46 protein-coding genes are annotated in these 57,671 nt (G+C 38.9%); 44 read left to right on the top strand and 2 right to left on the bottom strand.

Going from position 1 to position 57,671, the window contains the following annotated elements:
* The 38 genes from Q7J63_RS02860 to Q7J63_RS03045 form a co-directional block, all read left to right on the top strand.
* Nucleotides 1-1,742: penicillin acylase family protein (locus Q7J63_RS02860; protein WP_304883880.1), on the top strand; the 1,742-nt coding region annotated here is incomplete at its 5' end.
* 3 nt (nt 1,743-1,745) lie between these two features.
* Nucleotides 1,746-2,123 carry a hypothetical protein gene (locus tag Q7J63_RS02865; RefSeq protein WP_304883881.1) on the top strand — a complete coding sequence of 126 codons (378 nt, stop codon included), beginning with the start codon at nt 1,746-1,748 and terminating at the stop codon, nt 2,121-2,123.
* A gap of 170 nt (nt 2,124-2,293) precedes the next feature.
* A complete protein-coding gene (locus Q7J63_RS02870) occupies nt 2,294-2,806 on the top strand; it encodes an ArsR family transcriptional regulator (RefSeq protein ID WP_304883882.1) in 513 nt (170 codons plus the stop codon).
* 190 nt (nt 2,807-2,996) lie between these two features.
* Nucleotides 2,997-5,615 carry an SLBB domain-containing protein gene (locus Q7J63_RS02875; protein ID WP_304883883.1) on the top strand — a complete coding sequence of 873 codons (2,619 nt, stop codon included), beginning with the start codon at nt 2,997-2,999 and terminating at the stop codon, nt 5,613-5,615.
* 74 nt (nt 5,616-5,689) lie between these two features.
* On the top strand, nt 5,690-7,009 hold the full coding sequence (locus tag Q7J63_RS02880) for a UDP-glucose/GDP-mannose dehydrogenase family protein (protein ID WP_019599476.1): 1,320 nt from the start codon (nt 5,690-5,692) through the stop codon (nt 7,007-7,009).
* Nucleotides 7,010-7,142: 133 nt separating this feature from the next.
* A complete protein-coding gene (locus tag Q7J63_RS02885) occupies nt 7,143-8,255 on the top strand; it encodes a GNVR domain-containing protein (protein WP_304883884.1) in 1,113 nt (370 codons plus the stop codon).
* Complete coding sequence (locus Q7J63_RS02890) at nt 8,252-9,388, top strand: DegT/DnrJ/EryC1/StrS aminotransferase family protein (protein WP_304883885.1); 1,137 nt, start codon at nt 8,252-8,254, stop codon at nt 9,386-9,388. Before Q7J63_RS02885 ends, Q7J63_RS02890 begins: the two co-directional genes overlap by 4 nt.
* Nucleotides 9,378-9,953, top strand: a complete 576-nt coding sequence (locus Q7J63_RS02895) for an acyltransferase (RefSeq protein WP_304883886.1) — start codon at nt 9,378-9,380, stop codon at nt 9,951-9,953. The genes Q7J63_RS02890 and Q7J63_RS02895 overlap by 11 nt, the downstream gene beginning before the upstream one ends.
* A gap of 1 nt (nt 9,954) precedes the next feature.
* Complete coding sequence (locus Q7J63_RS02900; protein ID WP_019599472.1) at nt 9,955-10,926, top strand: Gfo/Idh/MocA family protein; 972 nt, start codon at nt 9,955-9,957, stop codon at nt 10,924-10,926.
* 43 nt (nt 10,927-10,969) lie between these two features.
* Entirely contained in the window at nt 10,970-12,121 is a 1,152-nt protein-coding gene (rffA, locus tag Q7J63_RS02905) for a dTDP-4-amino-4,6-dideoxygalactose transaminase (protein ID WP_304883887.1), read from the top strand.
* On the top strand, nt 12,122-13,291 hold the full coding sequence (locus Q7J63_RS02910; RefSeq protein WP_304883888.1) for a TDP-N-acetylfucosamine:lipid II N-acetylfucosaminyltransferase: 1,170 nt from the start codon (nt 12,122-12,124) through the stop codon (nt 13,289-13,291).
* Nucleotides 13,292-13,318: 27 nt separating this feature from the next.
* Nucleotides 13,319-14,761 carry a lipopolysaccharide biosynthesis protein gene (locus Q7J63_RS02915; protein ID WP_304883889.1) on the top strand — a complete coding sequence of 481 codons (1,443 nt, stop codon included), beginning with the start codon at nt 13,319-13,321 and terminating at the stop codon, nt 14,759-14,761.
* Between the two features lie 43 nt (nt 14,762-14,804).
* Nucleotides 14,805-15,944 (top strand): hypothetical protein, encoded by a 1,140-nt coding sequence (locus tag Q7J63_RS02920; protein ID WP_304883890.1) that lies wholly within the window; start codon nt 14,805-14,807, stop codon nt 15,942-15,944.
* Nucleotides 15,941-17,218 (top strand): glycosyltransferase, encoded by a 1,278-nt coding sequence (locus Q7J63_RS02925; protein ID WP_304883891.1) that lies wholly within the window; start codon nt 15,941-15,943, stop codon nt 17,216-17,218. Before Q7J63_RS02920 ends, Q7J63_RS02925 begins: the two co-directional genes overlap by 4 nt.
* Nucleotides 17,218-18,378 carry a hypothetical protein gene (locus Q7J63_RS02930; protein WP_304883892.1) on the top strand — a complete coding sequence of 387 codons (1,161 nt, stop codon included), beginning with the start codon at nt 17,218-17,220 and terminating at the stop codon, nt 18,376-18,378. The genes Q7J63_RS02925 and Q7J63_RS02930 overlap by 1 nt, the downstream gene beginning before the upstream one ends.
* Nucleotides 18,344-19,417 carry a glycosyltransferase family 4 protein gene (locus Q7J63_RS02935; RefSeq protein ID WP_304883893.1) on the top strand — a complete coding sequence of 358 codons (1,074 nt, stop codon included), beginning with the start codon at nt 18,344-18,346 and terminating at the stop codon, nt 19,415-19,417. The genes Q7J63_RS02930 and Q7J63_RS02935 overlap by 35 nt, the downstream gene beginning before the upstream one ends.
* Nucleotides 19,414-21,024 carry a DUF4091 domain-containing protein gene (locus Q7J63_RS02940; protein WP_304883894.1) on the top strand — a complete coding sequence of 537 codons (1,611 nt, stop codon included), beginning with the start codon at nt 19,414-19,416 and terminating at the stop codon, nt 21,022-21,024. Before Q7J63_RS02935 ends, Q7J63_RS02940 begins: the two co-directional genes overlap by 4 nt.
* Nucleotides 21,017-22,126, top strand: a complete 1,110-nt coding sequence (locus Q7J63_RS02945; RefSeq protein WP_304883895.1) for a DUF1972 domain-containing protein — start codon at nt 21,017-21,019, stop codon at nt 22,124-22,126. The genes Q7J63_RS02940 and Q7J63_RS02945 overlap by 8 nt, the downstream gene beginning before the upstream one ends.
* 9 nt (nt 22,127-22,135) lie before the next feature.
* Entirely contained in the window at nt 22,136-23,845 is a 1,710-nt protein-coding gene (locus Q7J63_RS02950) for a capsule assembly Wzi family protein (protein ID WP_304883896.1), read from the top strand.
* Nucleotides 23,846-23,884: 39 nt separating this feature from the next.
* A complete protein-coding gene (gene rfbA / locus Q7J63_RS02955) occupies nt 23,885-24,769 on the top strand; it encodes a glucose-1-phosphate thymidylyltransferase RfbA (RefSeq protein ID WP_304883897.1) in 885 nt (294 codons plus the stop codon).
* Nucleotides 24,766-25,611 carry a dTDP-4-dehydrorhamnose reductase gene (gene rfbD / locus Q7J63_RS02960; protein WP_304883898.1) on the top strand — a complete coding sequence of 282 codons (846 nt, stop codon included), beginning with the start codon at nt 24,766-24,768 and terminating at the stop codon, nt 25,609-25,611. Before rfbA ends, rfbD begins: the two co-directional genes overlap by 4 nt.
* Nucleotides 25,612-26,036: 425 nt before the next feature.
* On the top strand, nt 26,037-27,356 hold the full coding sequence (locus Q7J63_RS02965; protein WP_304883899.1) for a nucleotide sugar dehydrogenase: 1,320 nt from the start codon (nt 26,037-26,039) through the stop codon (nt 27,354-27,356).
* Nucleotides 27,357-27,589: 233 nt separating this feature from the next.
* Complete coding sequence (locus Q7J63_RS02970; RefSeq protein ID WP_304883900.1) at nt 27,590-28,324, top strand: polysaccharide biosynthesis/export family protein; 735 nt, start codon at nt 27,590-27,592, stop codon at nt 28,322-28,324.
* A 4-nt stretch (nt 28,325-28,328) separates the two neighbouring features.
* Nucleotides 28,329-30,731 (top strand): tyrosine-protein kinase, encoded by a 2,403-nt coding sequence (locus Q7J63_RS02975; protein WP_304883901.1) that lies wholly within the window; start codon nt 28,329-28,331, stop codon nt 30,729-30,731.
* A gap of 161 nt (nt 30,732-30,892) precedes the next feature.
* On the top strand, nt 30,893-31,981 hold the full coding sequence (locus Q7J63_RS02980; RefSeq protein ID WP_304883932.1) for a formyltransferase family protein: 1,089 nt from the start codon (nt 30,893-30,895) through the stop codon (nt 31,979-31,981).
* A gap of 97 nt (nt 31,982-32,078) precedes the next feature.
* Complete coding sequence (locus Q7J63_RS02985) at nt 32,079-32,939, top strand: ABC transporter permease (RefSeq protein WP_304883902.1); 861 nt, start codon at nt 32,079-32,081, stop codon at nt 32,937-32,939.
* A gap of 6 nt (nt 32,940-32,945) precedes the next feature.
* Nucleotides 32,946-34,211 carry an ABC transporter ATP-binding protein gene (locus Q7J63_RS02990; RefSeq protein WP_304883903.1) on the top strand — a complete coding sequence of 422 codons (1,266 nt, stop codon included), beginning with the start codon at nt 32,946-32,948 and terminating at the stop codon, nt 34,209-34,211.
* 43 nt (nt 34,212-34,254) lie between these two features.
* Complete coding sequence (locus Q7J63_RS02995; protein WP_304883904.1) at nt 34,255-35,139, top strand: glycosyltransferase; 885 nt, start codon at nt 34,255-34,257, stop codon at nt 35,137-35,139.
* Nucleotides 35,140-35,183: 44 nt separating this feature from the next.
* A complete protein-coding gene (gene asnB, locus Q7J63_RS03000) occupies nt 35,184-37,043 on the top strand; it encodes an asparagine synthase (glutamine-hydrolyzing) (RefSeq protein WP_304883905.1) in 1,860 nt (619 codons plus the stop codon).
* On the top strand, nt 37,040-38,275 hold the full coding sequence (locus Q7J63_RS03005; RefSeq protein ID WP_304883906.1) for a glycosyltransferase: 1,236 nt from the start codon (nt 37,040-37,042) through the stop codon (nt 38,273-38,275). Before asnB (Q7J63_RS03000) ends, Q7J63_RS03005 begins: the two co-directional genes overlap by 4 nt.
* 36 nt (nt 38,276-38,311) lie before the next feature.
* Nucleotides 38,312-39,262 carry a glycosyltransferase gene (locus Q7J63_RS03010; protein WP_304883907.1) on the top strand — a complete coding sequence of 317 codons (951 nt, stop codon included), beginning with the start codon at nt 38,312-38,314 and terminating at the stop codon, nt 39,260-39,262.
* Nucleotides 39,263-39,265: 3 nt separating this feature from the next.
* Nucleotides 39,266-41,221: an asparagine synthase (glutamine-hydrolyzing) gene (asnB, locus tag Q7J63_RS03015; protein ID WP_304883908.1), complete on the top strand. Its 1,956-nt coding sequence runs from the start codon at nt 39,266-39,268 to the stop codon at nt 41,219-41,221.
* A gap of 449 nt (nt 41,222-41,670) precedes the next feature.
* Nucleotides 41,671-42,471: a DUF563 domain-containing protein gene (locus tag Q7J63_RS03020; RefSeq protein WP_304883933.1), complete on the top strand. Its 801-nt coding sequence runs from the start codon at nt 41,671-41,673 to the stop codon at nt 42,469-42,471.
* A 40-nt stretch (nt 42,472-42,511) separates the two neighbouring features.
* Nucleotides 42,512-43,672 carry a hypothetical protein gene (locus Q7J63_RS03025; RefSeq protein ID WP_304883909.1) on the top strand — a complete coding sequence of 387 codons (1,161 nt, stop codon included), beginning with the start codon at nt 42,512-42,514 and terminating at the stop codon, nt 43,670-43,672.
* The gene (locus Q7J63_RS03030) at nt 43,669-44,862 is read left to right on the top strand and encodes a glycosyltransferase family 4 protein (RefSeq protein ID WP_304883910.1); all 1,194 of its coding nucleotides are present in this window, start codon (nt 43,669-43,671) and stop codon (nt 44,860-44,862) included. Before Q7J63_RS03025 ends, Q7J63_RS03030 begins: the two co-directional genes overlap by 4 nt.
* A 1-nt stretch (nt 44,863) precedes the next feature.
* Entirely contained in the window at nt 44,864-46,714 is a 1,851-nt protein-coding gene (gene asnB, locus Q7J63_RS03035) for an asparagine synthase (glutamine-hydrolyzing) (RefSeq protein ID WP_304883911.1), read from the top strand.
* Nucleotides 46,711-47,577 (top strand): class I SAM-dependent methyltransferase, encoded by an 867-nt coding sequence (locus Q7J63_RS03040; RefSeq protein ID WP_304883912.1) that lies wholly within the window; start codon nt 46,711-46,713, stop codon nt 47,575-47,577. The genes asnB (Q7J63_RS03035) and Q7J63_RS03040 overlap by 4 nt, the downstream gene beginning before the upstream one ends.
* A complete protein-coding gene (locus Q7J63_RS03045; RefSeq protein ID WP_304883913.1) occupies nt 47,574-48,476 on the top strand; it encodes a hypothetical protein in 903 nt (300 codons plus the stop codon). The genes Q7J63_RS03040 and Q7J63_RS03045 overlap by 4 nt, the downstream gene beginning before the upstream one ends.
* Before the next feature lie 338 nt (nt 48,477-48,814).
* On the opposite strand, the gene Q7J63_RS03050 is transcribed toward Q7J63_RS03045, so the two are convergent.
* Both Q7J63_RS03050 and Q7J63_RS03055 read right to left on the bottom strand, forming a co-directional pair.
* Nucleotides 48,815-49,819 (bottom strand): hypothetical protein, encoded by a 1,005-nt coding sequence (locus Q7J63_RS03050; protein ID WP_304883914.1) that lies wholly within the window; start codon nt 49,817-49,819, stop codon nt 48,815-48,817.
* A gap of 2 nt (nt 49,820-49,821) precedes the next feature.
* Nucleotides 49,822-51,258 (bottom strand): MBOAT family protein, encoded by a 1,437-nt coding sequence (locus tag Q7J63_RS03055; protein ID WP_304883915.1) that lies wholly within the window; start codon nt 51,256-51,258, stop codon nt 49,822-49,824.
* A 484-nt stretch (nt 51,259-51,742) separates the two neighbouring features.
* On the opposite strand from Q7J63_RS03055, the gene Q7J63_RS03060 reads away from it, so the two are divergent.
* The 6 genes from Q7J63_RS03060 (at nt 51,743) to Q7J63_RS03085 (ending at nt 57,559) form a co-directional block, all read left to right on the top strand.
* Nucleotides 51,743-53,107 (top strand): hypothetical protein, encoded by a 1,365-nt coding sequence (locus Q7J63_RS03060; RefSeq protein WP_304883916.1) that lies wholly within the window; start codon nt 51,743-51,745, stop codon nt 53,105-53,107.
* On the top strand, nt 53,067-54,107 hold the full coding sequence (locus Q7J63_RS03065) for a glycosyltransferase (RefSeq protein WP_304883917.1): 1,041 nt from the start codon (nt 53,067-53,069) through the stop codon (nt 54,105-54,107). The genes Q7J63_RS03060 and Q7J63_RS03065 overlap by 41 nt, the downstream gene beginning before the upstream one ends.
* A gap of 45 nt (nt 54,108-54,152) precedes the next feature.
* Entirely contained in the window at nt 54,153-55,136 is a 984-nt protein-coding gene (locus tag Q7J63_RS03070) for a glycosyltransferase family 1 protein (protein ID WP_304883918.1), read from the top strand.
* Nucleotides 55,137-55,162: 26 nt separating this feature from the next.
* A complete protein-coding gene (locus Q7J63_RS03075) occupies nt 55,163-56,173 on the top strand; it encodes a glycosyltransferase (protein WP_304883919.1) in 1,011 nt (336 codons plus the stop codon).
* 130 nt (nt 56,174-56,303) lie between these two features.
* Complete coding sequence (locus tag Q7J63_RS03080; protein WP_304883920.1) at nt 56,304-56,684, top strand: transposase; 381 nt, start codon at nt 56,304-56,306, stop codon at nt 56,682-56,684.
* A gap of 2 nt (nt 56,685-56,686) precedes the next feature.
* A complete protein-coding gene (locus Q7J63_RS03085) occupies nt 56,687-57,559 on the top strand; it encodes an IS3 family transposase (protein ID WP_304883934.1) in 873 nt (290 codons plus the stop codon).
* Nucleotides 57,560-57,671 lie beyond the last annotated feature (112 nt).

Here is a 57,671-nt window from a genome sequence, read left to right on the forward strand (position 1 = left end):
AATATCCTGACAGCAATGACCCTGTGATCGAACAGGATAAAAAATGGGATTTTGTGCCTTTGGAAGTAAAAGTCCCAGAGGGCATGGTTTATCCAGATGCCAGTATTTTTTTGAAAACAATGCCCAATCCCGAGCCAGGAATTGGTTCCAATAACTGGGCTGTCTCCGGCAAAAAGACAAAAAGCGGTCATCCGATATTGGCCAATGATCCGCATTTGGGACTTAATCTTCCATCACTATGGTTTGCGATGCAACTGACCACTCCCTCTCAAAGCACAAAAGGGGCAACATTACCAGGGGCTTTGGGTGTGATTTCGGGTTTCAATGAAAATATCGCTTGGGGAGTAACCAATGCCACCAGAGATGTAAGGGATTGGTATGCCATTCAATTCAAAAATGAGAAAAGATCGGAATATCTCTATAAGGATGAATGGATTGCCAGTACTCTAAGAATTGAGGAAATCAAAATAAAAGGGCAAAATCCCTTTATGGATTCGGTGATATACACCCATCATGGCCCTGTGGTTTATGATAAATCCTTCAGGTCTGGGAGACAGGACGTGAATTTCGCCCTCAAATGGACCCTTCACATGGAATCCAATGAGCAAAAAACCTTTTTGCTTCTGAACAAAGCCATTGATCACTCAGATTACGAAAAAGCACTGAATCATTATACCGCTCCTGCCCAAAATTTTGTCTTCGCTTCAAGGTCAGGAGATATCGCCATGAAGGTACAGGGCAAATTTCCCTTGAAATGGAAAGGACAGGGCAAGTTCCTGATGGATGGGAACGACCCCAGGTTTGAATGGCAGGGTTTTATCCCGAACGAACAAAATCCTTCCACCCTCAATCCGATCAGGGGTTTTGTTTCCTCAGCGAACCAAAACTCGGTGGACCCTTCCTATCCCTACTATGTTTTTGACAATGGATTTGAACAATACAGAAACAGAAGGATAAATTCAAGATTGACGGAGCTGTCCGACATCACTTTGGAGGACATGAAAGCGCTTCAATTTGACAACTATTATCTCCATGCCTCCGAGGCATTGCCGGTGATGCTAAACCTTTTGGAAATACAAAATCAAGATGTAGAAAATCCTAAAGCAAATAAATATTTGGATCAATTGAAGAACTGGAATTTCTACACACATCCAAACCAAACCGAGCCAGCGCTTTTCCAGGTTTGGTGGGAACATTTGCACAAAGGAATCTGGTCAAAATGGGAGAGGGAAGGGATTTCTATTGTCTTGCCCAATAATTACGAAACCACCAAATTATTGAAAAATGAACCACTTGACCTGCTTTTTGATGATCCAGAAACCCCAGATGTGGAAGTTGCCGCTGACGTGGCGACAAAGAGTTTTGAAGCAATGGTCACTGAAATCGAGGCTTGGGAAAAGGAAAACGGTGAATACAATTGGGCCAGTTTCAAAGGAACCTCCATCCAACATTTGGTTCCGGACTTTAAATCCTTCAGCGCCGAAAATGTGTACACAGGTGGAGGGAGGGGCATTGTAAACGCTACTTCGGAACGACATGGTGCAAGCTGGCGATTTGTCGTCGAAATGGGGGAGGAAATAACCGCTTTTGGGATCTACCCTGGCGGACAATCCGGAAATCCAGGAAGCAAGTATTATGACAATTTCTTGAAAAAATGGGCGAATGGAGAATACGTGGATTTCAATCTCCGAAAACCTGAACACAAAGAAAACATATTGTTTACCACTATTTTCAATAAATAACACATGGCCAAGTTTTTCTTGATTTTACTGATTACTGCTTTGATCGTTTATTTTTTAGGACAATTTCTACCCTTTTGGGCCTTGATGATTTTGATTGCTGGGCTCTCGTTTTTTGTTGGAGGAAATTCAGGAACCTCCTTTTTGGGAGGTGGGATTGCGTTTGGGGGAGTTTGGCTGGTGATGGTTTTGATGATTTCCATCCAGACCAATTCAGGACTTCCCGATAAAATGGCTGCTCTCATGGGCCTGACCAATCCCCAGCTGTTGTGGCTTGTTACCACCATTCTCGGGTTTTTGTTGGGGGGATTCAGTGCCCTTACCGGTAATCTGTTCAAAAAAACCATTCATTCCAAAAGATTGGAAAAACGACCACGTTACTAACCACAAAACCATGGTCATCAGTGATCCAGCAAAATATGTAAAGGCACAAATTTTTATTGTTTTAATTCAATATGCCCTCTAAGATAAGTTTAGATTAAAAACCATTGATTAAATTTTGCTTTATATAAGGTATCGAGTACTTTTGTTGCTCATTTTGAAGCGTCTATTTTATGTTGGATTCATTGATCACTTCTAAAACCAGATTGAGATTGTTGATAAAATTTTTTATCAACGAAAACAATCATAGTCATTTGCGTGGCTTGGCGGAGGAATTTGGTGAATCCACCAATGCAATACGGAAAGAATTGAATAATCTGACTGAGGCAGGGTTTTTGATTAAGCAGGCTGAAAAAAATAAGATCGAATACAAAGTCAACACGCTTCACCCTTATTACTCCAACATTCAGGATATCATCAGGAAATATATTGGCTTGGACCAATTGGTAGAGACTGTATTGGAAAGATTGGGGAATGTATCCTTGGTCGTCCTTACCGGAGATTATGCGATGGGGAAAGATTCGGGAACAATTATGATCGATATTTTCGGGGAAAACCTGAATATTGAATATTTAAAAAACCTAAGTCTTAAAATCGAGACGATCATCCATAAAAAAGTTGAGTTCAGTATCAAATCTGGAGTTCCCGATCCAAAGGGTCTGATTTTATTCAGAAAGCCAGAGTAATGTATTAAATTTTGTAATTGACATTGATTTTATTGTAATTCGACCACTTTAATAGGCACAATATTGTGACTGAAAGGGCGAAGCTGTAATTACATTTTAAATACAATAAAACCCGTCGCGAAACAATAATGATGAAATTCTTTTTTATTTTGTGAAATAATGGAAAGAATCCATTCGAATAAGAACCAGTATGACCTTTAAACAATTATTTACCACTTTGATTTTCATTTTATTTTTTCAATTGTCTATGGGCCAGTCCCTATCAGATATTCAGAATTTAAAAGTGGACAACCTTTCAGATGCACAAATAGAGCAATTGATCAAAAGGGCAGAAGCTTCTGGAATGAATGAAATGCAACTCACAGCGGCCGCGGCGGAAAGAGGGATGCCGATTTCAGAAGTGACCAAGTTGAGGAAAAGAATTGAGGAATTGCGAAGTGGGAAAGGAACTGGGAAAGAAGCCCAAACAGGAAGTGTTCAACTCAGAAATGCAGAGGGTTTCAATATGGACCAGTCAATCTTTGACTCCTTGAGGTATTCCGATCCCTATTATGACTTGACGCCCACACAAAAGAAAATTTTTGGCTTTAAATTGTTTCACAATAGGGATTTAACTTTTAATCCAAGCCTCAATATCCCAACTCCACAGACGTATGTTATTGGGGCGGGAGATCAATTGTTGATCGACGTGTATGGCGCATCTCAACAATCCTATGATGCGACGGTTGGGCCCGAAGGGAAAATCTTGATCGCCAATGTGGGGCCAATAGAAGTCGGTGGCGCAACGATTCAGGCAGCAACCGCAAGGATAAAAACGTCCCTAACCAGAATTTATTCGGGCATGGGAGGGAGCAATCCCAATACCTTTGTAGATATCCGATTGGGGAATATCAGGTCTATTTCTGTTTCGATGGTGGGAGAATTGTCCAAACCTGGAAATTATATTTTGCCTTCTTTTGCTTCGGTTTTCAACGCCTTGTTTGCCGCGGGCGGCCCCAATGAAAATGGCTCTTTCCGAAAGATTCAAGTGTACAGAAACAGCAAACTTTTAGCGGAGGTGGATGTTTACGATTTTTTGACAAAGGGAAATTCGAGCAAGGTAATGTTGAAGGACAATGATGTGGTGATCGTCCAGCCCATCCAGCACAGGGTCGAAATAAAGGGGCCTGTCAGAAGAGAAGGGCTTTTTGAAATCAAACAGGGTGAAAATATAGAAGATCTGCTGAGGTTTTCTGGAGGGTTTTCCAGTTTGGCATATAAGGAACGCATTACAGTGAGAAGGACCACCAAAGACCAAATGTCGGTAGAAGACATTTCCTCTGATAAATACAGAGGGTTTTATCCAAAAGATGGAGACGAATTCACTGTAGGAGAGATCTTAAATCGATTTGACAATAGGGTCCAGATTTCAGGAGCGGTCTATCGCCCCGGAGAATACTCTATCCCCAAAGGAGGTATGGGCATCAAGGAATTGGTGTCTAAAGCTGAAGGCTTGATGGGGGATGCTTTTTTGAATAGAGCGATTTTATATAGGACCAAAGATGACCTCACCCTAGAAGCCACGTCCGTTGACATTCAAGGAATCATTGAAGGAAGTGCTGAGGATATTCAATTGCGGAGAGAGGATGTATTGAGCATACCGAGTCGCTATGATCTCAAAGAGGATTACTATATCAAAATCAGTGGAGAGGTCAACCAAACAGGGGCATTTGCCTATGGCGAAAACATGACTGTTGCGGATTTGGTGATGAAAGCGGGGGGCTTTAAAGAGTCTGCTTCCAATTCCTACATTGAAATAGCAAGAAGAGTCAGGAATGACATTACTGGAAAGGTAGCAGAAATCATCAACCTTCAAATTGATTCCAACTTGAAAATTAAACCTGAGGACAGTCAATATTTATTGCAGCCCTTTGATCACGTATTTATAAGGAGAAGCCCGGGATTTCAGAGGGAAAAAATAATTAAGGTGGAGGGGGAGGTCTTTTTTCCCGGAGATTTTGCCTTGAGTAATGCCAATGAGCGAATTTCTGATCTTATCAAGAGGGCAGGTGGAATCAATCAATTTGCCTATTCAAAAGGTGCCACCCTGATCAGAAGGACCGAATATTACAAGGGGAGTACGGAGAATGAAATAAAGGAAGAAAATCTCACTGCTGTCAGGGAGAGACTGGAGAATGAGGATATCAAAATAAATGAGGCGGAGAAGATACTTTTGGAAAGAATTTCAAAAAAGCTTGATGCGCAAGAATTGGAAAGATTGAAAGAGCAGAAGAAAATCGATCAACAAATTATTTCTACTGATTTTAGGGCGGACAGGTTGCAGGATCTTTCCACAAACGAAACCTCAGGGATCAAGATTGAATTGAAAGAACAGGAACTGGTAGGAATCAACCTTGAATTTATTTTGGCCAATCCTGGCTCGTCCAATGATTTGATTTTGCAAGAAGGGGATATCATCAGCATTCCCAAGGAACTGCAGACTGTAAGAATGAGGGGGCAGGTGCTTTTTCCGACCACTGCAAGGTACATGACAGGTAGGGGTTTCAAAGCATATATTTCAAAATCCGGAGGTTTTAGCGAGGAGGCAAGAAGGAGCAAGTCCTACGTGGTATATGCCAATGGTGATGTAAAAAGGACAAGAAGATTTATGTTTGTAAAATTTTATCCTCAGATTGAACCGGGGGCAGAAATAATAGTGCCTCAAAAGCCGGAAAGAACGCCCCTAGGTCCTCAGCAGTGGGTTTCTATAGGTACGGGATTGGCTACGCTGGGATTGGTCATCACCCAGATAGTGAATCTCACGCAATAACAGTCAATACAAAATGGAATATGGTTTTTTTTAAATAGTTTCACAGAATAAAAAAGTCTTAAATATCGAATGGTATGAAAATAACTGTAGTAGGAACAGGATATGTTGGGTTGGTATCAGGCGCTTGTTTTTCGGATGTCGGAATTGAAGTAGTTTGTGTTGATATCGACCAAAAAAAAATTGAGGGTTTGAGAAATGGGATCATGCCTATTTACGAGCCGGGATTGGAAGGATTGGTCAACAGAAATTATAAAAGTGGGAGATTGCAGTTTTCCACCAATTTGGCAGAAGCCATTCAAGGTTCCGATGTTGCTTTCATAGCCGTAGGAACACCTCCAGGCGAGGATGGTTCTGCAGATTTGAAATTTGTACTTGGAGTGGCCGAGGAAATTGGCCGACACATGACCGATTACATCGTAGTGGCTACCAAAAGCACTGTTCCGGTGACCACAGGTGAAAAAGTAAGGGCTGCCATTAAAGCAAGTCTCGAAAAAAGAGGGGTGGATTTACCCTTTGCAGTGGCTTCCAATCCAGAATTTTTGAAAGAAGGAGCGGCCATTGAGGATTTTTTGAAACCGGATAGAATAGTGATTGGTGTAGACGATGAAAAAGCCGAAGAAATCATGAAAAGACTCTATAAGCCTTTTCAGCTCAGCGGAGATCGTTTGATCTACATGGATATCCCTTCAGCAGAAATGACCAAATACGCATCCAATGCCATGTTGGCTACCAAAATTTCTTTTATGAACGACATAGCCAATCTTTGTGAATTGGTGGGCGCCAATGTCAATATGGTAAGAAAAGGGATTGGAACGGATCAAAGAATTGGGAATAAATTCATCTACCCGGGAGTCGGGTATGGTGGTTCTTGCTTCCCAAAAGATGTAAAGGCCATCGTGAAAACTGGGAAACAATACGGATACGAATTGAAAGTGCTTCAGGCTGTTGAAGAAGTGAATGAAGCCCAAAAACATGTATTGGTCAATAAGATCAAAAAGCATTTTGGGGAAGATTTGTCGGGGATGACTTTTGCAATGTGGGGATTGAGTTTCAAGCCCAATACCGATGACATGAGAGAAGCACCCGCAGTGGTGATAATCGAAGAATTGATAGCGGCAGGTGCAAAGGTGAAAGCCTATGACCCCGTAGCCATGAAGGAAGCCAAGGCGCATTATGTAGGGGACAAGGTGACTTATTGTAAGGATGCCTACGATGCCTGTGTGGATGCCGATGCTTTGCTGTTGGTGACCGAATGGTCTGAATTCAGGATTCCAAGCTGGGAAGTTTTGGGTAAACTTTTGACCAATAAAGTGGTTTTTGACGGAAGAAACATCTACGACAGGGAATACTTAAAGGAATTGGGATTTCAGAGTTATGGAATTGGCGTCAATTGACCAGTATTCATGAATAAGAAACAATTATGGTTGCTATAAATTGAAAAACAATTGCTATTGAATTTTCTAGGGAAAGGTGTACGATGAATGTTCGCATTGTACACCTTTCCCTAAATTATATAGGAGATAAAGTATGAAAAATCAGAAAAAAAAGGAGGACTACCTGGATTATTTAGAACTGTTGAATATGGTTCTTAAAGAGAAAAGGGTGATGGTATACCTTACGCTGACAGGCCTTTTTTTTGGTTTATTGATTGCTTTTTCCACACCAAAGGAATATCAATCTGTTGCCATTATTCTTTCTGAATCTGAAGATTCCGGAAACCTTTTTGGCATTCAAGGAGGATTGGCAGGATTAGCAGGGATTAATCTGCCTCAGATGCAACAGAGTCAATCCGCGATTACTCCAGAAATGTTTCCCGATATAGTGGGGAGTAGGGATTTTCTTTTGGATCTGATGAAAGAAAAATTCTTTTTCCAAACCAAAGGTGAGGAAATGACCCTTGAAGAATATTATGCCGTTGAAAGACCAGCCAATCTTGTTCAAAAGAGTATTGGGTTTGTTTTTGGAATTCCCTCAAGACTTATCGGCTTGTTTAAAAAACCAGAAATTGAAGTTATAGAACCGGTCAAAATTGATGAGGTTGATTTTGAATCCAGAAATTATGTGAATGTTTCCTCCCAGGAAAATTATGTAATCGGGCAATTGAGGAAAAGAATCAACATAGATTTGAACAAAAAAATCATCACGCTGAAGGTTTTTATGCCGGAAGCCTTGATGTCGGCTCAAGTGAATGCCTTGGTTATCGAAAAATTGATAAAGTTTGTTGTGAAATACAGAACCGCCAAGCAAAATTTCAATGTAGCATTTGTGGAGGAACGGGTCCAGGAAGCGGAGCAGAAGTTTATGGAGGCCCAAGATAAATTGGCGACATTTAGGGATACCAATCAGGGAATCGTTTCGCAGCGGGCCAGAAGCAAGGAAGAATTGTTGCAATCGGAATTCAACATTGCATTTAATATATACAATACACTGAAACAAGAGCTCGAACAGTCCAACATGAAATTGAAAAGGGAAACCCCGATTTTTTCGGTTTTGGAACGGGCTTCGGTACCTTTGTCAAATGGAAAGCCGAATAAACCTTTGATTATTGTCGCTTCAATTTTTATTGGCTTGATGATTGGAATAATATTTTCAGTATTAAAGATCATTACAAAAAGTTTAAAATCATCCGAAAATCAATGAGTTCGATTCAAATGGTGGACCTTCAGTCCCAATATACCAAGATAAAAACTGAAATAGACGGTGCCATACAAGAAGTGATTGACCAAACAGGCTTTATCAATGGTCCACAGGTCAAAAAATTCGCTGCCGAATTAAGCGAGTATACTGGAGCAAGTTTTGTTATCCCTTGCGCAAATGGGACAGATGCACTTCAAATTGCCATGATGGCATTGGATTTCAAGAAGGGTCAGGAAGTTATCGTGCCCGCATTTACCTATGTGGCAACTGTTGAGGTGATCGCTTTATTGGGATTGAAACCTATCTTCATTGATGTTGATCCCGATACCTTCCAATTGGATATCAATCAATTGGAAGAAATAATCTCGCCAAACACCGTCGGGATTGTACCGGTACACCTATATGGACAGTGTTCCGAAATGGAAAGCATTCTTTCTATTGCCAAAAAGCATGGTCTAAAGGTTATCGAAGATACTGCCCAAGCGATTGGATCCAAATATTCTTTTTCAAATGGAAAGAGTGCACAGGCAGGTACGATGGGGGACATTGGAACAACCTCTTTTTTTCCATCAAAGAATCTGGGATGCTTTGGAGATGGAGGAGCAATTTTTACCAACGACGCGACCTTGGCAGAGAAAATTCAGACCATTGCCAATCATGGTCAAAAGCAAAAATACATACATGAAACTATTGGGGTAAATTCCAGATTGGATACGTTACAAGCCTCTATTTTGAGCGTAAAACTCAAATATTTGGATACGTATTCAGAAGCAAGACAAAAAGTTGCGGCAAGTTATGACGAAGCTTTTGGGGATGTTCCTCAAATTCAGACCCCAAAGCGGGTATTGAACTCCACACATGTTTTCCATCAATACACTTTGAAAGTAAAAGATAGCCTTAGAGATAATCTGAAACAATATTTACAAGCATTGGGTATACCGAGTATGGTTTATTATCCTATACCTGTACACCTTCAAAAGGCGTATCAGCAATTTGATTACGCCGAAGGGGATTTTCCGATTTCAGAAAGGCTTTGTGAAGAAGTCATTTCTTTGCCCATCCACACAGAAATGAAGGAGGAAGATCAAGCATACATTATCCAATCGGTTTTAAAATTCTTTAAGGATGGAAAATAAGTTTTTCGCACATCCTACAGCCGTAATAGATGAAGGCTGTGAAATAGGGGAGGGTACCAAAATTTGGCATTTCACCCATGTGATGCCAAATTGTAAAATTGGAAAAGGCTGTAACTTGGGACAAAATGTGGTCATTTCTCCAGAAGTAATTTTAGGAGACAATGTAAAAGTCCAAAACAATGTCTCCATTTATACAGGTGTTACCTGCGACAATGATGTATTTTTGGGTCCATCGATGGTTTTTACCAATGTGACCAACCCAAGAAGCGCCATCAATCGCAGGGATCAATATTCCAAAACCCACGTTGGGAAGGGCGCCACGATAGGTGCCAATGCCACGATTGTCTGTGGTCATGACATTGGGCCATTTGCATTCATCGGTGCAGGATCAGTGGTGACAAAAACCGTCCCTGCTTATGCACTTCTTGTAGGGAATCCAGCCAAACAGATCGGCTGGATGAGCGAGTTTGGGCACAGACTGGAATTCAATCCGCAGGGCCAGGCCACTTGTGCCGAAAGCGGGGAAAATTATGTTTTAGAGAATAATATCGTTAGAAAAGTATAGCATGAAAAATTTTGCATTGATAGGGGCTGCGGGTTATATCGCGCCGAGACATATGAAAGCAATAAGAGACACCCAAAACAATCTATTGACAGCCTTTGATAGGTTTGATAGTGTGGGGGTGATCGACAGTTATTTTCCAGAGGCAGATTTTTTTACAGAGTTTGAGAGATTTGACAGGCATGTGGAAAAGCTAAAAAGAGAATCCAATAAGGTGGATTATGTGAGTATCTGTTCACCAAACTACCTCCATGATTCCCATATCAGATTTGGTCTGAGAATAGGTGCAGATGTGATTTGTGAAAAACCATTGGTGTTGAACCCTTGGAACATTGATGCATTGAAAGAAGTGGAAAGGGAGCATGGAAAAAAGGTTTACAATATCCTGCAATTGCGACTGCATCCCTCCATCATTGCCCTCAAAAAGCAAATTGATTCAGATACAAGCGGTAAAATCCATGATGTGGATTTGGCTTATATCACTTCGCGTGGGCATTGGTATTATTCCAGTTGGAAGGGAGATGTATCCAAGTCAGGAGGAATCGCCACCAATATTGGCGTGCATTTCTATGATATGTTGACCTGGATCTTTGGAGACGTGAAGAAAAGTGTGGTGCATGTACATACCCATGACAGAGCATCGGGTTATTTTGAGTTGGAAAAAGCGCGGGTAAGATGGTTTCTGAGCATTAATCCAGACACCTTACCGCAATCTGTAAAAGACAAAGGAGGGCGGACCTTTAGGTCTCTGACGATGGAAGGCCAAGAAATTGAGTTCAGTGACGGTTTCACGGATCTACACACCAATAGCTACAAGCATATTTTGGAAGGAAATGGCTTTGGATTGGAGGAAGCGAGAAAGTCCATTGAAATCGTCCACGATATCCGGCATATGGAGACGATTGGTCTTCAAGGAGATTATCACCCTTTGGCAAAAGCACCTTTGAGTAAACATCCTTTTGAAAAAAACCATTGAGGTTTTTTTTATCGGAGCATGCACCTGAACTAGAGAACCTAAAATGAAGGATAAAAAAGAAATTCCTTTCAATAAGCCCTATTTGACAGGGAAAGAAGTCCATTATCTCTACGACTCCGTATCGTCAGGCAAACTTTCTGGGAACGGGAAATACACCAAAAAATGTCAAAATTTTCTTGTCAATTCCTATGGTTTTGGCAAATGCTTGTTGACGACTTCTTGCACGGATGCATTGGAAATGGCCGCACTCCTGATCGATATCCAGCCAGGGGATGAAGTGATCATGCCATCTTATACCTTTGTGTCCACTGCAAACGCTTTTATTTTAAGAGGAGCTAAAATCGTATTTGCCGATAGCAGGAAAGATCACCCCGGAATGGACGAAGCCTCCATCGAGAAATTGATCACAGCAAAAACCAAAGCAATCGTGCCCGTGCACTATGCCGGAGTGGCTTGCGACATGGATGTGATCATGGATTTGGCAGATCAGTATAATCTGTTTGTCATCGAAGATGCCGCACAAGCCATCGATAATTATTATATTGATAGAACAGGAAATAAAAGAGCGCTGGGTTCCATTGGACACTTGGCCGCGTTTTCCTTTCATGAAACCAAAAACATCATCTCCGGAGAAGGGGGGATGTTGGCGATCAACGATACCCAATTTCAGGAAAGAGCAGAAATCATTTGGGAGAAAGGAACCAATAGATCCTCGTTTTTCAGGGGTGAAGTGGATAAATACGGTTGGGTAGACATTGGCTCGTCTTTTTTGCCTTCAGAGCTGATTTCGTCTTTTCTTTGGGCGCAACTTGAAAATCTCAAGGAGATTCAACACCGGAGGACCGAGATTTGGAGTTTGTACTTTCAGGGTTTGGAAACTTGGGCCCATGACAATAATATTGGTCTTCCCGTCATCCCGAGCTATTCCACCAACAATGCCCACATGTTTTATTTGGTTTTTGAAAACATTGAGCAGCGGGATTCGGTCATCAAAAAATTGAAGAAGAACAATATCCTTGCAGTATTCCACTATTTGAGTTTGCATAAAAGTGAATTTTATAAAGACAAACATGATGGTAGGGAATTGATCGAATCAGACAGTTTTTCGGATTGCTTGGTGAGATTACCCATGTTCTTCGAACTTGAGGACAGTCAGATAGAAAGAATCATCAAAGTCATCAAGAGCTCAATCTAAATGGATCAACCCGAAATCGAGAATTTGATATTTTTGCCCGATTCACCTTATTCCAATTTGATCATCGATCGATCGGAAAAGGTGAGTCCAGGAATAAGCAAATATTTCATTTTGGTCTATGAACCGAAAAAAACAAGATTTATCACGAGTCAAAACTGTACGATTTCAAAATATGGCTCAGAGCAGTTTTTCGATGCTTTGGGGGAATTGAAACAATACAAAAGAATTATCATCCATTATCATAATGCAAACACTGCCCATTTTTTACACAAAAACAAGGATCTTTTAGCTCATATTCAAGTCATTTGGGTGCTTTGGAGCGGAGATTTGTACAATCTTTCAAAATTCCAACATAAGCTGTATCAAAAGGACACCAAGAACCTGATCAGCCGCGAATCGGTTGTCTCAAAATTGACCGTCAAAGCCAAGGATATCATCAACTATTTCCTACATCGGCCAAACAGCATCTACCACAAGGAGTCTTTCAAATATATCAATTTCATTGCAAGTCCATTTGATCAGGATGTTACCAATGCAAGGGAATACCTGAAAAAAGAATTTATCCAAATCCCATTTGCCTTTCTATCGATAGAAGAAGCGTTCGACAAAGATAATTTCTGCAAAATACCACTGTTGGGGACCAAAATAATGGTGGGTCAATCGGGTACCCCCGAAAACAACCACACAGAAATTTTTTCCCTTTTGGGGAAACTTGAATTGGAAAATGAAATATTTTGTCCCCTGGCCTACGGGGATGCTGATTATAGCCTCAAAATCTTAACCCTTGGGAAAGAGGTTTTTGGCGACAGGTTTGCGCCACTGACGGATTTCGTAGAAAGGGATGATTACTACAAAATGCTTAGGGATGTCCGGTTTGCGATTTTCAACCATAATGTCCAGAAAGGATTTGGCAATATTCTGGGATTGATATTTCTAGGGGTAAAGGTTTTTTTGAACCCTTCGAATACCGTCTACTCTAGTCTGAAGGATTGGGGAATTGTCTTGTTTAAAATTGAAGACATAGATCAAAGTAGTTTTAGAATGCCTTTGACCAGGGAGCAAATTGAAATCAACAGAAAAATCATCACTGATAAATTTAGTGAGGAGATGTTGGATACTTATTACCTAAATCTTTTGGAAAGTCCCGAACCCTTGGATCCCCAAAAGTAAACAGATGCCAAAACACAAAATATTTCCATGTTAAAGGCTTTTTTCAAGGATAGTGCGATCTATACCTTGCCCTCATTAGTCAGCCGAGGACTATCATTTTTTCTTTTCCCGCTTTATACCCAGGTATTGTCGCCTACAGACTATGGCGCATTTGATATCCTTGTGGTGTTTGGGAATTTAATTACACTTACAGTCGCATTGGAGATCTCACAAGGGGTGGCGAGGTACTATACCGAGGAGCAAGATCCTGATAAAAAGATTGTTTATGCTTCCACATCTTTTTGGTTTTCCCTGGTTTGCTATTTCTTATTTATGGTCTTTAGCCTGATTTTTTCAACCACCTTGACGGGATGGCTTTTGGATGACAAAAGTTGGAGTGGGATCTTTCAATTGTATACGCTGCATATTTTCCTGTATGGATTGTTTTGTTTGATCCAAAATCAATTCCGGTGGGAATTTAGAAGCAAAACATACGCACTGATAAGCATCATCGTTACGCTCACCACTGCAGGCGTTTCTGTTTATCTTGCGTATTTTTTGAAATGGGGCATTCATGGAATTCTCTATGGATTGATTTCTGGCAGTTTTGTGGGATGTGTTTATGGTTTATGGAACCTTAGAAGCACCTATCAATTAAAATTTGACTCATCTTATTTGAAAAAGATGATCACATTCTCCGCTCCGTTGATCCCTTCCAGCATTGCAGTCTTCATGAGCCTTTATATTGACCGTTTGATGATCAATCATTATCTCTCACTGGAAGAAGTAGGTATCTATGGAATTGGGTATCGATTGGCAAGTATCGTAGGCTTATTGATGATTGGTTTTAAAGGAGCTTTGACACCCTTGATTTATAATAATTACAACAAAAAAAACACGCCTAAAGATCTTGCTGTCATTTTTCGCTATTTCTCCGCGGCGGCTTTGATGATTTTTCTTGGCCTAAGTATTTTCTCAAAAGAGATCCTGACCATCATCACCACTCCAGCTTATATCCCTGCCTCCCAAGTAGTGATTTACCTTATTCCTGCTGTGTTTTTCTCAAATATGTATGTCTTTGCACCAGGGATTACGATCACAAAAAAAACACACTTCCTGATCTATATCAATATGGGAGGAGCCTTGGTCAATTTTCTCTTGAATTTGGTCTTGATTCCCCGATATGGAATATCAGGTGCCGCCATCGCAACCTTTATAGGCTATGGCTTTGTTTTTGGAGTCCACATGATTATCAGTCAAAAACTCTATTTTGTCCCCCACAAATGGAAACAATTGGTATTGGCGATTGGCGTTTTCGGATTGATTGCCGGTTTTGGGCTGACAATGGATTCAGATTATCGGTTTAATTTCCTTATTAAATTGGGGATATTGATCATGACCATTCCCTTGGTTGTTTTGTTGAAATTGATCTTGAAGAAGGAAGTGGTCCAAGTCTATGTTTTTGTTAAACATCGGTTTTTTCCAAAATAGAGATGGGATTGATTTTGAAAATTCAAATTTTAAAAGCTAAAAGTTGAAAAAAGTATTGATACTTTCCTATTCCTATATGGACAGGGATCCACGTGTTTTAAGGCAAATTGCTTTTTTCGAAAGCAAGCAATTTGAGGTTTATCTGTCTTCCTTGTCTTATACGGGCAACCATCAGTTTATACCGCTGTTGAAGGTCAAGAAAGGATTGGCTCAGAAATTCCTGAAGGCAATCCTCTTTTTGTTTCGGATAAATAGATTTCGCCTTTCAAATTTCCTCAAAAACAGCAATGTCGAATCGTTAAATGATAAAGTAGATCTTGTTGTGGCAAATGACATTGAGACTTGGCCAATAGCGATCCGTCTCAAATCAAAAAACAAGAACATAAAAGTGGTTTTTGATGCACATGAATATTATCCGAGACATTTTGAAGATGTTTTGATGTGGAGAATATTGCATCAATCCTTTTATCTATACCTCTGCAATAAGTTTATCCATAAGGCAGACGTCTTCATGACGGTGTGTAAGGGGATTGGTGAGGAATATAAGAAAAATTTCAAAACCGATTATTTGTTGGTGTACAATGCTCCGGATTTCGAGCCGGAATTATGGCCAAATGAGATTGACGCCAATCACATCAAATTGATTCATCATGGCAATGCCAATCCCAGTAGAAAGATAGAATCTATGATCAATCTGATGAAATATCTGGACAAAAGATTTCATCTTTATTTGATGCTGATGCCTACGGATAAAGGGTATTTGGCAGAACTGAAAAAAATCGCTTCGAAATTTGACAACGTTACTTTTTTGGATCCTGTGCCGACACAGGAAATACCCAGGTTTATCAACAAATTTGATATGGGAGTTTTCCTTCTTGACCCAGTAAATTTCAACTATGAACACGCATTGCCAAATAAATTCTTTGAATTTATGCAAGCAAGATTGGGAATAGCAATAGGGCCATCCAAAGAAATGAAATATATTTTGGAAGAGCAGCAGCTCGGCGTTGTATCGGAGGATTTTGGGGAAGCTTCACTCGCAAAAAAAATCAATAGCCTTCAAATCGATGATTTGATCGAGTTCAAAAGGAACGCCCACAAATGTGCACAAGAATACTCCAACGAAGGGAATAAACGTGTTTACGAGGGAATACTTGAAAATTTTAAAGCTTTTCGAAAGTGATTAAAATTGTTCTTGTCACCTTTTATTTCTCCCCATGTACCCTTACACCAGCACAAAGGATCAGCTATTGGGCAAAAAATCTAAATAAAATAGGGATTTACCCAATTGTGGTGACAAGGGCTTGGGAGGCGAATATCAAATCCCATTTTGACACTAAAAAGCCCTTTGGGAAGGCGATCAAACATGAGAAATTTGAAACGCATGAAGTTTATTATTTGCCTTTCAAACCCGGGTTGCTGGACAAAGCTTACAGTAAATTTGGGGAGACCAAATGGAGACCTTTGTTTATCCTGGCCAAGATCCTGGATGTTCTGTTGATCGCAGGAACGCTAAAATTCACTTCTTATGCCAATTTCTTTCCGTTTTTGACGGAATTGAAAAAGACCGAGGATTTTGAAAAAGTGATCATCTCAGGTGAACCTTTTTATCTCTTTAAAATAGGATATTTGATTTCCAAAAAACTAAAATTGACTTGGATAGCCGACTACCGGGATGATTGGAGTACCAATGAACTGCAAAAAGCCAAAAGTGGCAGATTCATCCGCACCCTCATCTCCAAACTGGAGGCCCATTACGAAAAAAGATGGGTCGGAAGCGCAAAATTCATCATTTCGGTTTCAGAGAATTATACGAAAAGAATCTCTGAATTCATTAACGTCCCAGGAGTAACGGTCGCCAATGGCTTTGAGGAAGAAATCCTTGATCTTCCCTCGGAAAATTTATTTGAAGATTTCACGGTTGTTTATAGTGGGACACTTTACCCGTCACAAAACATCAAATTGGTTTTGGGGGCTTTGAAAATTGCCTTAGAGAATGGTAATCCCTTTCGGTTGGTTTTTTTGGGTTCAGGTTTTGACATCAAGGAGAAAAAAAGGATTGATTCTCTGGTGGAAGATTCATTGAAACCCTATGTGCAGATTACCGATAGATTGCCTCGAATGGAAGCCCTTACATTCATTAAAAAAGCACATGCAGTATTGGCAATTTCTTATGGTGACATGAAAGGAATTCCATCCAGCAAATTATACGAGTATATTGGCTTGAAAAAACCAGTGCTTTTATGTCCCTCCGATCATGATGTGATGGAACAAATATTGAAAGATGTAGGCCTTGGATTCTTTGCGGACAATGCTGTTTCCTGTTTTGAGCAGATAATGAAAATCCGATCGGGGTATGAAAAAGAAGGTTTCCGCATGGAAGTTGACGCCGGACAGGATAAAATCCTTAAATATTCCAGATTTCACCAGTTGATGAAACTTAAAAACCTTATTTAGTGGTCCAAAGAAGCAAGGCACAAAGGATTCCCAGTGATTTTTTTGGGATGGTTTTGATCATCGGTTTCTTTATCATGAGCGCCAACCGACTGGTTGGCATTCCATTGGATAAGGTATTTATGTTTTTGTTTTTGGTTATTTTGATATTGAAGAATATCTTTTTGAAAACCCAAATATCCAATTCAACTATTTTGGCAGTGGTTTCCATCTGCGCCTTCATTTTCCTGTCATTTTTACTCAATATTCCAGACTCCTCTGCGATTGTTTTTTTTCCAGTGCTGGGGGTTTTCTTTGCATTTCTCTGCAGTGAGGAACCTGGATTGCTGGACGTGTTGTATTATGCCTTGTTTGCGCACTTGATGATAGGTTTGATATTTGTCATTTCCAGCTATGGTCTGGGGATCAATTCCTATGTCCATCCCATGTATGACAAAGGTGTTCCATTTCTGCACGCAGCAAAAGGTTTTACCACCACCGTACAAACCTACGGAACCTTGGGAATCACCTGGTTTTTGATTTATTATTGGCGAAAGGATAAGAATAAGAACAAGAAAATCGATCATGTTTTTTATGCAATGGCTTTACTTGCTTTGGTCATCACATTCAATAGAAATACTTTGCTTATTTTCTATCTGATCATCTTTTTTAAGCATAAAAAAGTTTTCTTTTCGATATTGTTTATGATAGCGGCCTTTTACTTATACTTCTTTGATTTTATCAATAGTGTATTGTTTAATGTCAGTACACTTACTTCTAGGTCGGATTTGTTGGCGGCATTTCGATTGTCATTTTTTGAGGATACCGGATGGGTTGGATATATTATTGGGCACGGAAACAATATGGTAGCGGAAGAAATTGCGAGAACTACTTATTATAAAACCGGATACATCGAAAATGGTACTGCGGTATTGCTTTACACGTATGGGTTTTTGGGTTATCTGGTATATTTGATTTCCATAATTTTACTTTCATTGGGATTTTGGCTGAAAAAACAGTTTTTTTATGCCTTTATCGTGTTTTATATTTTCATAGTAGCCCAGCAATTCACCCACGAATTTTTCTCCACAACATTTTATCTCATGTTGGCCGCCGTTTTGATAATTTTAAGAAATAAAAAATCAACTGTTGAAAAGGATAGTTTTCTTTCATTTACTGAATAATTATACGGGTAGTCCAATGGTCCTGAGAAATGTCATCCAAGTGGCACTTTCCCAAAAGTATAAGGTAGACCTGTACACAAGCAACTCTGAGGGGTTTTTGAGTGGAATACCAGGAATCACCTACCACAATAACCATTACAAAAGGTATAACCAAAAAGCACTTACTTTTTTCTCCTTTTTCGCAAGTCAGATTGTTCTTGGATTTCAATTGTTCATGAAATACAGGAAAACAGACAGCTTGTTTTATGTGAATACCATATTGCCTTTCGGAGGGATTTTGATGGGCCGATGGATGGGAAAAAGGGTGATTACGCATGTCCATGAATTTGAAATCAGCCCCAAACTGTTAAACCGATTTCTGTTTGGAATCGTAAATAGGTTTTCGAAAGAAACGGTGGTTGTTTCCCATTTTCTTACATCAAATCCCAATCTTAAAAACAAAAACGTAAAAGTCATTTATAATTCCATAACTGAGGATTTTGAGGGCAAAGCCAAGGCCAAGCACCAAAAAAATAAAACTTTTAATGTGTTGATGTTGGCCTCATTAAGGCCGTATAAGGGCATTTTTGAGTTTATAGAACTGGGAAATCGTTTGCCGCAATTCACTTTCACATTGGTTGTAAGTGATTCGGCGGATGATTTGAAGAAATTTATCTCAGAAAGGGAGATCCCAAAAAATGTACAAATCTTCCCAGTTCAGGCAGATGTGCATCCATTTTATAGGAATGCTGATTTGATTCTCAATTTGGCTGTGAAAAGTCAAGTTGTGGAAACTTTTGGCCTTACCATATTGGAAGGGATGTATTATGGATTGCCTGCCATCGTTCCTATTTCAGGTGGGATTACGGAATTGGTGCAGGAGGGCTTCAATGGCTTTCATCGTGACTCTACTGAAATTGACGAAATAGTGAAGACGATTGAGACTATTGCCACTAAACCAGGATACTGGAATGAGTTGCATCTCAATAGTCTAACAATGAAGGAGAAATTCTCCAGGAATAAATTCGAAACAAATATTTTAAAACTTTTGACAGCATGATGAAATTCCCCAGCCTTTGTGCTGTTTTGACCATTTTATTGTTACTTCCCAAGCTTTCCATAGCCCAAGAACCACTTAAAGCTAATTTTACAACCTTCGAATTGTTTGGTGATGAATTGGAAGGAACTCCAACCTTCAAAGGTTGGAAAAATGAAACAGTACCCTTGGTACTGAAAATAAAATCAGCCAAATCCGAAAGAATTAATTTTGATGTTAAAATAGGGAACAAAAGAGTTTCGTACAATGCATATCAATTGGCTTATGTAAAAGGCGATTTTTCATCAGGAGTTTGTGGAGAAGCAAAGAAATCCGGGAAATTTGAAATAGGCTATTTTCCAGATCGGGCTGTTGAGATTTTTGATCGCTGTTTCCAACCGGACAGCACCGTCCATTATTTATTACTCAACCTCAATATTTCCAAAAACGCAAAGACTGGGAAATATCCGGTCTCGGTGGAAATAAATCAGGGAGAGAGCAATTTTACAAGCTCCTCTCAACTTGAAATCATCGATAGAACTTTACCATCATTTGCAGAGCTTGATTTTAAGATGGATTTATGGCAATATCCATTGTCTGTGGCCAATTATTATAAAGTAGATCCATGGTCTGATGCGCATATGAAGCATCTGGGAGTGATGTTTGACCAGCTCAACCATATCAACCAAAAAGCAGTTACCACCACGGTTTTTTGGGACATTTTCAATACTTCCATCAAACCACTGGAAGAGATGATGATCCAGGTGCGCAGAAACAAGGATGGGCAATATTCCTATGATTATTCCAATTTCGAAAAGTATGTGAAGCTTGGGTTTTCAAAGGGCGTTGACCAACAGATTTCAGTCCACAATCTTTTTCCATGGAATAACTTTTTGTTCTATTTTGACGAGACCCAAGACAAGGTGGTTTCTTCCCAGAATTTGCCCATGTCTTCTGAATATCAAAAATTCTGGAAAGCGTTTTTGGAGGATTTCAGCAAATATCTTGAGAAAAAAGACTGGCTGGAAAAAGTGGTGTTTTTCATTGATGAGAGGACTCCCGAACAATCTATAGAGATTTCAAAATTCGTAAAATCTATTGAGCCAAAATTCAAAATGGGATATTCAGGAAAATATTATGAAGCTTTGTCTCCCTACATCGATGATTATTCACTGTCTTCAAACATCGTTTTAGAAAAAAAAGTGTTGGATGGTCGAAGGGCAGCAGGACATTCTACCACTTTTTATACGTCATGCTATGAAAAACAACCGAATATGTTGATGATGTCCAATTATGGTGATATTTATTTTATATTGATGTTGGCTAAGGCCAAAGGTTATGATGGCTTCTTGAGATGGGCATTCAATCTATGGTCCAGTGATATAGTTGACAATGCCATTTATCCGGATTTACCTTCTGGTGATGCTCATTTTGTCTATCCAAACGGACAGGTTTCTTTAAGATATTTGATCATACATGATGCGTTGGAAGAGGTTTTGAAGATCAAAAGCAAGGAAAATCTTCCGAAAACCGCAGATATGTTAAAGGCTCACAACAGGTATTTTTTGTTGAATATTGAAAAGAGTAGGTTGGAAATGATTAGAAGTATGAAAACGTATCTGAATGATTAATAAAAGCGTAGCAATCGTCGGGACAGTTGGGGTTCCTGCAAATTATGGGGGCTTTGAGACTTTGGTTGAAAATCTGTTGAATTTGCTGCCAAATTCATATGATGTGACTGTTTTTTGCGAGTCCAAGGCATTCCCCGAAAAACTGGAAAAATATAAAAATGCCGACTTAATTTACATTAAACTTCGTGCGAATGGGTTTCAAAGCATATTTTACGACATTTTTTCCATTCTGAAATCTTTCAGAAAATACGATTACATCCTGATTTTGGGTGTTTCAGGGACCATCATTCTCCCCATGATCAAACCTTTTTCCAGCGCGAAAATCGTTACCAATATCGACGGTCTGGAGTGGAAAAGAGATAAGTGGGGGAGCTATGCGAAGAAATTTCTGAAATTTTCCGAAAGGCTGGCCGTGAAATACTCCGATATAGTCATCACGGACAACAAACATATCCAAAACTACGTCATGGAGGAGTACGACACGGAATCAACCTTGATCGCCTATGGTGCAGATCATGTCTCGGCTGTAGAGGTTGACCTTTATCTCAAGAAATTCCCCTTTCTTAGACAGCACTATATATTTACTGTCTGTCGGATTGAGCCTGAAAACAACATCGAAATGCAGCTCCAGGCTTTTGCAGATCAGGATATTGAATATCCTTATGTCATCGTTGGCAATTGGAATGCAAGTGATTACGGAACGGATTTGTACAAGCGGTATGCCCGAATCAAGGGTTTGATTTTATACAACCCCATTTATGATTTTGAGGAATTAAACGTATTGAGGTCCAATTGCTATTTTTATCTTCATGGCCACAGTGCCGGGGGGACCAATCCTTCTTTGGTGGAGGCGATGTACCTCGGATTGCCGATACTTGCCTTTGGAGTCAATTACAATATTGAAACAACCTTTGGCAAGGCGGTTTATTTTGACAATTCTGAGGAATTGAAACAACTATTGATGTCACTGGAATCTTTGGATCGAGACACGATAATGAAAGACATGTTAAGGTTGGCCAAGAAGAATTATTCATGGAGAGCCATTACCAAAAAGTACATCAAGGTTTTCAAACAATTGGAATTGGCCGAAACCGAAAGTTAATCAGAATTGATGCGACTTAAATTTTCAATTTTAATTTGTTTCACCGTTTTTCTGGTCCCCCTAGGGTTGGCCCAGACGATCCCAGCCGGCAATCCTGTACTGGAGGAGGCCTTGAGAAGGAAGCAGGTTTTTGGTGAATACGATACCGATGTTTCATTTTTGCACCGGCCCATCCAACTGAATCATTTGGCAAAAAAGGATTCAGTACCTTATTGGCAATATTTTGAATTGAAGAACAACACACTATCTGAAAAGGTAAAACCCCAAAAAAAATATTTTAATGTACTTCCACTTCAGAATACCACCGTTTACAATGCCAACAGACCTTACGGTTGGGGGAATGGTGCTTTGGGAGCGGGAGTTGGGTTTCAAAATATGGTTTCTGGAGGAATTGAAGGGCGCTTTCATTTTTTAAGATTTCAATTTAAACCCGAGTGGATAACTGCCCAAAATAAAGCCTATGAGGGGTTTGGGGCCGATTTTTCTGACAATGTTTTGTTTGCAAGGTTTAGATTTTGGAATTTCGGGGACAATCCGGAAAGGTTTACGGAAGAATACAACTCATTTTTGACTTGGGGGCAATCTAATCTGAGTCTTGTATTGGGGCCTGTGGATTTGGGAGTTTCCAATGAGAATATTTGGTGGGGTCCTGGGCAGTTCAATGGATTGATCTTTAGCAACAATGCAAGGGGTTTCAAACACGTCTCTTTGAAAACCAACCGACCTGTTGATATTTTCATCGGGAATCTTGAAGCGGAAATGATCGTGGGTAGATTGGAGAGTTCAGGTGTTGGCGCATCCCAAAACCAAAGCTTGAATCAAAGATTCTTCCTTCCATTTACGGGTGATTGGCGTTACTTGAATGGATTGTCGGTGTCTATCCAGCCAAAATTCCTACCAAAATTCTATTTTGGATTTAACCGAACGTTTCAACAGTTCAGTAAAAACAAGGGGAATTCCTTTGGGGATTATTTCCCGGTCTTTGAGGTACTCCAAAAAGAAAAACTTTTTGTCAATGACAATTCCGTCGACTATGATGGAGAAGCCCAAGACCAGCAGATTTCGGTTTTTGGAAGGTACTTGAATCCGAAGGGGAAATTTGAAATTTACTTTGAGTTTGGGAAAAGGGATCACAATTTCAATTGGAGGGAGTTTGTCCTGAATCCGGATCATGCCAGAGCTTATCTTTTGGGTTTCACGAAATTGATTCCCCTCAAAGGGCAGTCTGAAAAAATCATCCAAATAAGAGCTGAAATTACCCAGCAGCATGAATCCGTAAACAGATATGTCAGATATGCGGATTTGGATTTCGGGAATACAAGTTGGCACACCCATTATCAAGTGAGGGGTTTTACGCATTACGGAGAGTCGTTGGGTGTTGGTATAGGAACTGGCTCCAATATCCAGACTGTTGAAATTTCTTTGGTGGAAAAGCTCAATAAAAGAGGGATTGTCTTGGAAAGATTGGAAAATCAACAGGATTTTTTCTACCGTTCTTTTGCGCAGCAGGGTCAAAGAAAACCATGGATTGATCTCAGTTTAGGGTTTTTATTTGACCACCAATGGAATAATTTTATGCTGAGTTCAAAAGTCAAAATCATCAATGCCCATAATTATCAATGGAAATTGGATGCTGTTGGGAATAAAGAATTTCCCGTTGGTCAAAACAAATTATCTATATTTGCACAAACCCATCTCATTTATTTCCTGAGTAAATAATTCACTATTGAATACCCAAGCTAACATTTTTCTAAAACCATGAAAGGCATCATTCTTGCAGGAGGGTCAGGCACGCGCTTATATCCCATTACCAAAGGTACATCCAAACAATTACTGGCGATTTACGATAAGCCAATGATTTATTACCCCTTGTCGGTTTTGATGCTGGCAGGTATTAAGGACATTTTGATTATCAGTACACCCCATGATCTCCCCAATTTTAAAACGTTGTTGGGCGATGGGAGTGATTTGGGAATTCGGTTTTCGTATGCTGAGCAACCCAGTCCCGATGGATTGGCGCAAGCTTTTCTTATAGGGGAAGAATTCATTGGACAGGACGATGTGTGTCTGGTATTGGGTGACAATATCTTTTATGGACACGGCTTCACCAGTTTGCTGAAAAAATCACTACAGACGGTAGAGAATGAATCAAAAGCCACAGTATTTGGATATTATGTCCAAGATCCACAGCGATATGGAGTGGTTGAATTTGAAAAAGATGGGACGGTGGTCAGTATTGAGGAAAAGCCCCTTGATCCAAAAAGCAATTACGCCGTTATTGGTTTGTATTTTTACCCCAATTCGGTAATAGAGATAGCCAAGAACATCAAGCCAAGTAAAAGAGGGGAGCTGGAAATCACCACTGTCAATCAGGAGTATTTGAATCAGGACAAACTTAAGGTGGAATTGATGGGTAGGGGTTACGCATGGTTGGATACAGGTACCCACGAGTCCATGTTGGAAGCCTCCAATTTTGTCCACACGATTGAGAAAAGACAAGGATTGAAAGTGGCTTGTTTGGAAGAAATCGCCTTTGAAATGGGGTATATCTCGTCTGATGAATTATTGAAATTGGCCGAACCACTGAAGAAAAATGAATACGGCCAGTATCTTATCAAAAAAGCATTAGCAGTAAAAAAATGAAAATATTGATTACGGGTTCCAAAAGTCAAATAGGAAAGGAATTGTCCCAAAAGGCATTAAATTTTCCGGATTGGGATTGGAAGTTTATGTCAAAAAAGGAATTGGACATTACGGATGAATCTAAAGTAAAACAGATTTTAGAGGAATTCCAGCCTGATTTCATCATCAATTGTGCCGCATATACTGCGGTTGACAAAGCTGAGGATGCTACTGAAATTGCCTATAAGGTAAATGCAGAGGGTCCTAAATGGTTAAGTGACCATATGGGAAATGGATTTTTGATCCATATTTCCACAGATTTCGTTTTTGACGGAAACTCACCAATTGCTTATCAAGAAGAAGATGAAACCTCTCCACTGGGTGTTTACGGACATTCAAAATTAAAAGGAGAAAAAGAGATTCAAGAAAACGCAAATCGATATGCCATCATCAGGACCTCTTGGCTCTATGGTGAATATGGCCAGAACTTTTTGAAGACCATGTTGGACTTATCCAAAAAAACAAATAGGATCTCTGTTGTCTCGGATCAAATAGGAACACCCACTTTCACCGGAGACTTGGCACAATGTCTAATTGGTATAGTGCTTAAAAACGGAATAACGAATGGCACCTATCATTTTAGCAATGAAGGGGTGGCGTCTTGGTACGATTTTGCACAATCCATTTTTGAATATGCTGGAAAAAACCTGGAACTAAAGCCCATAAAAGCTTATGAATACCCAACGCAAGCCAAAAGACCACACTTCAGTGTTTTGGACAAGTCCAAGATAAAAAAGGAAATGGGTTTGAAAATCCCCCATTGGAGAGAAAGTTTGAAGAATGCTTTTCAGGAGATTTATTAAGAAATCAATTCGCCCGGGAGATCAAAAGCAGAACTTGAGCATGTATTTCCAATAAGTCAATCAATAGAACTAATTTTAATTTCATCACGCAAGAGTCTATTTATCAATAGATTTACCTCTAAAAATAAAATTTTGAAAGTTATGGGTATTTGAAAAAATAATAATCTTTTGGACGAAACTGAAAAACGAGTAATATTTGTGCTCAATTTTGAATTTCCCAAATCGGTTCTTCCAAGAGAAATATTTCTTCAAATCTTCTTTTTTTCAGGTTACACACTATTCAAATAAATTAAAGTCGGATGCTTGCAGCATCAAAAACATCCGACTCTGAAACGATTTTTTGATCAGCTAGGCCCCATTTTGGGACTGAAAGAGCGAAGCTGCATAAAATATATCTATAAAAAAAATATATATAAATATCTCATATGAGTGCATCACTAATATCACTTGATAATTCAAAAATCGCAGTAATAGGATTGGGCTATGTAGGTTTACCGCTTGCTGTTGAATTTGCAAAAAAATACCATACTGTCGGATTAGATATCGCCAAAAAAAGAGTGGCTGAATTGAAAGACGGTAAAGATTTCACGCTTGAGGTGGAAGATGAAAACCTGAAAATGGTTTTGGTGCAGGATATGGCCAGCTTGAACAAAAATGGTGTTGGTTTATTTCCTACGGACAATTTTTCTGATATTGAAAATTGCAATATCTATGTTGTGACTGTTCCTACGCCCACAGATAAGCACAATAGGCCTATCCTGACACCTATGATTAAGGCATCGGAAACTATAGCCAAATACCTTAAAAAAGGGGACGTGGTGATTTATGAATCGACAGTATATCCCGGAGTAACGGAAGATGAATGTGTGCCTGTATTGGAAGAAGTGTCCGGTTTAAAGTACAATGTTGATTTTTTTGCAGGATATTCTCCTGAAAGAATCAATCCGGGAGATAAAGAACATACCGTTGCAAAGATATTGAAAGTCACATCTGGAAGTACGCCAGAGGTTGCGGACTACGTGGATGCATTGTATAATTCAGTGATTACAGCAGGAACGCACAAAGCTTCCTCAATCAAAGTGGCCGAAGCGGCAAAAGTGATTGAAAATTCACAGCGAGACATCAACATCGCTTTTGTCAATGAACTCTCCAAGATTTTTAATCTCATAGGAATAGATACCCATGAGGTATTGGAAGCAGCCGGTACGAAGTGGAACTTCTTGAAATTCAAACCAGGATTGGTCGGTGGTCACTGCATTGGTGTCGATCCATTTTATTTGGCCCAAAAAGCACAAGAATTAGGTTATCATCCAGAAATCATTTTGGCGGGAAGAAGATTGAATGACAGCATGGGCAAGCACGTTGCTACCGAAGTGATCAAGCACATGATGCGCAAGGATCTTAAGGTGATTGATGCAAAAGTGTTGATTCTTGGGTTTACGTTTAAGGAGGATTGTCCAGATGTAAGAAATACCCGTGTGATTGATATTTATAATGAATTGCTCTCATTTGATATGGATGTGGACGTATATGATCCATGGGCAAATGGAAATGAGGTTAAGCATGAATATGGCATTGATATTTTAAATGGACCTAACCTTCCAGTGATGGAAGATTATTCTGCAATAATCTTGGCCGTGTCGCATAAAGAATTCAGCGGCTTTGACATCAAGAAATCCAGCAAACAAGTGGTTTATGATGTCAAAGGATTTTTGGATAAGAAAAATGTGGATGCAAGGCTTTAATACCAACGTTTATTTTAATATTAAGGCATAAGGTGATGTTTTGACTGGATTTCTATTCAAATCAAAATTTATTCAACTATTTTGCAGAAAAATCATCTACTAAATATTAGTTATTTATTTCTATAATCATGATCAATAAATCTTCCAAATTAAGTGTGTTCAGAATCCTATCTCTATTATTGATTTTATCGGCGGGTTGTTTTTCTTGTATTTCAAACAAAAGAATAACCTACATGCAGGATTTAGGTGAAACCACCAACTCTCTGGTGTATTCCAGTGAAAAAATCCCTTATAAAATGGAGGATTACCTGCTACAAAATTTTGACATTGTCGAGATCAATATCAAAACGACTAGTCCTGAGCTCAATACGCTGTTCAATGTCATAGTAGGAGAAAATGCCAACAACGGAATGATGATGGGCCAAAATGGAGGAGATGTATTCTTTATGAATGGATATACCATCGATGAATTTGGAATGGTTGAACTTCCATTGGTAGGCGAACTGGAGCTTCGAGGACTTTCGGTAAATCAAGCCAAATTATTGATCGCCTCACGTGTGAGTAAATTTGTAAATGAAGATGAGTATTTTGTTAGAGTTCGTTTGGGAGGAATAAGATTTAGCGCCTTAGGTGAATTCAACATGCCGGGAAAACAAACCGTACTCCAAAATAGAGTAAGTATTTTTGAAGCCATTGCCGTGGCTGGTGATCTAAATATTTTCGCAAAACGAAATGAACTTGTTTTGGTGAGACAATATCCCGACGGCTCCCAAATCCATAAAATAAATCTGAATGACCGAAGCTTGCTAGGTTCAGATTTTTATTTTATCAGACCCAATGATATCCTGTATGCAGAACCTTTAAAAGTAAGAGAAGTTGGTTCTGGGGGAAATTTTATCCAATCGCTTACGCTAGTGACCTCAACCATCACCACTATTGCTTTAGTGTTAACATTAATTAATAATTAAATACATGCAATCAGAAGAAGAAGAGTTTCTGTCAAAAGACGAGAGCTCGTTTGATTTCAAATCCTTAATTCCAAAAATATTCAGGATTTGGCCATTGATTTTGCTTTCAGTGATATTATTTTCCCTATCAGGGTATATTTGGACTAAACTGACAGTTCCAATGCACCGGGTTTCCAGCTTGTTTTTCATCAAGGAAAAAGAATCTGCATTGGCACTTTTTGAGGCGCCCAGTATCATGGACAATGGCAATATTGGTTTGCAGAATGAGGTGATTATACTTAAATCCAAACCGATTGCAGAGGCTACTTTGCGTCAATTGGATTTTGATGTAGAATATTATTTGAAAAATTCATTTGCCTTGGATTTAAACCTTAGCAATTATTTGAATAGTTCTTTTGTCAATCAGGAACTCTACAGAAACACACCGATTATTGTAGAGGTAGATTGGAAGTCGCCACAGGTGATCAATGGACTTTTTACGATCAAGTGGAAATCACCCACTGATTTCACATTGTCCTTCAATGACGAAAAATATGATAAATTTCTTCCGGATGGTACCTTGACGAAGATGGAGATCATTCCAGCTGACGAGGTATTTAAATTTGGGGAATGGATTGAAAGAAATCACTTCAGGATCAAAGTTTCCAAAACAGGAGCAGAGCCAAATGGAGAGATATTGGTAAAACTTAGGGATGTCAGTTCTTTGGTTTGGTGGTATGCGAGTAGTTTGACAATACAGCCTGTGGAAAGGGCCTCATCAATCATCAATCTTTCATTGATCACTCCCCATTCTACAAAAGGTCAGGTTTATCTCAATACACTAATGAAGACATACCTTGACTTAGAACTTTCTCAGAAAAATGAAATTGCTGCAAATACGATTGCTTTTATTGATAGTCAGGTGGCGGGAGTCGCTGATTCCTTAAGATTCTTTGAGGGTCAATTGGAAACTTTCAGATCTGACAACAAAATATACAATTTGAGTACAGAGAGTTCAACGGTTTTTGAAAATCTGACGGAATACGAAAGGGAACTGAAGCAGGAACAATTTAAAAGATCTTACTATCAAAACCTAAAAGAGTATCTTTTAAGGGAGAACTACAGGGATTTGGTGGTGCCTTCGGGTTTGGGTATTGACGATCCCATTTTGAATGCCTTGATTTCTAATTTATTGGCATTTCAGGTGGAGAAGTCCCGACTTCTTGCCACTCAGACCGAAGCTTCTCCCTCGGTGAAAGAAGTCAATAGGAAAATTCAAGATCTTAACATTTCCATTAGAGAAATTCTTTCCAATGTGGATCAAAATTCTCTTTTGTTGATTCGTAATTTAGAAACACGAATTAGGGAAATTGAACAATCCTTCAGAAGTCTTCCCCAGACCGAACAAAATCTGATCAGGATAGAAAGACAGTTTACCCTAAATGAAAATATTTACACCTACTTGATGCAGAAGAGGGCAGAATCTGCCATTACCAAGGCCTCAAATACTTCCAATAACAAGATTATTGAACCTGCTGCAGGAGTAGGACAGGTGAGCCCGATGCCCCGAAGAAATTACATATTTGCATTTTTAATGGGACTTGGGCTTCCAATCATGATAGTGGTTTCGAGAGAGTTTTTGAGAACCAAAATTGAAGATGTGAAATATTTGGAACAAAAACTTAGAGTCCCTGTACTGGCTACGATTCTACTGAATAAAAAGTCAAGCAATCTAGTCGTGTTTGAACAAGGGAAATCAGGTATAGCAGAAGGATTCAGATCCCTTAGAGCAAATATCAAATTTATTCTTCCCAAAGAATCACAATTGACAATTATGGTGACTTCAACAATTTCTGGGGAAGGAAAGACTTTTTGTTCAATGAACCTGGCTTCAGTCTATTCATTGACAGGGAAAAGAACGCTATTGGTTGGTTGTGATATGAGAAAACCAAAAATATTTGAGGATTTTGGGATTTCAAATGACATGGGACTTTCCACGCTTTTGAGTGGTCAGGAAGAGGATTGGAGGAAAGTGGTGAAATCTACCAAATATGAAAACCTTGATATCTTAGTCTCTGGACCTACACCTCCAAATCCTGCGGAATTGTTGTTTACGGATACCTTCGGAAATTTAATAAGTGAGCTAAAACAGAACTATGATATTGTGATTTTAGATACGCCGCCAGTTGGTTTGGTCAGTGAAACCCTTGATCTTCTTGATCACGTGGACATGACCTTGTTTGTCTTTAGGCAAAATTTTAGTCAACGGACTTTTGTTGAAGCTGTAAATGGATTGAAAACCAAAAAGGGTATTAAAAATGTTTATGCGTTATTCAATGGTGTGGATAGGAGCAAAGTGACATATGGTTATGGGTATACTTATGGCTATGGTTATGGATACTATGAAGATGACAAGAAAAAGAAGTAAGCGGGAATTCATTCAATTCATTCCACTAAATAACCAATTGACCCTTTAATATGAAAATTGCTATTGGTGGAAGTTGCAAAATTGCGTGTGAAGCTTTAACCTTTTTGGTACAAACAGGCATTCCTAAAGAGGAAATCCTTGTTTGTACCAATAAAAGAGACATGGGTTTGGATGGTTGGCAACCATCATTCAAGAAGCACGCAGAAAGATTGGGAATCAAAGAGGTTTTCCTTGATGAACTATACGGCCTAAAGGATCTTGTATTTATTTCGCTTGAATTTGATCAAATTATCAAAACATCAAAATTTCTTACCTCACAACTTTACAATATTCATTTTTCCCTCTTACCAAAATATAAGGGAATGTACACTTCTTGTCTTCCACTTTTAAATGGCGACATGGAATCAGGAGTGACTTTACACCGGATGGATGACGGTATCGATACAGGGGAGATCATTGACCAAGAAATATTCCCAATCCCTTTATCCTTAAACGGATACGGTCTTTATCTGGCCTATTTGAAACATTCCTTTTTTCTTTTTAAGAAAAACATTGATTCGATTTTAGAAAACAAGGTGAAATCGGAACCACAAAATAATTTGTTTTCAACTTACTATTCGAAAAAATCCATCGATTTTTCTGTAATTGAGATCGACTTCAGGCAAACTGGTTTTCAGGTGCACAACCAAATCAGAGCTTTTTCTTTTAGACCTTTTCAATTGCCCATTATCGATGGCTTTAAAATCAGCCATTCCATTATCACCCAAAAGAGATCCATTTCCAAACCTGGCAGTTTTACACAGGATACAGCTGTAAAACGGATCTATTCCACCATTGATTTTGATGTCATTGTTTATTTTGACCAATTGGACCTTATTCTCCAGGAAGCCAAAGAAAACAATTTGTCTTCCATCGCGAAGAGGACGGAGGAAGGTTACAATTTAACGGAAAAAAACGAGCTCGGATGGGACCCGCTTATTGTTGCCGCATACCACAATTCTTTTGATGTTTTGAAATACTTGCTGGATAATGGAGCAAATCCAAATACCACCAATAATAAAGGTACAAGTGTGTTAATGTATGCGATGACCGCCTCAGTGACCAACAATGATTTCAAATCAATGGAATATTTGATTGCTTCGGGAGCAAATCTGGGCCATTCAGATTATACTGGTATTTCATTGATGGAATATGCAGAGAAATATGGAAATGTTTCTGTGATTGATTTTTTAAGTCTTCATTCCAAATGAATTGTAGCTCGAATTCAAAAGTAGTTTTCAATTAAAATTTTTGGTTTAAATAACACAAAGTGTTTTTAAATCACCCTGAGTTTAAATCTTATTATTAATGAATCAAAAACAAAAAGAAGATCTCGATTGGGATTTTCGTATTGAGGCCACTAATGGCCCCTTAAGCATTGGTTTCTCACAGGTATGGAAATACAGAGACCTTTTGATGTTGTTTGTGAAACGTGACATCGTCACGGTATACAAACAAACAATACTAGGTCCACTTTGGTTTTTTATCCAACCGATTTTGACCACAATAACTTTTATGTTCATTTTCGGAAATTTAGCAGGAATCAGTACCGATGGTGTGCCACAAATTCTGTTCTATTTATCAGGGATTACCATTTGGAATTATTTTAATGAAACCCTCACGCAGACTTCAAAGACCTTTACCGAAAATGCCCCGATTTTCGGGAAGGTTTATTTTCCAAGATTGGTTCTGCCACTCAGTAAAGTCATCAGTAATCTTTTGAAATTTGCCATTCAATTTGGTCTTTTTCTCGTCACATTATTGGTCTACGTGTTATTGGGCGAAGACGTTAATCCAAATTTGTATATTTTGCTCACGCCCTTATTGTTGGTGTTGATGGGTGGATTGGGTTTGGGATTCGGATTGATTTCGAGTGCATTGACCACCAAATATCGTGATCTAACCTTTTTGATAGCCTTTGGAGTTCAGTTGTTGATGTATGCCACACCTGTTATTTATCCAATGAGTTCAATTTCAGAAAAATATCAATTTTATATTTGGTTGAATCCCCTGACCAGTATTTTGGAATGTTTCAAATATGCTTATTTGGGTTCAGGTGTTTTGGATTGGTTCTGGATTTCCTATAGTATAATATTTACCATTGTCCTTTTGTTATTGGGAGCAGTCACTTTCAATAGAATAGAAAAATCATTTGTCGATACCGTTTAATAAGCTATGCGTCCTGTAATCAATGTAGAAAATGTCTCCAAGTTATATAGATTGGGAGAAATAGGTACTGGTACCATTAGTCACGATATCAACAGATGGTGGGCAAAAATGAGGGGAAAGGAAGATCCTTTTGCTGAAATTGGCACTGAAAATGACCGTTCGGTGAGCGATGGTAGTCAATATGCCTGGGCACTGAAGGATATCAACTTTCAAGTTGGTCAAGGTGAAGTTTTGGGAATCATCGGAAGAAACGGAGCTGGAAAAAGCACATTGTTGAAAATTCTTTCGCGTGTGACACTTCCGACCAAGGGACATATCGATGTTAAAGGACGCGTTGCATCCCTGCTGGAAGTTGGAACAGGTTTTCATCCGGAACTAACTGGGAGAGAAAATATTTTTCTGAATGGCGCTATTTTAGGAATGACAAAATCCGAAATCAAACGGAAATTTGATGAAATCGTAGATTTTGCTGGAGTTGCCAAATATGTTGATACACCTGTAAAGAGGTACAGTAGCGGAATGTACGTTAGGCTTGCTTTTGCCGTGGCAGCCCATCTGGAATCAGAGATTTTGATTATTGATGAGGTTTTGGCTGTTGGCGATGCAGAATTTCAAAAAAAATGTCTCGGTAAAATGGGAGATATCAGTAGACAAGAAGGACGATCAATCCTTTTTGTGAGTCATAATATGGCTTCTGTCAAAAGCCTTTGCACAAGTGGAATTGTACTTCACAATGGAGCTTACGCTTTTGAAGGATCCACGCATGAGTCAGTCAATTATTATCAGCAAAACTCCAACCTGAATCAGTTTGTTCATTTTAACTTGGACTCACCTGATATTATTGGAAATGAGCATATAAAAATCCTTGAGTTTAAAGTTGGTGCTTACCAAGGGGATTACATTTCGGTGTCTTCAGGGATCAGTTTTGAATGTACCTTTTACAATGAAAAAGTTGGAATCAATCTTGACATTACCTTCGAATTGGTGAATGTTGAAGAGGTGAAAATTTTCCACCATGGCGCATTGATTTCCAAAAATAGGGATAGCAGAAAAGGGTTGTACACCATTAAAGGACATTTGCCTCCTTATACTTTAAATGCGGGGCAATACAAATTCAATTTGATTTTTGGAGAAAACCAAAGATACATGCTCTTCAGTCAAGCGGAATTGATCGGTTTTGAAGTTGCAAATGAATCTTTGGGTTCAAATACAGAAGTTTTGCCTGGGATACTCCGTCCCAATATTCCTTATGAAATCGATTTTCAAAAATAATTTTACCTAGTCAACAAATCAGGCGGTTCAAACTATAAATTCTATGACAAACAATTCCCCTTTGGTAACAATAGTAGCAATGAGTTATAACCATGGAGAATATGTTTTAGAAACTTTGGAAAGTATCGACCAACAAACTTATAAAAATATTCAACTGATTGTCATTGACAATGGATCAAAGGATGATTCAGTTGAAAAAATTCACAATTGGATACAGAATACCAGATTTGCGGATGTTCAATTCCTTCCAGAGGTCATCAATTTAGGCGTTTGTGCCGCTTTGAATAAGGCATTGACCTTGACCAAAGGGAAATATTTCCAATTTATATCCTGTGATGATATTTTACTTCCTCATAAAATAGAAAAGCAAATTGGAGTTTTTGAAACATTTCCAGATACGGTCGCTTTTATTTATGGAAACTTCAAATACATCAATGAAAAAAGCGAAATTGTTGAAAAGGACAACCATTTCGCTGTACAAGGTTGGACCCATCAATCGGACCTGCCTTCAGGCAGAGTAAAATCAGTAGCCGTGAACAACTATTTCATTTCGGCGCCAACTGTACTCTACCGAACGCATTGTCTGGAAGATGTTGGTGGATACGATGAAATGATTCCTTTTGAAGATTTTCAGATGAACCTGCGGCTTTTGACGAAATTCTCCTGTTACGGATTGATTGATGTTTTGTGTTTGTACAGGGTTTTGTCCAATTCGTTTTACAACTCAACTTCTGAAGACAGAATTGAAAAAAACTATCTGCAGACAATGAAATATGTCTATGGGGATTCTTATTATCAGAACTGGGTGATTTTGCTGAGATATATACTTTTCAACCGCTCCTTTAAATTTAGAATTTTCCAAAAGATAATCTTCACCTTATTGAACTCAGCTTCGGTTTCGATGAAGAGAGAATATAACATAAAATAGGCAGTCAAATTTTTTAATCAACAAAAATCAATTTCGAATAAAAAATGTGTGGAATAGGAGGCTTTGCCAAAAAATCACAATCTAAAGATTCTAAACCGTTTATTGATAGATTTGTTTCTTCACTGAAACACAGGGGTCCGGATGGTTCTGGTTTTTTTGAAAATGAGTTTGTTGCACTGATCCATACAAGATTATCGATCATTGATTTGAGCGAAAAGGGAAACCAACCCTTATTCAATGAAGACAAGTCCCTTGTTTTGATTTGTAATGGAGAAATTTATAATTTTCAACAAATCCGAAACAGACTCATCCAAAAGGGACATGACTTCCATTCATCATCAGACAGCGAGGTCATTCTTCACCTGTACGAAGATTTGGACGGGAATATCCAGAAGGTGTTAAATGAACTGACAGGAATGTTTTCCTTTGCACTCTGGGATAGCAAAAAGGAACATTTGATCATTGCCAGAGATAGGGTAGGGATCAAGCCCATGTATTATTCTTTGTCCGAAGGTAATTTCGGATTTGCTTCCGAAGTCGCTCCTCTTGCAAATGCAGGCTTATTTGTCGTTCATCCTGATCCGACCTCCTTATTCGAATATTTTCTAATGGGGAGCATCCCAGAGCCAAATTCATGGTATAAGGAAATAAAAGCCCTTCCTCCGGGCCATTATGGGGTTTGGGAAGAAGACGGTTTTACGATGCATAAATTCTGGAACTTACCTACGACGCTGAATCACCAATTCAAATCAGCAATGGAGGTAGCCGAAGAATCTGAACACTTGTTAAAGGGGATTGTTTCCGACCACTTGATCGCTGATGTACCTGTCGGAACCTTTTTATCTGCAGGGATAGATTCAAGTTTAATTAGTCATTATGCAGGGGAACAACAAAAGGGCATTCATTCTTTCTCTGCGGCTTTTCCCGGAGAACCTGAAGATGAATCCAAAATAGCAGCACAGACTGCGCATAAAATTGGTGCATCCCATGATTCATTTGTGGTCGAAACAGATTTTTTCAATGACTTTGATCAATATTATGGGGATATGGATCAACCTTTTGGGATTAGCAGTGCACTTTCTCTTTCCCGTATCTCTTCCCTTGCCAAAACCAAGGTTAAAGTGGTATTGAGCGGTGATGGTGCAGATGAGCTCATGGGTGGTTACGGAAGGCATACGGCTTTTTATAATCCTCCTATCCTCCAAGGACTGCCCAAAAATGCGCGCTCCTTCATTTTCAATGGGATAGGCAAGACTTTTGGAAAAGACTCGCTTGTCAAAGCAGCGGGTTATCTGCAGCTGGCAGATAGTGAAAAATATTTGAATAGGTATCAAATACTTCAGGAACAAGAAGCATTGGAAATTTTACATCCGGATATTCGAAACCAAGTGGATACCTCAAGGTATAAAAACCGATTGGAAAATGTCTGGAATGAATATTCAGGCGAAGAGCTGCTCAACAACATGCTTTATTTGGATCTGAAAACAAGTCTGGTAGATGAAATGTTGACCAAAGTCGACAGAATGACCATGAGTCAGGGACTTGAAGCCAGAGTGCCTTTCTTGGACCATCGCTTTGTTGAATTTTGTTTCTCCATTCCAGAAAGACACAAGAGGAATGACCAATTTGGAAAACTTCCTTTGAGATTGCTTGTCCAAAAACATTTTGGAGATTCACTGGCTTACCGAAAAAAAACTGGGTTCAATTCCCCTTTAAAGAAAATGCTACAGGAGGATATTCCCACCAAAAATCTCTTCTTGCAAAAGTTGAATGCTTTGGGCAAGTCTGGATTGATTGATACGGATACTATTGCCGGAAAATTTTTGAGAAATGATCAAAATCAATTGAATCCTTCATTGGCATTTGGATTGGTTACACTAAGTTATTTTCTGGAAAAGAATTGAAAATAATAATCCTCACGCCAAATTATCCAAGGAAAAATGCCACGATGAATGGCATTTTCATTCACCAACAAGTCAAAGCTTTGCAGGAACTGGGCTGTGAATGTCATGTTTTGCAAGATTACAATTGGTTTCCAAGAGGAGGATTGCACAAGTCACATATTTATTGGAAAGCAGGGTTTGATTCTTTTCATAATTATTTGGATGTCGTGGAAGGGGTCACCATTCATAAAGTGTCTTCCTTTGTGAAAATGCCCAATAGGCTTTTTACCGAAAATTATTACGATAGATTGGCAAGATCCTTTTCGCGATATATTCAGAAGTCGTCAGACTTGAAAAATGCTGATTGGATATATGCTCATTTTTTGACGGATTTCGGATACATCGGTACCAAGGTCAAAGCGCTAACAGGAATCAAGCTTGCGGCAATAGCCCGTGGTGACGATATTCATGCTTGGCCAAAAGAAAACCCCGGATTGATTCACCATATTGAAGTAGTATTCGATCATGCCGATTTGATATTCGCCAATAGCCAAAGGCTAGGTAAGGATGCAAATGATTTGATTGGGAAAAAACATCAAAAACAGGTACATGTCATTTATAACGGAGTGGACTCAAAGAAATTCCGACCGCCAATAAATGGTGAAAAAAGATCCCTTCAAGAAAAATTCAATCTTGATGCTTCAAAAAACTATCTCCTCTGTGTGGGAACTCCTTTAAGGGAAAAGGGTTGGTTAGAACTTTTTGATGCCATGTTGGAAATAAAAGGCCAATTGAAAAATTGGAATTTGTTGTGCGTCGCCATCAATAGAGAAAGTGCTGACGCCCTTGATCTAACAGAGGAAGCACGCAAGAGAGGATTGGGAAACTTTGTAAACGTCATTGGTCAGCTTTCACATAATCATTTGTCCGAATTGTACAGAGCAGTGGATGCTTTTGTCCTTCCAAGCTACAATGAAGGAATGGCCAACGCCCTTTTGGAAGCTGCGGCAACAAACCTTAAAATCATTGCCTCCGACGTAGGAGGTCATTCCGAAATTTTCATAAATTCCCATGATTGCTCATTGATCCAACCTAGAAATCTAAATGAATTGGTATTGGCTTTGCAGAAATTAATCAATACAAATGCGGATACCCCAGTTACAACAAGGGAAAAGGTGCTGAAATTGGGTACCTTTTTAGACAACTCAAAAAAACTTTTGGAACACTTCTCAAAAGATCAAAGTGTCGCTTAAACAAATTTTCAGATCATCCATTTTAGATTGCTTAAGATGATGGTCAGCATTATCATACCTACTTTCAATAGGATAAAGCTTTTGCCTTTGACATTGGATTCAATTTTTTTGGATGATGGAATAGAAAAGGAAATTATAGTGGTGGATGACGGGTCAACAGATGGCACCCAGCAATTGATTACTACCCGATATCCAAGTGTTCGTTTTTTAGTTCAAAACAAACAAGGTGCTCCTGCTGCGAGGAATCTAGGCTTAAAAGAAGCCAAGGGAAAATACATTGTTTTTCTAGATTCGGATGATTTATTGGATGTTGGTTTTGTCAAATCCAAATTGAATTCCTTTAAGCGCAAATCACACATGGACGCCATTTATGGACCATGGGATTTTTTTAAAAGTGACGATGCTTTCGATATAGGTAAAATTGTACCCCGGTTTTCCCAATATCCCATCTATGGAGAGGGGCAAGAGTCAGAAATCATGCGAAACTTATTGGGTGGCTGGTTCATTCCAATTTCAGCAGTGATGTGGAGAAAAAGCTTTCTAGAGAAATTGGGAGGTTTTCGTTTGGACCTTTCCATTAATCAGGATGTTGATTTGATATTTAGAGCCATCGTGGAAAATGGTCAAATCTGTGGAGAAAAATCACCCAAAACCTTGATCCGGGAACATTATAATGAAAGGGTTGGCGTAGTGAAGAACGATGCCAATAAAATGATTCAAGTGTACAAGCTTCGTCGTTTTTTCAAGGAAGAGTTGGAAATTGTGGGGAAATGGAATGAAAAATATGCCCTTGCTCTTTCCGAATATCTATTTGACATGTGGGCTTTGTACAGAAAAGAAATGCCTGATGAGTCAAAGAAATTTCTTGATTTCTGCATGACGATCAATCCCAAAATTGGAGTCAAAGGTGGATTTTTTTATCAATTGTTGGGAAAGATTATTGGGAGCCATAGGGCAGTGATCATCAAACAAACAGTTAAATTCTAGGAAATGTGTGGAATATTTGGAATAATTAGAAGGCAACCAACACTTTCGATTCCCTTAAAGGAGGCAACAAGAATCATTCACCATCGCGGTCCAAATGATTCGGGCTATCTTCTTTGGTCATCAGGTGAGCAGCCCGGAATATTTGCAGACGAGGATACAAATCAGGAAAGTAGGGTCTTTCATCAGCTTGAGGAGCTTAAGGATGAAAATTATCAGGTAGCTTTTGGACATAGGCGTTTGTCAATTTTGGATTTGAGTCCTGCGGGACATCAACCCATGATTTTCAAACAATTTTCTTTGTGTTTTAATGGTGAAATCTATAATTACCTTGAAATAAGAGCAGAACTTATTAAAATGGGAAGGGTATTCCTGACCCAAAGTGATTCAGAGGTGATTTTGCAGGCTTGGGACCAATGGGGAGAAAAATGTCTCCATCGATTCAATGGCATGTTTGCTTTCCTTATTTTGGATTCAAACACAAAAAAAATATTTGTAGTCCGGGACAGGTTCGGTGTCAAACCACTCTATTACACGCTTTGTCCAGGCTATACCGCTTTCGCTTCGGAAATAAAACAATTGAGGATCTTGCCTCAATATAAATTTGAACTGAACGAGCAGATTGCTTTCGATTATCTTAGGTATGGATATTTGGATCACGAAAGTGATACCTTTGAAAAAGGTATTTATCAGATAAATCCAGGCGAAATGCTCACTTTTGATCTTGTTACAGATAATTTTTCCCAGCATCAGTGGTACGTTTTTGAACCAAAGTCTTGGAGCGGATCCATGCTTCAAGCTGAAGAGGCATTCAGGGAATTGTTGAAAGATGCTGTCAGGTTGAGGCTTAGAAGTGATGTTCCGGTTGGGAGTGCGCTTAGTGGTGGATTGGATAGCAGCACCATTGTGTGTCTGATGAGAGAACTTCTGGATGAGACCGGCCAAGAAGATAAATTGCTGGAAACAGTGACCAGTTGTAGTGAAGACAAGCGCTACGATGAGACCGAATTCGCTGAGATTATCAATAGGCAAACAAAATCGAAAAGCCACAAAGTATTTCCCTCATTTGAAAAACTGGAGAGAGATCTTGAGAAATTGATCTGGCACATGGATTATCCATTTGGCAGTACCAGTCAATTCAGCCAATGGTGCGTGTTTGAAGGTGCAGGCAAGGCAGGGTTGACGGTAATGATCAATGGGCAGGGCGCAGATGAGCAACTTGCAGGGTATGGAGGGAATGATCTTCCTCTTTATGTGGGCCTTTTTAGGGGTGGGAAATTTGGACATTTGCATCGAGAAGCCAAAAGCTATAAAAACACACATGGAAATTACCCGATAGGATTTTTACTTGGCGCTCTTCAAAACCCGCTGCCTGAGTCAATGAAAAATTTGATTCCGGATCGCTGGAGACCAGGAAAAGATGAACATCCCGAATGGATCAATCCTAAGAATTTCAAAGAGCACAATTGGAGTTCTACCTCCCTTCAGGGAAATCTCATCAATCAAATACAAACATCACCCTTACCCTCTCTTTTGCGGTATGAGGATAGAAACAGCATGGCTTTTTCGGTCGAAAGCAGAACGCCGTTTATGGATTACCGATTGATGGAATTCACACTGGGCTTGCCTGAAGAAATGGTCTATAGAAATGGAGAAAGAAAATATATCCTGAGAAAAAGCTTTAGAGGGTTGGTTCCAGATTCAATTTTGGACCGGAGGGATAAAATGGGTTTTGTCTCAGCAGAGGAAAGATGGATGAAGCAAGATGGCAAGGATTGGTTTTTGGAAAAAATGACCAACAATCAAAATTCTTTAGATATTCTGAATGACAAGAAAGTAAACAAATTCTTTTTGGACACCCAAACCGGCGCAATTCCTTTTTCTTTTGATTCTTGGAGGATATTGAATTTCAAGCATTGGTATGGGGAAATGATTGGACAAAAAGCGAAGTTCGAAATATAATCGGCTCTTTTAATACCCAATTTTCTATTGAAAAAAATCCCCTCCCTTCATGATTTTAAAAAGTACCGTGACAATACAAAAGGAGCATTTATCATATTCCCACATTTAGGGTTTATTAATTGTTAATAAACAACCAGATGTCTGAATTTTCTATATTGAATCGACTGAATTCAAGAGTCATTACCCCTTATGTTGACAATAACATTTGGAGATTGAAGGAAACAGGATCAACTATTACTCCGGTCAAATGGGTTTTTCACGAAAGTAAAATCAAGGAATATTACCCAGATATTGACTTTGAAAAATTATTGGAGTCAAAGCCAAGACAGCATGAGTTTTATTGCCATTTATTTACCTCTTATCTCTTTGAGATAAAAAATGCAATTCTTGAGCCGGACTTCGGATGGGTAATATTGGAACCTTTCTCGATTTTCAAATTTTCTTTTCCAATGGTAAATGATCCATGGGATATTAAAAAGAGAAGGCCTTCCACACTGAAATTTCTTTCTCCAACCAAAAAGAAAATCTATCTTAAAGAAGCCATCAGTATCAAATATGCATGGCAAAATTATTACCATTTTTTTATTGATACGCTGAGTCAGTTGTTTTTTTTGGAAGAAAATGGAATCCCGAACCACATCCCGATTGTTGTTCCAAATAAATTTCCAAGCATAAAATATGTTCAGGAATTCTTGAAACTAAGTACATTTGTAAAGAGGCGAATTATTATCCAAAAGCCAAATGAATATTACTATATCCAAAAACTCATACTTTGTAAAGACACCTTTCAATCTGACAGTGTTTATAAAGTCGTTGAATCATTAAACTACATTAGAAATTATGAGAAGAATGACAGATTATTTATTTTTCGACCAGTGGAACATGGTAGAGCAATCATTAATTTTTCAGAAATAGAAAAAATAGTTGTTAAATTTGGGTTTAAAATTGTGGACTCCTCCAAATTATCTTTGGAAGAACAAATAGTCTTGTTTTCCGGCGCATCAGAAATAATTGGTGTGCATGGGGCAGGATTAACAAATATTATTTTCAGGTCTGGCCATCATTTAAAAATTTTGGAGATTTTCCCGGGAGCGGAACTCACGCCAGAACATTACAGAAATCTTTCCAAAAAAATGGGATTCAAATATTCCTGTATTTTAGGGGATGGGTTTTTAATTAATAATCCAAAAAATTTCAATTTATCCGAGACCTTACTGAAAGATAAAATTACCTCATTTTTTGATTTGTGAAAATCATCCGCTTTCAGTTATTTACCATTGATATTAACCGATGAAGAAAGTTCTTTTTATAGCCTACCATAATCCTCAAAACAAAAACATTCAGTCTACCGCTTTGGTCAGGAGAATAGAACAATACGAGCACTTCTTTTTAGAGAATGGCTATAAGATTGATTATATCACCACGAAAAATGAAGACCTGAATCTCTCCTTGTGGGACAATAGGACTCTTGAAATTCCTTTGATAAAATATTTGAAAAACGAGATATTGAATAAAATCTATACGTTTTTTATAATGCTGGTTTGGGGAGATCAAATTGGTTATAGTTTTTTCAGGAACCGAAAAAAAATATTGGCTTTTATAGACGATGATTATGATTTGATTATTTCATTTTTCACACCAAGGGGAACAATCTGGTTGGGAGAATATTTAAAGAAAAAACTTAATAAACCGTGGTGGGTTGATTTACAGGATTCTTTGGTGGATGGTCTAAGAAGTCATAATATTCCGGTAGGAATTCATTGGTTGAAAAGAAAATTATCACTTGCTGATCAAATTATCCATGTTTCACCTGAATGGTCGGAAGAAGATTCCAAAAGGATAAATAAAAGCATTAAAACCTTGAGACATTGTATACCGAATACAATAGAGGCAACCAAACCTTCTTTTCCCTTAAGAAATGAAGGTTTGGAAAAGAGATTGTTTTATGCTGGCAATATTCATTTTTATGCAATGCAACCAGAATTATTGTCAAAATCTCTAGAACGGTTTGAGGATCAAATAGGATTTTATTTTGCAGGAGAAGATAGGACGTCCAATGTATTGAGGGAAATGGAAATTCCGACGGTTGATTTGGGCTATTTGGACAAACAACAACTGCAGGAATCCTACCATGAGGCAGATATTATAATACTGTTTGCTTGGTCCAAAAAAGGAAGACTTGTAATCCCCTCTAAATTTTATGAAGCCTGTGCATTTCGAAAACCTATTATGGTAATAGGAAAGGACAGCGGAGCTTTTCATGCTTTGTTCAAGGAATGGGGGCACCCAGACGTTGTCAATGATACGGAGGAAAAAGTTTTGGCAACCATTCAGTCATTTTTGAATGGAAAGAAGGATGGGCTTTTTTATATTGAAAATTGTACGGCCCCTGTTTCAGACCAGAATGGGTTTTATGGATTTTTGACAAACCTTTTGAAAAACAAATTATGATTGCTTTTGTTTGCCATCCGTATCATAGGGGAGGAGTCACTTCGTGGATGAAGGATGTGTTTTTGGAGGCATTTCGGCAGGATCCAAGCTCCGTATTTATCACTGTCAAACCAAATAAAACATTTATTTCTGGCGGAAACAGACCCAATATGGTGTCTTTTATAGACAGTCCGAAACACGTTTATTATAAAACGGTAGGTTTGGATTTTGAGCTGGGCACGCTAGATCGCAGAGTTTCGGTATACAGGAGACTCATCATGAAGTATGTCAGCCCTGGTGCGACTTTGGTTCCATCTGATGATGAAGCTTGCTGGAAGGCATGCTGTCAAATGTCGCATCTTTTCAAAGTAATAGGCGTGTTGCATAGTGACGATCAAGCCTATTATGACATCTATCGGAAATATTCCAGATTTTTATCAGGAGCTGTATCTGTATCCAATAGAATTAAAAATCATGTAGCGGATGTGAACGATAGTATTCCACATGTAGTCATTCCTTGCGGAATCCCAATTGAGGAATTCAAAGTTGGTTCCAAAAACCAAAATATCATTTCTTGGATTGGGCGTATTGAAGAAGAACAAAAAAGGGTCACAGATATTCCGAAAATTGCCAGAGCGCTAAAAAATCAATCAGAAAATTGGGAAATGAATATCTATGGCGACGGTGGACAATTACAGGAACTCAGATCAGAAACCATAACCCATAAGCTTGAAGACAACTTGTTTTTTCATGGCTGGACTGCATCAAATATCCTCAAAGATAAATTGAAAGACTCAAAAGTCTTGCTTCAAACGTCCAATTACGAAGGGATGTCAGTGGCAGTAATGGAGGCTTTGGCCTCTGGCTGCAAAATCGTAAGTTCTGAGGTGAGCGGAGTTGAGGACTTGGTTGCAGATCCAATGTCAAATGGCGTTGTTTTCCTATATCCTGTTGGAGACATCGATCAGGCAAAAAAACAACTGGCTTTTGCCCTTGAGGATGATCTTTCAGAACATGCAATTCACGCAAGAAAATTAGCAGAAAAAAATTACAGTATCGTCTCATGTTTGAATGCTTACCGTGATTTTGGAAACGGTTTGAAAACAAATCCAAATCCGTACCCCATTTCGATTGCAATGAAAATGAATTCTCAAATATCCACTCCTTTGGCTAAAGTGCGGTATTTAAAATATAAATTACTCAGGAAATAAAATGTGTGGAATTGCTGCAATCCTAACCCAGGATCAACAAAAGAAAGATACCTTTTTAGAACGCTCTCATCAATTACTTCGTCACAGGGGGCCTGATTCTGAAGGGGATTGGAAGGATGGTTTTGTTGGTTTGGTGCACCAAAGATTGTCTATTCAGGATTTGAGCGAGGCAGGGCATCAGCCCATGGTCTCCACAAATGAAAGGTACATCATCATTTTTAATGGTGAGATTTATAACCATATAGAATTGAGGGCGAAATATTTTCCAAATAAAAATTGGAAAGGGCATTCCGATACCGAAACCATTCTTTCCCTTTTTGAAATCCTTGGGGCTGAGATGTTCTCACTTTTGGTAGGAATGTGGGCAATTGCCATTTGGGACACACAGGAAAAAAAGATGCTTCTGTCGAGAGACCGATACGGTCAGAAGCCTCTGTATTATCGATTTTATTCCAATGGAGATTTTGGTGTTGCCAGTGAAATCAAACCATTGCTGATACCTGGACAATCCAACCAGGCAAACAGCCTGATGGTTGCCGAATATTTGGCTTTGGGGAATTACGGGCACCTGGGCGATCAAACCTTTTTTGCAGAGATATTTCAGCTTCTTCCTGGCAGTTATGCTTGGATCAGTACCACCGATACCTCCATTGTCTCCAAAAAATATTGGGAAATTCCATTGACCCATATAAAGGATAAAATCCCAGTTGGTGAAAGGGAAATAACGCTTTTGAAAGAATGTCTATATGAAGCAGTCAGTTCACAAACCATCTCAGATGTCCCTATCGGGGCAAGTTTAAGTGGCGGATTGGATTCCAGTTTGGTGGTCGGGATATTGGCTTCTAGGACAACAAAAAACAATCCGATTTCCGTATTTACAGCACAGACTCCAGGATCAAAGTGGGATGAAAGTCCTTATGTTAAGGCTGTTTCAGACAAATGGGGAAGTCATATAAATCTTTTTGCCAAAGATCTGAACCAAGTTAAGATTTCGGAAAGTTTGGAAAGAACCATTTATATTCAAGAAGAGCCTTTCGGAGATCCATCCATCATCGCACACAGCTTTTTGATGGATATGGCCAAGGACGTAGGGATCAAAGTGGTGCTTGGAGGACAGGGTGCTGATGAGGTTTTTAGAGGGTATTCACACAATATCAAACAATTGTTTTCCCATGAGTTGAGCCGATTGAATTTCAGCTATGCATTGCCCGAGTTGAAAAAATCAAATTATAACCTTCAGGAAACCTTAAGGATTGGACTAGGTGCCTATTTCCCTCAATTGGAAAGAAGCATGCGCATGAATTCAAGGGAAAAGAGGAGATTTTTTCTGTCGAATGAATTAAGGGAAGCAGCTGGCAAATTTGAAATGTCCAGCAGATTGGCTTTGGCCAACAACTGGGAGGCAAGTTTGAAGGAATCCATTTCAGGTGTCCATATTCCTCACTTGGTACATTACGACGACCGCAATGGAATGGCTAGATCCATCGAAGGAAGAATGCCATTTCTTGACCACAGACTATTGGACCTTGTTTCAACTTTTAGTCCGGAAAGTTTTTTTGAAAATGGGTTTTCCAAAGACCTTATTAGAAAGGCGGGTAAAGAGTTTATTCCTGAAACTGTTTTTAAAAGAAAAGACAAGTTGGGTTTTTTCACGCCCATTCATGAGATGTTGCATTCAGAGATCGACTGGGTGAAAGAAATGGTGGGCTCACCAACATGGGTGGATGGAAAGGTTATTCAAAAGGATATTGACTTTTATAGAAGCTCCGGAAATAGCATAGAGATTTCGGAAAGACTTTGGAGAACTGTTTCGCTGGCTTGTTGGTCAAATTTATTTAATGTAAAATTATGATTGAAAAATATAAAATAGAGTGGATTTCTTCGATTGATTCAAAAAACAATCAAAAGCTGGCTCAGCTTTCCGAAAAAATGAGTGCGTATTACACGACAAACACCGTGTATTACTCAGATATTTCCGATAGTGAATTTTTATGGACCGATTCTTCTTATCTGACGCACCGAAAGATATTGGAAAGGGCTAGGGTTTCTGAAACCATACTTGAAATTGGATGTGGGGAAAGCCCAATTTTAAAATTCAATCCAGAATTGATGTCTAAATATTCAGGAATTGATTTTTCACCCAATATCATCGCAAATAATCAAAAAAGGTTTAAAGAAGCTACTTTTAAAACTATTGAGAACCCTACAGAGTATAACTATCCAGATGGTCATTTTGATTTGATTTTTTCGGTCTTTGTTTTGGAACATACCGTATATCCAAAAAAATTTCTGGATGAATGCATTCGAATGTTGAAACCCGGGGGTGAGATTATTGTCCTGGCGCCAAGTTATTTGGACAATGGATTCTTGCCAAGCCAACAATTTGCCGAAGGGTTGAAAAGTGGAAGGGAATTGTTGAAAAAGGGACGATTGATAAGTGCGCTAAGGGCTGCTTTGTATAACAAATTGCTTATTCCAAGAATGTGCAAAAAATTGGCCAATAAGATTCCTGGGTTTTATATCAATATCAATCCATTGTGTTTTAAAACCCAAGAATTTAAACCCGATGTAGACGCAGTTTACGTAGTTTCAGCAAAAGAAATTGAGATGTACATGGCGGAGAATAAATTCATTCAAGTTGACAATGAAGTGGATTTGAATGAATTTATTCGCGATAGAAAATTATGTTTTCAAATATTTAAAGAGATAAAATGAAATTTGGTATTTTGACGCTGGCATTTTATGGTAATGCTACTATGGAAAGAATGCTGGCCAACACAGGCGGTTTTGTAGATAAAATCTACTTGAGCCATAGCCCTGTTCCTTGGAGCAAGTACAACACCAATGCGAGGGAAACTTTTAGCTCAGATTTTGATATAAATAAGATATCAAGTTTTCCATACGCAGAAAAAATTCAATTTCTAGAGGGCGTATGGGAAAGTGATGAATCCCAAAGGGAACATGCCCTACAGCAAGCAAGGGCTGATGGAATAGATTACTTGATCATTCAGGATGCCGATGAGTTTTACATGCCTGAGGATTTTTTGAAAAACCTGGATGGAATCCGGAAAAACCCTGATTATCCAGCATACATTTGCCCTTGGGTAAAGTTCTGGAAAAATACGGGCTATGTGATGCAGGCCAGAAAACATAGGGGACTTTCCAAACAGACGGTAACCACCTGTCCCAATTTTGCAGTCAATGTAAATTACCCAGGTATTCACTTTAACCTGAGTAGGCTTGTCAATGAAATGGATAATGCCTTCATGTTAGATGGGCTGTGTTTACATCTCTGCTGGGTATTAACCAATGAAGAGGTTTTGAAGAAAATCTCCACCTGGGGACATAGTCATCAATTTGATTTCAAGAAGTGGTATAAACACAAATGGTTGGCATGGGACAAGGATACCCAATATATTGGACTTTTCAAGCGTTCGGATTATTTGCGTGCGGTCCCTTTTCACGGAAAGTTGCCCAAGGAATTGGATGGTTTTAGCCTTCCTCAACAGGAGTTCAAGCCTTTGTCATTTCTTGAGAAAGTAGATTGTTGGTTTTTGGACTTTAAAGCAATGATTCAAATCAAGTTATTGGAAAACAAAAAGAAGTTGTTTTAACTCCAATTCTAAGATACCATCTAACTTGAAGTGATTTAGACGGAAATATGTATTCGACTTCCTGTATTGGGCTGTCGCCAATAGAAAATCAGGCTGTTTAGGGAGTAACGTTTATTATAGAATCGGTGAAGTCGGATATTTTAGGCGAACAGTGATTATTAGGTCATTTTAGGTTGGTACAGATAGAGTGAGGCTAAAAGTCAATTAAATTTTCTACGCTATAAGATTAATGTAATCCAAAATAATTATTTTTAAGATTTATATCAAAAAGATGGAAATGAAGCCGGTTACGCTGACTAACAAAAAAAATCCTGTGAAAGCAGGATTTTTTTTGTTAGTCAGCGATAGATGGACCTAAATATCGTATCCCCTACAGTTGGTCTATAATGACTCGACTCATAATAATTTGTAATCTCATCGGTTATGTTATTTTTTCCTGAAAAATCATAAAGATTTTCTCCAAAATATGATTCCAGAATCTTTTGGTCTTCTGGATGGAACTTGATTTGGTCGTACAAGGGACTGATGACCACTTTGTAATTGGTTTTGTGTTTGTCTAAGAGTTGTTTGATTTCGAAAAGTAATTTTTTGTGGACATCATTGATTTGTTTCACGGTGTCTATAAACTGATTTTCTGATCTCTGGTAAAAAACATCTTTCCTTTTTTCATAATAAGCCACTTGGTTCAACGCCAATTCATGATTTTGATCTTCAATTGTCATTTTATTGTTGACTTTATCGTAGGTAATCGCCCTGTTTTCCAAATAATCCAACATATAGGGTTTGAATTTTCCCGTTAGTTTAAAATCATAAAAACTCAAAAGAAAACCTGGATTGGCATAAGCCTGGAGAAAAGTTAGTTGAAATGGAAGGAAATATTCCCCCGAAATTTCAGGATGTTTGATGTATAAATGCCCCTCATGGTTTGCTGACCGTTGGAATGAAACATCCAGGCAAATAATAATCAATACATTTTCTATTTTCAACTCAAGCTGATCAATGAGTTTGATTTTTTTGTTAATCCCATAAATGGATTCACCGGAGGCATCAAATATAAAGGGCCGGCTTCCCTCGGGCAAATACTTCACCCATGATTCAGGTCTGAATGCCAATGTCCGCGAGCTTCCAAAAACGAATGAATTGAAATCGTATTGCTGATAATTGTTGAGAAATATCTCTGTGGAAATGTAATCTCTATTTGGCAATACATCTGGAAAGGAAAAGTTGTCATAAGTGCGCAAAACCTTAAAAGGGTCAAAAATAAAATAACCAAAAAGCAATAACCAAACGGGAAGGCTTCCAACCAATAAAAACACAAACACTTTTTTTAGGAATGATTTCATACTCAGAATTGGAAATAAATAAATTCCTGCTCTTGACCAGAGAAGAGAAATATAGCGAGAATGATGCTATAATAAAAAGTGAGGCGTAATTTTTTAGGCCATCTAAAACCCATGATAGCAATCGCATATTGCTGTTCTCGGCCCAACCATTCTATAAGCGTAAAAATTAAAATCAAGAGGAATGTAGTTTTAGGGAGATGATCTGGAAAGGAAAACAATGAACGTGAAAATATCGTACCCAAATAATTCCAAGCGTGTGCAATGTTATCGGCTCTAAATATTATCCAGGCCAAAACAGTCAATCCAAAAGTATAGGTCATTTTCAGAAGTTCGTTCGCTGTGGGTAGGTTTTTCCCGATAGCGACAATGTCGATATTTGCCCTGTTTTTGTTTGAAAGCAATAAGGGGAGGAAGTAGAGGGCGTTCAATGCTCCCCAAACGACAAATGTCCAATTTGCACCATGCCAGAAACCACTTACGATAAAGATGATGAAGGTGTTTCTAACTTTCATCCATGTACCGCCTTTGCTTCCACCTAAGGGAATGTACAGGTAGTCCCTGAACCATGTGGAGAGTGAAATATGCCACCTTCTCCAAAATTCGGCTATGTCCCTCGAGAAATATGGAAATGCAAAATTCCGCATCAAATCAAACCCAAACAAGCGAGAGGTTCCTATGGCAATATCTGAGTATCCTGAAAAATCACCATAAATCTGAAAAGCGAACAATATTCCCCCAATTACCAAAGTACTTCCAGAGAAATTTTCAGAATTATTGAAAATTATATTTGCTGACTCTGCGCAGTTATCCGCAATTACTATTTTTTTAAACAGGCCCCATAAAATCTGTCTGAGCCCATCTACCGCTTTTTGCTTGTCAAAGGTCCTTTTGTTGTAAAACTGAGGAAGCAAATTCGAAGCTCTTTCAATGGGACCAGCCACCAGTTGCGGGAAGAAGCTGACAAAGGCTGAAAACGCAACAAAATCCTTTGTGGCATCGATCTTCTTTTTATACACATCAATGGTATAGCTTAGTGTCTGGAAAGTATAAAAACTTATTCCAACAGGCAAAATGATGTTTAAACTTGATCCTGATATTTCACCCCCAAAAAATGAAAATGCTGTAGTGAAATTATCAATGAAAAAATTGAAATACTTGAAAAAACCCAAAAAACCCAGATTGATGCAGATGCTGATCCAAAGTAGCATCTTCCGTTTTTTCTCATTGGTTTCATTTGACAAGGAGATACCGATCAAGTAATCTACCACAGTTGAAAACATGATCAAAAACAAAAATCTCCAGTCCCACCAACCGTAAAACATGTAGCTAGCCGCTACAATCAATAAATTTTGTTTTTTAATGCTTTCTTTGGTTGCGAACCAATATAGGAGGAAAACCAAAGGTAAAAATATGGCAAAGTCTATTGAATTGAAGAGCATTAACGAGTGCTGATTTTGATTTTCGAGGTGGAAATTTCTTTCAAGATTTTGGCAAAAGTACAAATTAATTGTAATTGTTGTGGTGTTAATTTAAACATTGGACTTTTCTTCCAAAATAGAAAGGAAAATAATATTGGATAGGTTTGCGTCCCAAAATATTTTTTTGAGTTAGTTCTTCAAATCATTTCAGGATTTCAAATGCAAGCAAAAGCTTTCTATAGGGGATTGGTTTTAACCGAAAACCAAGGGTTTCAATCAATTCATTTATCAGGAGATGCCGGAAAAGTGTTCCTTTCGTGGATTTTTGAACAATCAAATATCTTTTTTGATGAATAATATTATTGTGGTTACCTTTGTCCACTTATAACCGATTGATTTATGAAAGTGGTGCGCTTTTTTATTTCAGTTGAATTGGGATTGCCCCAAAATGGTGTTTTTATTAAAATTGATTATCATTTCCGATTAGATTCAATAATTGAAAATTATGCTTCACCTGCTTTGGTTAATACTTCATGTTGGATTCTATTACCTTATACCTGATTTTGGTGCTTCAATAAGTCTATTGCTTTATCTGACCTATGAATTGGTCAAAAATTACACGACTAAAAAGAAATTTCAATACATACATCTTTATTTTTTGGGATTGGTGATCACTGTGGTCGCAAACATCGTGATTATCAATGGATTTAAGTCTGCGGAAGGGTATGAAAGCTATATATATGCCATTCCGGATCTGTTTCCGCTATCCGCGCTAATCTTTGCCATCGGAAACCAATTTTTGGCTTTTGGATATTTCTTAAACACAGATTTCAAGTTTCCGAAAATTTCGGTGAGAACGAAATTGAGTCAAGGTGTTTTAAGCACTATTTTTTGGGTTGGACTAGTCTTTAGTTTTAATAAATTTTGGTTGTTTTTCAGCCTTCCCGGTTCATTTCAGACCATCATAGAATTGTTTCCGATAGTAGGGATTTTTATCTTGGGGAGGTATGCTGGAAAATTTCAGAAAAAGACTTTGTACACCCAATCCTTGGTCTTGACAGTTGCCACAGCATTCAATGCCTTGCTTTTTTCTTATCTGAGGTTGGAAATCGTATTGCCAATTTTGGTTTTTATCCTAAGTTATTTTCTGGGGGCTGGAAGTTTAAAAACTTTGTTTACGGTAAAATTTGTGCCGGTTATTCTTTTGATCTTGATATTCTATAGCTTTTTTGAAATTTTCGGTGCCAAAAGATCCAATATTTCCAGTGGGATAGACCGATTGTCCCAACTCAATTTTGCAATTGAAGAGGAAAGAAGTTCCAGTTTTGAAGAAGCAAAAACATTGTCTGCTTTTGAAAGGAGTTCCAATGTGGCCCAGATTTCAGCAGTCTGCGGATTGGTGGAAAAAAACGGACATTACAATGGATTGGCTTCCACGCCTTTGCTCGTGGCCTTGGTGCCCAGGATTTTTTGGGCAGAAAAACCCGTCATTGCTTTGGGCGTTTGGTATGCCGTGGAAATCGGTGCCGCAGTGGAAGTGGATGGTTGGTACAATAACTCCATCAATATGACAATACCTGGCCAGCTTTATCTTGATTTTGGTTGGATTGGATTGATTATCGGTTCATTTTTGGTCGGAATGTTCTTGAAATTACTTTGGGATTCAGTAGACTTCTATAAAAGCCAATTCAATATCTTGGGAACATTCTTTGCCGTGTATTTACTCTACACGGCATTTTTAGGGATCGGGGCTGATTTACAGATTTTGATTACCTATTTGGCTCTTTATATTGTGATGTTCCTATTGAGCAAACTCTTCAACAACAAGCATGAAAATTCTTTGCGTAGGCCCTCTTTGGCGAGGAAGTAATGCTGGTGGCCTTTTTAAGGCCATGAGTAGAAAAGGAGCTTTGATAGAAGTGGTGGATGAGTTTTACCACATTCCCTTGAGCGCTAAAATGTTAAAGGCAAAAATCATTTCCAAAGTTTTACGGAGTGTGTATATCGAGGATTTCAATTTTGAAATTCTCAACATGGCAAGGAAATTTGGTCCGGATGCGGTACTGGTTTATAAAGGTGCTTTTGTGAAACCCCAAACCCTACTGGCCTTAAAGGAAATGAAGGTCAAACTTTACAACTTCTATCCAGATGTAAGTTTCCATACTCATGGAGGGCTATTGAAACACACACTGGGTCTTTATGATAAGATTTTCACCACCAAAACATTTGGGATACAGGATTTTGGTGAACAACTCGGGATCAATGACTGCATTTTCATTCCGCACGGCTACGACCCTGAAATACACAAACCCATTCATAGAGAAATGATTCCGAAGGGATTCTTCTGTGACGTGAGTTTCATAGGGACATATTCTCCCAAAAAAGAGAAGATTCTGAGTGCAATTAAGGATAGATTTCCGAATATCGATCTGAAAATATGGGGAACCCAGTGGGAAAAATCCGCAATGCCTCAAATTAAAAATTGCCTGCAAAATCAAGGGATTTTCGGAGATCTGTATGCTGCTGGTATTTGTGCTTCAAAAATAAATTTGGGGATTCTTTCCGAACAGGTAAGGGGTGCTTCATCGGGTGATTTGATCACTTCCCGGACTTTCCATATTCCGGCTGCAGGTGGATTTTTGCTTCATGAAAAAAATAAGGAATCTATTCTTTATTTCCAGGACGCCAAAGAAGCTGGTTTTTTTGAAAACACAGAAGACCTGTTACAGAAAATAGAATACTACCTCAAAGAAGAGCAAGAGCGGATTGAAATTTCGATCGCCGGCATGAAAAGGGCAAACAAAGACCATAGCTTAGATCAAAGGGCCAACAGGGTGCTGGGTCACATGGATTTTATTGGAGCCAATTGAGGAGTTCACTTATTAGCATGATGCGTTTCAATTAAAATTAACCCAATGATTACAGTTTCCCATTTCAACAGGGACCCTAGGCCTTCCAATTATACATTTGAACAACTTTTTGGTGCCATCAGGCTTGAGTTGAGCAAAAACATCCATGTCATCAATCATGACATTCCTGCAGGAATGGGAAGGATTGCATCGGTGAGATGGGCAAAAAAAAATGCCGGTAAAATCAATCACATCACCGGGGATGTTCATTTTTTGTCCTATGGACTTCCGTCCAAGAATACCATATTGACGGTTCATGACTTGGGGTATTACACCACCACTTTGAAGGGCGTCAAAAAAATGATCTATAAGAAGTTTTGGTTGGAGGATCCATTCAAAAAAGTGGATACCATCACAGCCATTTCCCAAGCGACTAAAATCGATATCATGGAGCACTTCCATGTGGCGGAAGAAAAAATCATCATCATTCCAGATCCTCTTTTACCTGGTTTTGAAAGGGAACAACCCAATCAAAATACCAAGCCTGTCATTATGCAGATTGGAAGTGGGGCGAACAAAAACCTTGAAAGATTGATTGATGCGGTTTCTGGATTGGATGTAAAATTGCTTTTGGTGAACAAACTTTTTGACCCAAGGATCAAGGCGAAATTATTGGAATCCAAAGTTGAATTCGAACAAAGGACTGACCTTTCGTTTGAGGAATTGAAATTGGCCTATAAGGATGCAGATATGCTTTTCTTTGCTTCTGAATATGAGGGATTTGGGATGCCGATTATTGAAGCGCAAGCGACTGGTCGCCCAGTAATCACATCCACCATCAGTTGCATGCCAGACGTTGCAGGGGACAACTCAGCGCTTTTTGTAGACCCGCTATCTGTTTCTGAAATCAGAAATGCGATAAATACATTGATTGAAAGTGAGTCCATCAGGAATGGAATTATCCAAAATGGTTTTCAAAACATCCAGAAATATTCCATTGAGAGCATTGCGGCGATGTATGAAAAATTATATCTGAAATATGCAGACTGAGGTATCAAAAATTTTAAGACTATCCTATGGTACTGCTTGACGCATTGTACATCAACAACAGTGGGGGAAGGATCCTGTTGAATGAAATGATCCTCCAATTGCATGATTCTGGCAAACATGTTTTTTATCTTTTGGATAAAAGGGTACGTGGAAGTTATGACTTCTTACCCCATGAAAATGTGATGTACTTGGAAAATTCACTGATCAAAAGGCATAAATTCTATCTCAAAAGAGGAACGGAGTTCAGTACTGTCCTGTGTTTTGGCAATATTCCGCCAAGTATCCGCCTAAAGGCGAAGGTGTATACATATTTTCACAATACCATTTATTTCTATACCTCTAATGCGTTTTCCCCCCGTGTAAAGTGGATGTCACGAATAAAGGCTTTGGTCATCAGGACATTCAAAAACAACACGGACAAATGGTGGGTGCAAACGGATGAGGTCACAAAGCTATTTGGGAAGTTCTGGGGAATTCCATCCAATAAAATCGAGGTGCTTCCCTTTTTCCTTTCTAAAACCGTCGAAAATATCAGTGAAAAGGACAGGGAGAAAAATTCCTTTCTCTTTATCAGTGATGGACACCCCAACAAAATGCACTTACAGCTTTTGGAGGCAATGCAGGAAGTTTATTTGACTTATCCCGACACAAAACTTTACCTGACTATCAGTGCCCAATACCCAGCGCTATTGGCCAAGATAGAAGAATTGAAAAACAATGGACTTGGCGTTGAGAATTTGGGTTGGTGCGATGAAGAGGCTTTGGATAAACTGTACAGAAAATGCGGGTTTTTCATCTTTCCTTCCAATCAGGAAAGCTTTGGTTTGGGCCTGATAGAAGCCTCGCAATATGAAATGAAAATTCTTGCCTCGGATCTTCCTTTTACACATGCGGTTATTTCCCCTTCATTGGTTTTTCAGCCTGAAGACAAAACAGAAATAGCAAAAGCCATGGTCCGAGCCAGGGAAACGGAACTAACCAAGGCAAGGTTATTGATTAGTAGTCAAATCAATCAAATACTAAAAAAACTTATATGATCATCCGCTATTGTGCCGGTAAAATATATTTTCTAAGAAATGGCGCGGATGACCGACGTTGGAAGCCGGAAGAAGCTGTCATGTCCTGAAATAGCTTGACAGTAAAGTCAAACTAAAAACAGGTAAAACTATGACAAAACAGGTTCAAAAAATCAATCGGTACAGTATTGGTTTCAAGAGACAGGTAGTAGAGGAGTACGAATCGGGTTCTTCGGTAACCCACCTCCAAAAGAAGTATGGTATTGGAGGTGCGGATACGGTTCAAAAGTGGGTGAGGTTATTTGGAAAAGATCATTTATTAAACAAGATAGTAAGGATAGAGACCATGGACGAGAAAGACAGGCTTAAGCATCTTGAGGAAGAGAACAGGAAACTGAAGTCAGCACTTGCTGACTCGATTATTGCCAACAAGTGCCTTGAGACCCTTATCAGTGTTGCCAATGAAGAGTATAAGACGGATTTAAAAAAAAACTTTGGCAAAAGAGCGTCGAAAATAGGCCGAAAGGGCTGAGCATTTCCAAGGCATGCTGTTACTTCGGTTACAGCAGAGCGGCCTTCTACAGCTGGGCAAGTGCCAAGATCAGGGAAGACGCAGGCTATGATCTTGTTTTGGATCTTGTGAGAGACCAGAGGAGAATACATCCCAAGATTGGAGGGAGGAAACTTTACCACCTTCTCAAAGAGGACATCGGGAGACTGGGGTTAAAAATGGGCAGGGACAAGTTCTTTAAATTACTGTATTCTGCCGGGCTTTTGATCCAGCGTAAAAGGAAATATGTGGTTACTACACAGTCATTTATGCGCTATAGTCAGTTCAAGGACCATTTTAACGGAAAGGTCTGGACCGCCGCCCACCGGGCATGGGTTTCTGATATTAATTACATCCGTGTCGGAGATACTTTCAGATACCTGTTTCTCATAACAGATGCCTACAGCAGAAAGATAGTCGGCTGGTATTTGGGCAACACACTTGAAGCCAAATGGGCTTCTGAGGCCCTGAAGATGGCCATAAGACAGTGTCCTGCTCCCAAGGGACTTGTCCATCATTCCGACCGGGGATTCCAGTATTGCAGCAAGCAGTATACCGCTTTGCTGCAGGAAGCCGGGATCATATCAAGTATGGGGGAAGCGGGTAACTGCTATGACAATGCCATGGCAGAAAGGCTCAACGGCATATTGAAATATGAATATCTCCTGGATGCTACATTCAACAGTCTGAGTGAGGCGTACTCGGCTGTAAAGCATGCAGTGGTAAGCTATAATGAAAAAAGGCCGCACATTTCTCTGGAGATGAAAAAACCAAATGAGGTCCACAAGGGATTATCAGTGTTTTCATCTCTCAAACGCAAAGATAGCACAAGACAGAAACCTGTCAAGGCTATATAAACGTCGCTCCGCTCCGGCCTTGACAGGTTTCCTTACTTGTGCTAAGAAGCATTTAAGAAGATTGAAAACAAAAGAAAAACAATGAAAAAAAGTGTCAAGTAAATTCAGGACG

This window comes from Rhodonellum sp. (assembly GCF_030656585.1).
In the GTDB taxonomy this organism is placed as follows: Bacteria; Bacteroidota; Bacteroidia; order Cytophagales; family Cyclobacteriaceae; genus Rhodonellum; species Rhodonellum psychrophilum.

What these genes read in the sequence shown, in the direction of transcription:
- Q7J63_RS03065 (WP_304883917.1), top strand. Translation starts at nt 53,067, where the DNA reads ATGAAAATTCTTTGCGTAGGCCCTCTTTGGCGAGGAAGTAATGCTGGT.
- Q7J63_RS03025 (WP_304883909.1), top strand. Translation starts at nt 42,512, where the DNA reads ATGAAGAAAGTTCTTTTTATAGCCTACCATAATCCTCAAAACAAAAAC.
- Q7J63_RS02950 (WP_304883896.1), top strand. Translation starts at nt 22,136, where the DNA reads ATGCGACTTAAATTTTCAATTTTAATTTGTTTCACCGTTTTTCTGGTC.
- Q7J63_RS02915 (WP_304883889.1), top strand. Translation starts at nt 13,319, where the DNA reads ATGTTAAAGGCTTTTTTCAAGGATAGTGCGATCTATACCTTGCCCTCA.
- Q7J63_RS02885 (WP_304883884.1), top strand. Translation starts at nt 7,143, where the DNA reads ATGAAAAATCAGAAAAAAAAGGAGGACTACCTGGATTATTTAGAACTG.
- Q7J63_RS03060 (WP_304883916.1), top strand. Translation starts at nt 51,743, where the DNA reads ATGCTTCACCTGCTTTGGTTAATACTTCATGTTGGATTCTATTACCTT.
- Q7J63_RS02865 (WP_304883881.1), top strand. Translation starts at nt 1,746, where the DNA reads ATGGCCAAGTTTTTCTTGATTTTACTGATTACTGCTTTGATCGTTTAT.
- Q7J63_RS03045 (WP_304883913.1), top strand. Translation starts at nt 47,574, where the DNA reads ATGAAATTTGGTATTTTGACGCTGGCATTTTATGGTAATGCTACTATG.
- asnB (WP_304883911.1), top strand. Translation starts at nt 44,864, where the DNA reads ATGTGTGGAATTGCTGCAATCCTAACCCAGGATCAACAAAAGAAAGAT.
- Q7J63_RS03040 (WP_304883912.1), top strand. Translation starts at nt 46,711, where the DNA reads ATGATTGAAAAATATAAAATAGAGTGGATTTCTTCGATTGATTCAAAA.
- Q7J63_RS03010 (WP_304883907.1), top strand. Translation starts at nt 38,312, where the DNA reads ATGATGGTCAGCATTATCATACCTACTTTCAATAGGATAAAGCTTTTG.
- rffA (WP_304883887.1), top strand. Translation starts at nt 10,970, where the DNA reads ATGAAGGATAAAAAAGAAATTCCTTTCAATAAGCCCTATTTGACAGGG.
- Q7J63_RS02940 (WP_304883894.1), top strand. Translation starts at nt 19,414, where the DNA reads ATGATGAAATTCCCCAGCCTTTGTGCTGTTTTGACCATTTTATTGTTA.
- asnB (WP_304883905.1), top strand. Translation starts at nt 35,184, where the DNA reads ATGTGTGGAATAGGAGGCTTTGCCAAAAAATCACAATCTAAAGATTCT.
- asnB (WP_304883908.1), top strand. Translation starts at nt 39,266, where the DNA reads ATGTGTGGAATATTTGGAATAATTAGAAGGCAACCAACACTTTCGATT.
- Q7J63_RS02890 (WP_304883885.1), top strand. Translation starts at nt 8,252, where the DNA reads ATGAGTTCGATTCAAATGGTGGACCTTCAGTCCCAATATACCAAGATA.
- Q7J63_RS02975 (WP_304883901.1), top strand. Translation starts at nt 28,329, where the DNA reads ATGCAATCAGAAGAAGAAGAGTTTCTGTCAAAAGACGAGAGCTCGTTT.
- Q7J63_RS03030 (WP_304883910.1), top strand. Translation starts at nt 43,669, where the DNA reads ATGATTGCTTTTGTTTGCCATCCGTATCATAGGGGAGGAGTCACTTCG.
- Q7J63_RS02900 (WP_019599472.1), top strand. Translation starts at nt 9,955, where the DNA reads ATGAAAAATTTTGCATTGATAGGGGCTGCGGGTTATATCGCGCCGAGA.
- Q7J63_RS03075 (WP_304883919.1), top strand. Translation starts at nt 55,163, where the DNA reads ATGGTACTGCTTGACGCATTGTACATCAACAACAGTGGGGGAAGGATC.
- Q7J63_RS03070 (WP_304883918.1), top strand. Translation starts at nt 54,153, where the DNA reads ATGATTACAGTTTCCCATTTCAACAGGGACCCTAGGCCTTCCAATTAT.
- Q7J63_RS02910 (WP_304883888.1), top strand. Translation starts at nt 12,122, where the DNA reads ATGGATCAACCCGAAATCGAGAATTTGATATTTTTGCCCGATTCACCT.
- Q7J63_RS02895 (WP_304883886.1), top strand. Translation starts at nt 9,378, where the DNA reads ATGGAAAATAAGTTTTTCGCACATCCTACAGCCGTAATAGATGAAGGC.
- Q7J63_RS02880 (WP_019599476.1), top strand. Translation starts at nt 5,690, where the DNA reads ATGAAAATAACTGTAGTAGGAACAGGATATGTTGGGTTGGTATCAGGC.
- rfbD (WP_304883898.1), top strand. Translation starts at nt 24,766, where the DNA reads ATGAAAATATTGATTACGGGTTCCAAAAGTCAAATAGGAAAGGAATTG.
- Q7J63_RS02945 (WP_304883895.1), top strand. Translation starts at nt 21,017, where the DNA reads ATGATTAATAAAAGCGTAGCAATCGTCGGGACAGTTGGGGTTCCTGCA.
- Q7J63_RS02985 (WP_304883902.1), top strand. Translation starts at nt 32,079, where the DNA reads ATGAATCAAAAACAAAAAGAAGATCTCGATTGGGATTTTCGTATTGAG.
- Q7J63_RS02995 (WP_304883904.1), top strand. Translation starts at nt 34,255, where the DNA reads ATGACAAACAATTCCCCTTTGGTAACAATAGTAGCAATGAGTTATAAC.
- rfbA (WP_304883897.1), top strand. Translation starts at nt 23,885, where the DNA reads ATGAAAGGCATCATTCTTGCAGGAGGGTCAGGCACGCGCTTATATCCC.
- Q7J63_RS03055 (WP_304883915.1), bottom strand. Translation starts at nt 51,258, where the DNA reads ATGCTCTTCAATTCAATAGACTTTGCCATATTTTTACCTTTGGTTTTC.
- Q7J63_RS03020 (WP_304883933.1), top strand. Translation starts at nt 41,671, where the DNA reads ATGGTAAATGATCCATGGGATATTAAAAAGAGAAGGCCTTCCACACTG.
- Q7J63_RS02870 (WP_304883882.1), top strand. Translation starts at nt 2,294, where the DNA reads ATGTTGGATTCATTGATCACTTCTAAAACCAGATTGAGATTGTTGATA.
- Q7J63_RS02965 (WP_304883899.1), top strand. Translation starts at nt 26,037, where the DNA reads ATGAGTGCATCACTAATATCACTTGATAATTCAAAAATCGCAGTAATA.
- Q7J63_RS03050 (WP_304883914.1), bottom strand. Translation starts at nt 49,819, where the DNA reads ATGAAATCATTCCTAAAAAAAGTGTTTGTGTTTTTATTGGTTGGAAGC.
- Q7J63_RS02980 (WP_304883932.1), top strand. Translation starts at nt 30,893, where the DNA reads ATGGGTTTGGATGGTTGGCAACCATCATTCAAGAAGCACGCAGAAAGA.
- Q7J63_RS02970 (WP_304883900.1), top strand. Translation starts at nt 27,590, where the DNA reads ATGCAGGATTTAGGTGAAACCACCAACTCTCTGGTGTATTCCAGTGAA.
- Q7J63_RS03080 (WP_304883920.1), top strand. Translation starts at nt 56,304, where the DNA reads ATGACAAAACAGGTTCAAAAAATCAATCGGTACAGTATTGGTTTCAAG.
- Q7J63_RS02875 (WP_304883883.1), top strand. Translation starts at nt 2,997, where the DNA reads ATGACCTTTAAACAATTATTTACCACTTTGATTTTCATTTTATTTTTT.
- Q7J63_RS02990 (WP_304883903.1), top strand. Translation starts at nt 32,946, where the DNA reads ATGCGTCCTGTAATCAATGTAGAAAATGTCTCCAAGTTATATAGATTG.